The sequence below is a fragment of the Pseudomonas sp. B21-021 genome, from assembly GCF_024749205.1.
Lineage (GTDB): Bacteria > Pseudomonadota > Gammaproteobacteria > Pseudomonadales > Pseudomonadaceae > Aquipseudomonas > Aquipseudomonas paraglycinae.
Map to the genome: position 1 here is coordinate 1163529 of NZ_CP087192.1, position 57459 is coordinate 1220987.

The 57459-nt window shown below is 61.1% G+C and carries 53 protein-coding genes (2 of these 53 running past the window's edge); 32 read left to right on the plus strand and 21 right to left on the minus strand.

Features of this window, described 5'->3' with window-relative positions; all coding sequences use genetic code 11:
• Nucleotides 1-146, minus strand: the 5' portion of a protein-coding gene (locus LOY31_RS05020) for a type II TA system antitoxin MqsA family protein (RefSeq protein ID WP_085608151.1). 346 nt of this gene lie to the left of the window's left edge; only the first 146 of its 492 coding nucleotides appear in the window; the start codon lies at nucleotides 144-146; its stop codon lies off the left edge, out of view.
• Entirely contained in the window at nucleotides 143-454 is a 312-nt protein-coding gene (locus LOY31_RS05025) for a type II toxin-antitoxin system MqsR family toxin (protein ID WP_074691191.1), read from the minus strand. The genes LOY31_RS05020 and LOY31_RS05025 overlap by 4 nt, the downstream gene beginning before the upstream one ends.
• 166 nt (nucleotides 455-620) lie before the next feature.
• Between LOY31_RS05025 and LOY31_RS05030 the strand changes: the two genes are divergently transcribed.
• The 5 genes from LOY31_RS05030 (at nucleotide 621) to LOY31_RS05050 (ending at nucleotide 5152) form a co-directional block, all read left to right on the plus strand.
• Nucleotides 621-1280: a FadR/GntR family transcriptional regulator gene (locus LOY31_RS05030; RefSeq protein ID WP_007957343.1), complete on the plus strand. Its 660-nt coding sequence runs from the start codon at nucleotides 621-623 to the stop codon at nucleotides 1278-1280.
• Nucleotides 1270-2574, plus strand: a complete 1305-nt coding sequence (locus LOY31_RS05035) for a CynX/NimT family MFS transporter (protein ID WP_258712926.1) — start codon at nucleotides 1270-1272, stop codon at nucleotides 2572-2574. The genes LOY31_RS05030 and LOY31_RS05035 overlap by 11 nt, the downstream gene beginning before the upstream one ends.
• Nucleotides 2575-2674: 100 nt before the next feature.
• Nucleotides 2675-3148, plus strand: coding sequence for a nuclear transport factor 2 family protein (locus tag LOY31_RS05040; RefSeq protein WP_258712927.1), 474 nt, complete (start codon nucleotides 2675-2677; stop codon nucleotides 3146-3148).
• Between the two features lie 39 nt (nucleotides 3149-3187).
• Nucleotides 3188-3490 carry a GIY-YIG nuclease family protein gene (locus LOY31_RS05045; protein ID WP_064593561.1) on the plus strand — a complete coding sequence of 101 codons (303 nt, stop codon included), beginning with the start codon at nucleotides 3188-3190 and terminating at the stop codon, nucleotides 3488-3490.
• A 726-nt stretch (nucleotides 3491-4216) separates the two neighbouring features.
• Nucleotides 4217-5152 carry a glutathione S-transferase family protein gene (locus tag LOY31_RS05050; protein ID WP_085608155.1) on the plus strand — a complete coding sequence of 312 codons (936 nt, stop codon included), beginning with the start codon at nucleotides 4217-4219 and terminating at the stop codon, nucleotides 5150-5152.
• A 31-nt stretch (nucleotides 5153-5183) separates the two neighbouring features.
• On the opposite strand, the gene LOY31_RS05055 is transcribed toward LOY31_RS05050, so the two are convergent.
• Nucleotides 5184-5534 carry a glutaredoxin family protein gene (locus tag LOY31_RS05055; protein WP_085608156.1) on the minus strand — a complete coding sequence of 117 codons (351 nt, stop codon included), beginning with the start codon at nucleotides 5532-5534 and terminating at the stop codon, nucleotides 5184-5186.
• A complete protein-coding gene (yejK, locus tag LOY31_RS05060) occupies nucleotides 5534-6538 on the minus strand; it encodes a nucleoid-associated protein YejK (protein WP_007957356.1) in 1005 nt (334 codons plus the stop codon). Before yejK ends, LOY31_RS05055 begins: the two co-directional genes overlap by 1 nt.
• Nucleotides 6539-6934: 396 nt before the next feature.
• Here yejK and LOY31_RS05065 point away from each other — a divergent pair, with 396 nt between their 5' ends.
• Nucleotides 6935-7216, plus strand: a complete 282-nt coding sequence (locus tag LOY31_RS05065) for an HU family DNA-binding protein (RefSeq protein ID WP_007957357.1) — start codon at nucleotides 6935-6937, stop codon at nucleotides 7214-7216.
• Nucleotides 7217-7339: 123 nt separating this feature from the next.
• On the opposite strand, the gene rlmF is transcribed toward LOY31_RS05065, so the two are convergent.
• From rlmF to LOY31_RS05090, 5 genes are all read right to left on the minus strand, one after another.
• Nucleotides 7340-8362: a 23S rRNA (adenine(1618)-N(6))-methyltransferase RlmF gene (gene rlmF, locus LOY31_RS05070; protein ID WP_258712928.1), complete on the minus strand. Its 1023-nt coding sequence runs from the start codon at nucleotides 8360-8362 to the stop codon at nucleotides 7340-7342.
• Between the two features lie 133 nt (nucleotides 8363-8495).
• The gene (locus LOY31_RS05075; RefSeq protein WP_258712929.1) at nucleotides 8496-11342 is read right to left on the minus strand and encodes a valine--tRNA ligase; all 2847 of its coding nucleotides are present in this window, start codon (nucleotides 11340-11342) and stop codon (nucleotides 8496-8498) included.
• A 198-nt stretch (nucleotides 11343-11540) separates the two neighbouring features.
• Nucleotides 11541-11942, minus strand: a complete 402-nt coding sequence (locus LOY31_RS05080; RefSeq protein ID WP_258712930.1) for a DNA polymerase III subunit chi — start codon at nucleotides 11940-11942, stop codon at nucleotides 11541-11543.
• Between the two features lie 8 nt (nucleotides 11943-11950).
• Nucleotides 11951-12379, minus strand: a complete 429-nt coding sequence (locus tag LOY31_RS05085; protein WP_258712931.1) for a DNA polymerase III subunit chi — start codon at nucleotides 12377-12379, stop codon at nucleotides 11951-11953.
• Nucleotides 12380-12439: 60 nt separating this feature from the next.
• A complete protein-coding gene (locus tag LOY31_RS05090; RefSeq protein WP_258712932.1) occupies nucleotides 12440-13930 on the minus strand; it encodes a leucyl aminopeptidase in 1491 nt (496 codons plus the stop codon).
• 307 nt (nucleotides 13931-14237) lie between these two features.
• Between LOY31_RS05090 and lptF the strand changes: the two genes are divergently transcribed.
• The 8 genes from lptF to pdxJ all read left to right on the plus strand — a co-directional run bounded on the left by lptF (nucleotide 14238) and on the right by pdxJ (nucleotide 22662).
• Entirely contained in the window at nucleotides 14238-15359 is a 1122-nt protein-coding gene (gene lptF / locus LOY31_RS05095) for an LPS export ABC transporter permease LptF (RefSeq protein ID WP_007957364.1), read from the plus strand.
• A complete protein-coding gene (gene lptG / locus LOY31_RS05100) occupies nucleotides 15352-16413 on the plus strand; it encodes an LPS export ABC transporter permease LptG (protein WP_007957365.1) in 1062 nt (353 codons plus the stop codon). The genes lptF and lptG overlap by 8 nt, the downstream gene beginning before the upstream one ends.
• Before the next feature lie 172 nt (nucleotides 16414-16585).
• Nucleotides 16586-18382 (plus strand): translation elongation factor 4, encoded by a 1797-nt coding sequence (lepA, locus tag LOY31_RS05105; protein ID WP_085608162.1) that lies wholly within the window; start codon nucleotides 16586-16588, stop codon nucleotides 18380-18382.
• Nucleotides 18383-18391: 9 nt separating this feature from the next.
• The gene (lepB, locus tag LOY31_RS05110) at nucleotides 18392-19246 is read left to right on the plus strand and encodes a signal peptidase I (protein ID WP_007957367.1); all 855 of its coding nucleotides are present in this window, start codon (nucleotides 18392-18394) and stop codon (nucleotides 19244-19246) included.
• A gap of 182 nt (nucleotides 19247-19428) precedes the next feature.
• Nucleotides 19429-20118, plus strand: a complete 690-nt coding sequence (gene rnc, locus LOY31_RS05115) for a ribonuclease III (RefSeq protein ID WP_011332589.1) — start codon at nucleotides 19429-19431, stop codon at nucleotides 20116-20118.
• Complete coding sequence (era, locus tag LOY31_RS05120) at nucleotides 20111-21013, plus strand: GTPase Era (protein WP_039769512.1); 903 nt, start codon at nucleotides 20111-20113, stop codon at nucleotides 21011-21013. Before rnc ends, era begins: the two co-directional genes overlap by 8 nt.
• Nucleotides 21014-21181: 168 nt before the next feature.
• Nucleotides 21182-21871 carry a DNA repair protein RecO gene (recO, locus tag LOY31_RS05125; protein ID WP_221535816.1) on the plus strand — a complete coding sequence of 230 codons (690 nt, stop codon included), beginning with the start codon at nucleotides 21182-21184 and terminating at the stop codon, nucleotides 21869-21871.
• A 47-nt stretch (nucleotides 21872-21918) separates the two neighbouring features.
• Nucleotides 21919-22662 (plus strand): pyridoxine 5'-phosphate synthase, encoded by a 744-nt coding sequence (gene pdxJ / locus LOY31_RS05130; RefSeq protein ID WP_064382428.1) that lies wholly within the window; start codon nucleotides 21919-21921, stop codon nucleotides 22660-22662.
• A gap of 53 nt (nucleotides 22663-22715) precedes the next feature.
• On the opposite strand, the gene mltF is transcribed toward pdxJ, so the two are convergent.
• A complete protein-coding gene (mltF, locus tag LOY31_RS05135; RefSeq protein WP_011332593.1) occupies nucleotides 22716-24176 on the minus strand; it encodes a membrane-bound lytic murein transglycosylase MltF in 1461 nt (486 codons plus the stop codon).
• Nucleotides 24177-24461: 285 nt separating this feature from the next.
• Between mltF and purL the strand changes: the two genes are divergently transcribed.
• Nucleotides 24462-28358 (plus strand): phosphoribosylformylglycinamidine synthase, encoded by a 3897-nt coding sequence (gene purL, locus LOY31_RS05140; RefSeq protein ID WP_258712933.1) that lies wholly within the window; start codon nucleotides 24462-24464, stop codon nucleotides 28356-28358.
• A 5-nt stretch (nucleotides 28359-28363) separates the two neighbouring features.
• The gene (locus LOY31_RS05145) at nucleotides 28364-28675 is read left to right on the plus strand and encodes a YqfO family protein (RefSeq protein WP_258712934.1); all 312 of its coding nucleotides are present in this window, start codon (nucleotides 28364-28366) and stop codon (nucleotides 28673-28675) included.
• Nucleotides 28676-29404: 729 nt separating this feature from the next.
• Here the strand turns inward: LOY31_RS05145 and nagE are convergent.
• The 7 genes from nagE to LOY31_RS05180 all read right to left on the minus strand — a co-directional run bounded on the left by nagE (nucleotide 29405) and on the right by LOY31_RS05180 (nucleotide 38068).
• On the minus strand, nucleotides 29405-31123 hold the full coding sequence (gene nagE / locus LOY31_RS05150; protein WP_258712935.1) for an N-acetylglucosamine-specific PTS transporter subunit IIBC: 1719 nt from the start codon (nucleotides 31121-31123) through the stop codon (nucleotides 29405-29407).
• A 23-nt stretch (nucleotides 31124-31146) separates the two neighbouring features.
• On the minus strand, nucleotides 31147-33660 hold the full coding sequence (gene ptsP / locus LOY31_RS05155; RefSeq protein ID WP_258712936.1) for a phosphoenolpyruvate--protein phosphotransferase: 2514 nt from the start codon (nucleotides 33658-33660) through the stop codon (nucleotides 31147-31149).
• A gap of 35 nt (nucleotides 33661-33695) precedes the next feature.
• Entirely contained in the window at nucleotides 33696-34718 is a 1023-nt protein-coding gene (locus LOY31_RS05160) for an SIS domain-containing protein (protein ID WP_139834502.1), read from the minus strand.
• Nucleotides 34699-35805, minus strand: coding sequence for an N-acetylglucosamine-6-phosphate deacetylase (gene nagA / locus LOY31_RS05165; RefSeq protein WP_258712937.1), 1107 nt, complete (start codon nucleotides 35803-35805; stop codon nucleotides 34699-34701). The genes LOY31_RS05160 and nagA overlap by 20 nt, the downstream gene beginning before the upstream one ends.
• Nucleotides 35806-35835: 30 nt before the next feature.
• Entirely contained in the window at nucleotides 35836-36567 is a 732-nt protein-coding gene (locus LOY31_RS05170; RefSeq protein ID WP_258712938.1) for a GntR family transcriptional regulator, read from the minus strand.
• Nucleotides 36568-36898: 331 nt separating this feature from the next.
• On the minus strand, nucleotides 36899-37414 hold the full coding sequence (locus LOY31_RS05175) for a murein L,D-transpeptidase family protein (RefSeq protein WP_007954614.1): 516 nt from the start codon (nucleotides 37412-37414) through the stop codon (nucleotides 36899-36901).
• 102 nt (nucleotides 37415-37516) lie between these two features.
• Nucleotides 37517-38068 (minus strand): NUDIX hydrolase, encoded by a 552-nt coding sequence (locus LOY31_RS05180; protein ID WP_085608171.1) that lies wholly within the window; start codon nucleotides 38066-38068, stop codon nucleotides 37517-37519.
• A gap of 147 nt (nucleotides 38069-38215) precedes the next feature.
• On the opposite strand from LOY31_RS05180, the gene LOY31_RS05185 reads away from it, so the two are divergent.
• From LOY31_RS05185 to purT, 5 genes are all read left to right on the plus strand, one after another.
• Nucleotides 38216-38815 (plus strand): CoA pyrophosphatase, encoded by a 600-nt coding sequence (locus LOY31_RS05185; RefSeq protein WP_085608172.1) that lies wholly within the window; start codon nucleotides 38216-38218, stop codon nucleotides 38813-38815.
• A 47-nt stretch (nucleotides 38816-38862) separates the two neighbouring features.
• Complete coding sequence (locus tag LOY31_RS05190) at nucleotides 38863-39387, plus strand: gamma carbonic anhydrase family protein (RefSeq protein WP_007954617.1); 525 nt, start codon at nucleotides 38863-38865, stop codon at nucleotides 39385-39387.
• Nucleotides 39384-39599, plus strand: coding sequence for a DUF1289 domain-containing protein (locus tag LOY31_RS05195; RefSeq protein WP_007954618.1), 216 nt, complete (start codon nucleotides 39384-39386; stop codon nucleotides 39597-39599). Before LOY31_RS05190 ends, LOY31_RS05195 begins: the two co-directional genes overlap by 4 nt.
• Nucleotides 39600-39663: 64 nt before the next feature.
• Entirely contained in the window at nucleotides 39664-40131 is a 468-nt protein-coding gene (locus LOY31_RS05200) for a preQ0 transporter (RefSeq protein ID WP_007954619.1), read from the plus strand.
• A gap of 100 nt (nucleotides 40132-40231) precedes the next feature.
• Nucleotides 40232-41413, plus strand: coding sequence for a formate-dependent phosphoribosylglycinamide formyltransferase (gene purT / locus LOY31_RS05205; protein WP_064382418.1), 1182 nt, complete (start codon nucleotides 40232-40234; stop codon nucleotides 41411-41413).
• 119 nt (nucleotides 41414-41532) lie between these two features.
• Here the strand turns inward: purT and LOY31_RS05210 are convergent, their stop codons facing one another.
• From LOY31_RS05210 to LOY31_RS05220, 3 genes are all read right to left on the minus strand, one after another.
• Nucleotides 41533-42849 carry an MFS transporter gene (locus LOY31_RS05210; protein WP_085609287.1) on the minus strand — a complete coding sequence of 439 codons (1317 nt, stop codon included), beginning with the start codon at nucleotides 42847-42849 and terminating at the stop codon, nucleotides 41533-41535.
• A gap of 235 nt (nucleotides 42850-43084) precedes the next feature.
• On the minus strand, nucleotides 43085-44326 hold the full coding sequence (locus LOY31_RS05215; RefSeq protein ID WP_085609289.1) for a transporter associated domain-containing protein: 1242 nt from the start codon (nucleotides 44324-44326) through the stop codon (nucleotides 43085-43087).
• A 12-nt stretch (nucleotides 44327-44338) separates the two neighbouring features.
• The gene (locus LOY31_RS05220; protein ID WP_007954625.1) at nucleotides 44339-45151 is read right to left on the minus strand and encodes an inner membrane protein YpjD; all 813 of its coding nucleotides are present in this window, start codon (nucleotides 45149-45151) and stop codon (nucleotides 44339-44341) included.
• Nucleotides 45152-45360: 209 nt separating this feature from the next.
• Here LOY31_RS05220 and ffh point away from each other — a divergent pair, with 209 nt between their 5' ends.
• From ffh to LOY31_RS05250, 6 genes are all read left to right on the plus strand, one after another.
• Nucleotides 45361-46737 (plus strand): signal recognition particle protein, encoded by a 1377-nt coding sequence (ffh, locus tag LOY31_RS05225; protein ID WP_007954627.1) that lies wholly within the window; start codon nucleotides 45361-45363, stop codon nucleotides 46735-46737.
• 411 nt (nucleotides 46738-47148) lie between these two features.
• Nucleotides 47149-47400: a 30S ribosomal protein S16 gene (gene rpsP, locus LOY31_RS05230; RefSeq protein WP_003198088.1), complete on the plus strand. Its 252-nt coding sequence runs from the start codon at nucleotides 47149-47151 to the stop codon at nucleotides 47398-47400.
• A 5-nt stretch (nucleotides 47401-47405) separates the two neighbouring features.
• Nucleotides 47406-47942, plus strand: a complete 537-nt coding sequence (gene rimM / locus LOY31_RS05235) for a ribosome maturation factor RimM (protein ID WP_007954628.1) — start codon at nucleotides 47406-47408, stop codon at nucleotides 47940-47942.
• Between the two features lie 3 nt (nucleotides 47943-47945).
• Nucleotides 47946-48698, plus strand: a complete 753-nt coding sequence (gene trmD / locus LOY31_RS05240) for a tRNA (guanosine(37)-N1)-methyltransferase TrmD (RefSeq protein WP_007954629.1) — start codon at nucleotides 47946-47948, stop codon at nucleotides 48696-48698.
• A 45-nt stretch (nucleotides 48699-48743) separates the two neighbouring features.
• Nucleotides 48744-49094: a 50S ribosomal protein L19 gene (rplS, locus tag LOY31_RS05245; RefSeq protein WP_003175895.1), complete on the plus strand. Its 351-nt coding sequence runs from the start codon at nucleotides 48744-48746 to the stop codon at nucleotides 49092-49094.
• Between the two features lie 90 nt (nucleotides 49095-49184).
• Nucleotides 49185-49598: an acyl-CoA thioesterase gene (locus LOY31_RS05250; protein ID WP_221532944.1), complete on the plus strand. Its 414-nt coding sequence runs from the start codon at nucleotides 49185-49187 to the stop codon at nucleotides 49596-49598.
• A gap of 99 nt (nucleotides 49599-49697) precedes the next feature.
• Here the strand turns inward: LOY31_RS05250 and LOY31_RS05255 are convergent, their stop codons facing one another.
• A complete protein-coding gene (locus LOY31_RS05255; RefSeq protein WP_258712939.1) occupies nucleotides 49698-51506 on the minus strand; it encodes a sodium:proton antiporter in 1809 nt (602 codons plus the stop codon).
• A 107-nt stretch (nucleotides 51507-51613) separates the two neighbouring features.
• Here LOY31_RS05255 and xerD point away from each other — a divergent pair, with 107 nt between their 5' ends.
• The 5 genes from xerD to LOY31_RS05280 all read left to right on the plus strand — a co-directional run.
• On the plus strand, nucleotides 51614-52510 hold the full coding sequence (gene xerD / locus LOY31_RS05260) for a site-specific tyrosine recombinase XerD (RefSeq protein WP_085729749.1): 897 nt from the start codon (nucleotides 51614-51616) through the stop codon (nucleotides 52508-52510).
• Nucleotides 52511-52653: 143 nt separating this feature from the next.
• Nucleotides 52654-53385 (plus strand): bifunctional protein-disulfide isomerase/oxidoreductase DsbC, encoded by a 732-nt coding sequence (gene dsbC, locus LOY31_RS05265; RefSeq protein WP_007954633.1) that lies wholly within the window; start codon nucleotides 52654-52656, stop codon nucleotides 53383-53385.
• Nucleotides 53386-53517: 132 nt separating this feature from the next.
• Nucleotides 53518-54822 carry a homoserine dehydrogenase gene (locus tag LOY31_RS05270; protein WP_018926703.1) on the plus strand — a complete coding sequence of 435 codons (1305 nt, stop codon included), beginning with the start codon at nucleotides 53518-53520 and terminating at the stop codon, nucleotides 54820-54822.
• A gap of 66 nt (nucleotides 54823-54888) precedes the next feature.
• Complete coding sequence (thrC, locus tag LOY31_RS05275) at nucleotides 54889-56298, plus strand: threonine synthase (RefSeq protein ID WP_007954636.1); 1410 nt, start codon at nucleotides 54889-54891, stop codon at nucleotides 56296-56298.
• A gap of 119 nt (nucleotides 56299-56417) precedes the next feature.
• A protein-coding gene (locus LOY31_RS05280; protein ID WP_085609147.1) for a transporter substrate-binding domain-containing protein crosses the window boundary here: on the plus strand, nucleotides 56418-57459 show its 5' portion. Its footprint extends 329 nt past the window's final position; only the first 1042 of its 1371 coding nucleotides appear in the window; it begins with the start codon at nucleotides 56418-56420; its stop codon lies off the right edge, out of view.

Sequence of the window (57459 nt, forward strand, 5' to 3'; positions counted from 1 at the left end):
TCGACCTCACCGCATTTGCGACATTCCCAGCCAGCAAGGTCATCGATACGACGTTCCATGCCTTTGACACTGATGGTTTCGCCGCGGCCCTCGAAATGTGTCATTCCCTCACGTGCACCGCAGCTGAAACATTGCCGGGTCTTCATTGGTTTTTCTCCTTGAAGGAGATTACCGGTGGGCCACCTTCGGGGCGGTATGTCACCTTGATGTAAATCTCCAGATCGTGTGAGTGCGTGTGATAAACGTCCTGCCAGACTCGATGATCGTCATAGGTGGTCATCGACTTGTACAACATCCTGTTCTGCAGTTCGAAAACGATTTCTTGCATCTCTATGATGCTGAAGCCGAGATCCAGTCCGGTTTTTTCTGCGCTCTTGGTGAATGCCTGTCTTCCCCGTCGCCTGACCTCAGCCTTGATCACCACCAAGTCGTAATGGGGTGTGTTCTTTTCCATAAGAAACCAAAACCCTGTCCCTGAAATTACCCTTAAAGGGTAATTTTGACTAATCGAAAATCCCGCTCCATTTGCCTCTCTCTGACCCTAGGTGGTTGCCGTCCTACACGGAGCTGACTAACATGTCAGAAAATTCATCCCATGATTGGATGAAAGGGCGAATCCTATGTCAGACATTTCTCCACTCATTAAGCGATCCCTGGTCGATCAGGCCCTGGATCAGTTGCGCCAGCGCATCACCGACGGCACGTGGCAGGTCGGTCAGCGTTTGCCGACCGAGCCCGAGCTGTGTGCCGAGCTCGGCATCAGCCGCAACACCGTGCGCGAGGCGATGCGGGTGCTGGCGTTTTCCGGGTTGATCGAAATTCGTCAGGGTGACGGCAGTTACCTGCGGGCGGTGGTCGATCCGATGGACACGCTCAAGGCGCTGTCCAAATGCTCGCTTGATCAGGCCCGGGAAACCCGGCACATCCTTGAAGTCGAGGCCATCGGCCTGGCGGCCTTGCGCCGGACCGATGAAGACCTCGTCGCACTGCGTGAGGCGCTGGGTGTCGCCGGCAGCCACTATCACGGCGACCTCGACAGTTACATCCGCTGCGACCTGGTGTTTCACCGCCGTCTGGTGGATGCCGCGCACAACCCGACCCTCAGCGAGCTGTATCGCTATTTTTCCAGCATCGTCGGCGCGCAATTGCGCCAGACCCTGAACATCGTCCCCCGTCGACAGGAAGTCTTCGATTTGCACGTCGCCTTGCTTGAGGCTGTCGAGCAGCGCGATCCGGAGCGGGCCAAAGCCCTGTCGAGGCAGTTGATCAATGAACCTTGAAACCGAGAAAACCATGTCCCGCCCAGAAGTCTCCACAGCACCCGTTCGCAAGGCCGAGCTCGAAGAGTTGCTGATCGATGCCGAGGCCGATGACGAGCAGGTGCAGCAAAGCCATCCGCTGGTACGGCGCCCGTGGCTGTTGCTGCTGGGGCTGATTCTGGTGGCGTTGAACTTGCGCCCGGCGCTGTCGAGCATGGCGCCGCTGCTCAGTGATGTGTCGAAAAGCCTTGGTTTGTCAGCTGCTCAGGCAGGTTTGCTGACGACGTTGCCGGTGCTCTGCCTCGGTCTGTTCGCTCCGCTGGCCCCGATACTCGCGCGGCGTTTCGGTGCCGAGCGGGTGGTCTTGGGGATTCTTCTGACACTGGCCGGCGGCATCATCCTGCGCAGCAACTTCGGTGAAATCGGTCTGTTCGCCGGCAGCGTGCTGGGCGGCGCGAGCATCGGCATCATCGGCGTGTTGCTGCCGGGCATCGTCAAGCGTGACTTCGCCAAGCATGCCGGCACCATGACCGGCGTCTACACCATGGCCCTGTGCCTGGGCGCGGCGATGGCGGCGGGTTCCAGTGTGCCGCTGAGCGAACACTTCGATCACAGCTGGGCCATGGGCCTGGGTTTCTGGGTGATTCCGGCGCTGGTGGCGGCAGTGTTCTGGCTGCCGCAAATCGGCCAGAAGCACGGCGCGCACAATGTCGCGTATCGAGTGCGCGGTCTGCTGCGTGATCCGCTGGCCTGGCAGGTGACCTTGTACATGGGCCTGCAATCGTCGCTGGCCTACATCGTGTTCGGCTGGTTGCCGTCGATCCTTATAGGTCGCGGGCTGACGCCGACCCAGGCCGGCCTGGTGCTGTCCGGTTCGGTGATCATCCAGCTCGCCAGCTCCCTGGCGGCACCGTGGCTGGCCACGCGCGGCAAGGATCAGCGGCTGGCGATCGTGGTGGTGATGGCGCTGACCCTCGGCGGCCTGTTCGGTTGCCTCTACGCGCCGATCGAAGGCCTGTGGGGCTGGGCGATCCTGCTGGGCCTGGGGCAGGGTGGTACGTTCAGCCTGGCGCTGACCCTGATCGTGCTTCGCTCGCGGGATTCCCATGTCGCGGCGAACCTGTCGAGCATGTCCCAGGGCTTCGGCTACACCCTCGCGTCCATGGGGCCGTTCGCGGTCGGCGTCGTGCATGACTGGACCGGTGGCTGGAACGCCGTGGGCTGGATCTTCGGCATTATCGGTGCCGGGGCAATCCTCGCCGGCCTCGGTGCCGGACGTGCGCTGTACGTGCAGGTGGCAAGCGAAAAGGTCTGATACGCACACACTGTCGGTATTCGGAATGCGAATGCCGATAGTGTTTCGGGCGTTTGCGGATTATCGTGCTGGCAATCTGTACCTTTCCTGGAGATTGCCCATGAGTGAAGAAGCCCACAGCGCCCTGATCACCCGTTTCTACCAGGCTTTCCAGCGCCTCGACGCCGAGGCCATGGCCGCCTGCTACACCGACGACGTGGTGTTCAGCGATCCGGCCTTCGGCGAGCTGCGCGGCCGCGATGCCGGCGACATGTGGCGCATGCTCACCACCCGGGCCAAGGACTTCTCCCTGACTTTCGACAACGTCCGCGCCGACGAGCGCAGCGGCGGCGCCCACTGGGTGGCGACCTACCTGTTCAGCCAGACCGGCAACATCGTGATCAACGACATCCAGGCACGTTTCGTCTTCCGTGACGGCAAGATCTGCGAACACCACGACCACTTCGACTTGTGGCGCTGGTCGCGGCAGGCGCTGGGCTTCAAGGGCCTGCTCCTTGGCTGGACGCCGCTGGTGCGCAACGCCGTCCGCGCCCAGGCGCTGAAAGGGCTGAAGGCATTTCAGTCGAGTCGCTGATAAGATCGCGGCCTGTTTTCCTTACGCCTGAATTGTCCCGTGACCAGCCTCAGCGAAAATCCTCTCGATGCCGACGTTCCAGTGAGCAAGTCCTGGTTCGTCTACCTCGTACGCGCCGCCAACGGTTCGCTGTACTGCGGGATCAGCGATGATCCCGTGCGCCGCTTCGCCAAGCATCAGAGTGGCAAAGGGGCGCGATTCTTTCTCTCAAGCCCGGCGATGGCGCTGGTCTACACCGAGCGTTGTCGCGACAAGGGTGATGCGTTGCGTCAGGAGCGGTTGATCAAGAAGCTCAGGAAGAGTGCGAAGGAATGTCTGGTGGCGTCTTATCGCCCGGACTGAATAAGCCCTCAAACCTTATAGATATCCCTTCCGTGGAGGAGGCACGTTGCATAAACGACAGGCAAGAAAAAACCGCCCTTGTAGGCGGTTTTTTCTGTAAACCTCGGTTTGCGGCCGGGGTTTATTGCATCTCACTGGATACACTGGCGCAGGCCAAGAGTATTCGTCTTTACGTCCCCAGGCAAGCCTTGAAACACCCATTCCAGAGAATGCGATTTTGAGCTCATTTGTTTAAATGACGGTATAGCAATCCGATTACTATTCGTCCGCTCGCATGCCAATGCAGCTTTGAGGTCTGGCTGATCGACGTAACGGTTTCATGCCCTCTGACATGGGGTTGCTCCCGTGCCGGAATGATTTTTCAGGGGGATCACAACCGGCCGCCTCATTGGATACATTGGCGTGTATTCCGAAGGCGTACGTGGTCCGGTAAGCACGCTGGAGGTTTGGCCCCCCACCGGAGGTCAAAACGTATGAAGCTTTTGCTGCGTACTCTGAGCCTCGTATGGAGGTCGTTCAAAGCGTTTCGCTTTTACGAGTTCCTGCGAGATCACTTCGATGACCTGATGTAGGGTCATTGATGTGGGAAGCCGTCTCAGCCTTGGCTGAGGCGGTTTTTTAGTGCCTTATCAACCTGACTGATCAGTTCCCATCAGCCGGATCCGTAGGCTGCGAACGAATTGCGCGCTAAGCTGCTGGCTCACTTTCTGTGCGGCGGAGCCGAGCATGTCCGAGTTGATTCTGCATCATTACCCGACCTCTCCATTCGCCGAAAAGGCCCGGCTGCTGTTGGGTTTCAAGGGCTTGTCCTGGCGTTCGGTGCACATCTCGCCGGTGATGCCGAAACCGGATCTGACCGCCCTGACCGGTGGCTACCGCAAGACCCCGGTGTTGCAGATCGGCGCCGATATCTATTGCGACACCGCGCTGATCGCCCGCCGCCTCGAGCAGGAAAAGGCCCAGCCTTCATTCTTCCCGGAAGGTCAGGAAATGATCGCCGCCAGTTTCGCCGCCTGGGCCGATTCGGTGGTGTTCCAGCACGCGGTGAGCCTGGTGTTCCAGCCGGAATCGGTGGCAGTGCGTTTCGGCAAGTTGCCGCCGGAAGCGATCAAGGCGTTCCTCGCAGATCGGGCCGGACTGTTCAGCGGTGGCAGCGCGACCAGGCTGTCAGCCGAGCAGGCCAAGCACAATTGGCCGACCCTCATGGCGCGTCTGGAGCAACAGTTGCAGCGTGAAGACGGTGACTTCCTGTTCGGTGAACCGTCGATTGCCGACTTCGCCATGGCTCATCCGCTGTGGTTCCTCAAGGCCACTCACGTGACGGCGCCTTTGGTGGATGCTTATCCGGCGGTGTCGGCGTGGCTGGGGCGTGTGCTCGGTTTTGGCCATGGCGCGGCCAGCGAGATGAGTTCGGAGGAAGCACTGGAGATCGCGCGCAGCTCGACGCCTGCGGCGTTGCCGGACGAGGAATTCACTGATCCGAACGGGTTCGTGGCAGGTCAGCAGGTGCTGATCGCCGCGACAGACTACGGCGTTGATCCGGTGGCCGGTGAGCTGGTGTTTGCCGGTCGAGAGGAGATGATCCTGCGTCGTGAAGACGAACGTGGCGGGTTGGTGCATGTGCACTTCCCGCGTTTCGGTTTCCGAATCGAGAAACGCTGAAACAACTGAGGGAGCCGAATGGCTCCCTCGTTCATTTCAGTGCAGCGAGAATCTCGTCCGGATCAAACCCGCGAATCAACGTGCCATTGACGTCGATCAGCGGAATCCCGCGTCCGCCCAGCGCTTCATACGCCTTGCGTGCCTCGGTGTCCTTCTCGATATCGAATTCCTTGAACGGAATGCCTTTCTGATCGAGAAAGCGCTTGGTCTGCTTGCAGTAGCCGCACCAGTCCGTGGCGTACAGCACGACCCTGGCGTTGGCGCGGACCTGCTCGGACGCCATCTGCGACGGGTTGAACACCCGCTCGATCTTGCCCCAGTTCTGATAGACCACGACCACCAGCAGAACCAGCAGAACCTTTTTCAGCACATTGCCGAGCATCAGTTGCGACGCTTCAACTGATCGGTGAGCGAGGTCGGCAGGCCTTTGATGACCAGCGTCCCGGCTTCTTCGTCGTATTCGATCTTCGAGCCCAGCAGGTGCGCTTCGAAGCTGATCGACAGGCCTTCGGCGCGACCGGTGAAGCGGCGGAACTGGTTGAGCGTGCGCTTATCCGCCGGGATCTCCGGCGACAAGCCGTAATCCTTGTTGCGGATGTGATCGTAGAAGGCCTTCGGGCGTTCTTCGTCGATCAGCTCAGACAGTTCTTCCAGGCCCATTGGCTCGCCGAGCTTGGCCTGGCTGCTGGCGTAGTCGACCAGGGTCTTGGTCTTTTCGCGGGCGGAATCTTCCGGCAGGTCTTCGCTCTCAACGAAGTCACTGAAAGCCTTGAGCAGGGTGCGGGTTTCGCCCGGGCCGTCGACCCCTTCCTGGCAGCCGATGAAGTCGCGGAAGTACTCCGAGACCTTCTTGCCGTTCTTGCCCTTGATGAACGAGATGTACTGCTTGGACTGCTTGTTGTTCTGCCACTCGGAAACGTTGATCCGCGCCGCCAGGTGTAGTTGACCGAGGTCGAGGTGGCGCGACGGGGTCACGTCCAGTTGATCGGTCACTGCCACGCCTTCGCTGTGGTGCAGCAGGGCGATGGCCAGGTAATCGGTCATTCCTTGCTGATAGTGGGCGAACAACACGTGGCCGCCGACCGACAGGTTCGATTCTTCCATCAGTTTCTGCAGGTGCTCGACCGCGACCTTGCTGAACGCGGTGAAATCCTTGCCGCCTTCCATGTATTCCTTCAGCCAGCCGCTGAACGGGAACGCGCCGGACTCCGGATGGAACAACCCCCAGGCTTTGCCCTGTTTGGCGTTATAGCTCTCGTTCAGATCGGCGAGCATGTTCTCGATGGCTGCGGACTCAGCCAGTTCGGAGTCACGGGCGTGCAGGACTGCGGGTGTGCCGTCGGGTTTTTTGTCGATCAAATGGACGATGCAATGACGGATCGGCATAGGCTTCTCGGCTGGTGGAAGGGAGGAGGGCGGGCTCCCCCGAAAAAGCGCTAAGTGTACCGCAACCACTGGATTTGGCGCGGGGTGAAGGGCAAATCCGCGTCACCCGACGGCCCTTATGCATTTATTTACCGATTTAGCGCAATAAACCTGACCATTTGGCTAGCTAGAGGCGGATATTTCCTTGTCTCTGTGCTAGTTTTGCCCGGTCTTGTGCGAAGTCACCGCGACAAGCATGCATTCAGCTTTTGTCAGGTCGAACCAAACCTTGATTTCGGCATCTATAACCCCGACTCGTCGTGGTTATCGCCGAGGGTGCCAGATCCAGAAGATCGGGCTCGATGGCTGACACTGCACTCTGCAATCCATATGAATTTGATAGGGAAGGAACACTACATGGCTCTTACTAAAGACCAACTGATCGCCGACATCGCTGAAGCTATCGACGCGCCGAAAACCACCGCGCGTGCCGCTCTGGACCAACTGGGCCAAATCGTTGCCGATCAGCTGGAAAACGGTGCCGAAATCACTTTGCCAGGTATCGGCAAGCTGAAAGTGACCGAGCGTCCTGCCCGCACTGGCCGTAACCCATCGACTGGCGCTGCCATCGAAATCCCTGCCAAGAAAGTGATCAAGCTGGTTGTGGCCAAAGGCCTGACCGACGCTGTGAACAAGTAAGACGCAGCGATAAAAAAAACCGTGCACCGGAGCGATCCGGGCACGGTTTTTTTGCGCCTGCTGTTTGTGTTTCAGCAGTAGCGGCGGCTGCTTGCGATCAAGCGCCGCCCCGGTTGAAACGTATTACTTGCGAACCCAGCGTTCGCGCCGCCAGATCTGCTGCTCGGACTTGGTCTGGAAGGTCCAGGCGACGAAGCGGCTCTGCTTCTGCCCCTGGGACATTTCCACCACCTGGCTTTCCAGCGCGCCGACCTTTTTCAGCGCGGTTTCGATGGCAGGCAGGTTCGAAGCTTTCGAGACCAGGGTGCTGAACCACAACACCTTGTGCGCAAAGTTCGCACTTTCGGCGATCAGTTGCGTCACGAAACGCGCTTCGCCGCCTTCACACCACAGTTCGGCCGATTGCCCGCCGAAATTCAGCACCGGAAGTTTGCGTTTCGGATCGGCCTTGCCGAGGGCTCGCCACTTACGCTCGCTGCCCTTGGTGGCTTCTTCCATCGACGCGTGGAACGGCGGGTTGCACATGGTCAGGTCAAAGCGCTCGCCAGGCTCCAGCAGGCCGATCAGGATGTGCTTGCGGTTCTCCTGCTGGCGCAGCTGGATGACCTTGTTCAGGTCGTTGGACTTGACGATGGCCTTGGCCGCGGCCACGGCGGTCGGATCGATCTCCGAGCCGAGGAAGTGCCAGCGATATTCGCTGTTGCCGATCAGCGGATACACGCAGTTGGCGCCCATGCCGATATCCAGCACATTGACGATGGCGCCGCGCGGAACCACACCGTCGTTGTTGCTGGCCAGCAGGTCAGCCAGGAAGTGGATGTAGTCGGCACGGCCCGGCACCGGCGGGCACAGATAATCGGCCGGGATGTCCCAATGCTGGATGCCGTAGAACGACTTGAGCAGTGCCCGGTTGAACACACGCACCGCATCGGGACTGGCGAAGTCGATGCTTTCCTTGCCGTACGGGTTGGTGATCACGAACTTCGCCAGTTCCGGCGTGGTCTTGATCAGCGCCGGGAAGTCGTAACGACCCTGATGGCGATTGCGCGGGTGCAGGCTGGCTTCTTTACGCGGTTCCACGGGCTTGGCCGGGGTGGCGGAGTCAGGCTTCTTGCGCGCAGGTTTCGGTGTACGTGGGGCGTTCATGGGCGTGGTCGATTCGGGTAGGGCTGAAAGTGGCGGCCATTGTCCCACAGGGAGCCGAGTTGTTGGCCGGAAAAGTGCCGGGCACAAAAAAGGGAGGCCGTTGCGGGCCTCCCTTTTTCAGTGCGATTTGCCGTTACAGGCTGGCAATCCGCGCGTGCTGCTCGGCCAGCTTGCCCAGAGCCTGTTCGGCTTCGGCCAGTTTGGCGCGTTCCTTCTCGATGACTTCGGCCGGGGCCTTGTCAACGAAACCGGCGTTGGACAGCTTGCCGCCAACGCGCTGGACTTCACCCTGCAGACGCAGGATTTCCTTGTCCAGACGCGCCAGCTCGGCGTTCTTGTCGATCAGGCCGGCCATCGGCACCAGCACTTCCATCTCGCCAACCAGCGCGGTCGCGGACAGCGGTGCTTCTTCGCCGGCGGCCAGTACGGTGATCGATTCCAGACGCGCCAGCTTCTTCAGCAGCGCTTCGTTCTCGGTCAGGCGGCGCTGGTCTTCAGCGGTGACGTTCTTCAGGTAGATCGGCAGCGGTTTGCCCGGGCCGATGTTCATTTCGCCACGGATGTTGCGTGTGCCGAGCATCAGGCCCTTGAGCCATTCGATATCGTCTTCGGCCGCCGGATCGATGCGCTCTTCGTTGGCCACCGGCCACGCTTGCAGCATGATCGTCTTGCCCTGAATGCCGGCCAGCGGCGCGATGCGCTGCCAGATTTCTTCAGTGATGAACGGCATGAACGGATGCGCCAGGCGCAGCGCCACTTCCAGTACGCGAACCAGCGTGCGGCGGGTACCGCGCTGACGCTCGACCGGCGCGTTTTCGTCCCACAGCACTGGCTTGGACAGTTCAAGGTACCAGTCGCAGTACTGGTTCCAGATGAACTCGTACAGCGCTTGTGCCGCCAGGTCGAAACGGAACTGATCCAGTTGACGGGTCACTTCGGCTTCGGTGCGTTGCAGTTGCGAAATGATCCAGCGATCCGCCAGCGACAGCTCGTAAGCTTCGCCGTTCTGGCCGCAGTCTTCGCCCTTGTCCAGAACATAACGCGCGGCGTTCCAGATCTTGTTGCAGAAGTTGCGATAGCCTTCGACGCGGCCCATGTCGAACTTGATGTCGCGACCGGTGGACGCCAGCGAGCAGAAGGTGAAGCGCAGGGCGTCGGTGCCGTAGCTGGCGATGCCGTCGGCGAACTCGTCGCGGGTCTGCTTCTCGATCTTCTTCGCCAGTTTTGGCTGCATCAGACCGGAAGTGCGTTTCTGCACCAGGGTTTCGAGCTCGATACCGTCGATGATGTCCAGCGGGTCCAGGACGTTACCCTTGGACTTGGACATCTTCTGGCCCTGGCCATCACGTACCAGACCGTGCACATAAACGGTCTTGAACGGAACCTGCGGCGTGCCGTCCTCGTTCTTGATCAGATGCATCGTCAGCATGATCATCCGGGCAACCCAGAAGAAAATGATGTCGAAGCCCGTCACCAGCACGTCGGTGGAGTGGAATTTCTTCAGGAACTCGGTCTTTTCCGGCCAGCCCAGGGTGGAGAACGTCCACAGGCCCGAACTGAACCAGGTGTCGAGAACGTCGTTGTCCTGTTGCAGCGCAACGTCCGGACCGAGGTTGTGCTTGGCGCGCACTTCGGCTTCGTCGCGGCCGACGTAGACTTTGCCCGACTCGTCGTACCAGGCCGGAATCCGGTGGCCCCACCACAGCTGACGGCTGATGCACCAGTCCTGGATGTCGCGCATCCACGAGAAGTACATGTTTTCGTACTGCTTCGGCACGAACTGGATACGGCCGTCTTCAACGGCAGCAATCGCAGGCTCGGCCAGCGGCTTGGTGGACACGTACCACTGGTCGGTCAGCCACGGCTCGATGACGGTGCCGGAGCGGTCGCCTTTCGGCACTTTCAGGTTGTGATCGTCGACGCTGACCAGCAGGCCGGCGGCGTCGAACGCGGCCACGATCTGCTTGCGCGCTTCGAAACGCTCGAGACCGGCGTACTCGGCCGGAATCTTGCCGTCGATGCTGTCGTTCAGCGTGCCGTCGAGGTTGAACACCTGGGCCGCAGGCAGCACGTTGGCGTTCTTGTCGAAGATGTTCAGCAGCGGCAGGTTGTGGCGCTTGCCGACTTCGTAGTCGTTGAAATCGTGGGCCGGGGTGATTTTCACGCAGCCGGTGCCGAATTCAGGATCGCAGTAATCGTCGGCGATGATCGGGATGCGGCGGCCGACCAGCGGCAGCTCGACAAATTTGCCGATCAGGGCTTTGTAGCGCTCGTCGTTCGGGTTCACCGCGACGGCGGAGTCGCCGAGCATGGTTTCCGGACGGGTGGTCGCGACGATCAGGAAATCGTTGCCTTCAGCGGTTTTCGCGCCGTCGGCCAGCGGGTACTTCAGGTTCCACAGGAAACCTTTCTCGTCGTGGTTTTCCACTTCGAGGTCGGAAATCGCCGTGTGCAGCTTGGTGTCCCAGTTGACCAGACGCTTGCCGCGATAGATCAGACCGTCTTCGTGCAGGCGCACGAAGGCTTCTTTAACGGCTTCCGAGAGGCCGTCATCCATGGTGAAGCGCTCGCGGCTCCAGTCCACGGACGAGCCGAGGCGACGGATCTGACGGCTGATGTTGCCGCCGGACTGATCCTTCCACTCCCAGACTTTCTCGAGGAATTTTTCCCGGCCCAGATCATGGCGGTTCTGGCCCTGGGCTTCGAGTTGACGCTCCACCAGCATCTGCGTGGCGATACCGGCGTGGTCGGTGCCCGGCTGCCACAGGGTGTTGCGACCCTGCATGCGGCGGAAACGGATCAGGGCGTCCATGATCGCGTTGTTGAAACCGTGACCCATGTGCAGGCTGCCGGTGACGTTCGGCGGCGGGATCATGATGGTGTAGGAGTCGCCCGCGCCTTGCGGGGCGAAGTAGTTCTCGGACTCCCAGGTGTTGTACCAGGAAGTTTCAATGGCGTGCGGCTGGTAGGTCTTATCCATGCGCGGCGGGACCCTATTGGCATTTATTCAGGAAAAGCCGGGAAGTATAGCGGGGCATGGGGCGTAGGGCGAGCGGGGCGGGCCGGGTGGAGACTTAAATGTTGGAGCTGGCTCGCCAGCGATGCACGCGCCGAGGTTTTCAGGAAAACCGCAGTGATGCGATCGCTGGCAAGCCAGCTTCCACAGGAGATCAGGGAGTTATTCGTACTGGCCGAGAAGCCGCTCCATCCGCGCCTCGAGGCGGCGTTTGATTTCGGTTTCGATGTGCGGGGCGAAGTCGTCGATCACGTCCTGCATGATCAGTTGCGCGGCGGCACGCAGTTCGCTGTCCAGGTGCAGGAGGGCGTCGGGGCCTTTGTCCACAGCAGCGACAGGCTGTGCGGCAGGCATCGGAGCAGGTGCAGGTGCAGGTGCAGCTTCGACGGCTTGCGGTGTGTTGTCGACCGAATCGAACAACATCGGAATCTGTTCCTGTTCGCCATCATCGACCGTGTCGGTCAGCAGTGGCGGTTGCAGGTTGTCATCGCCGAGCAGCTGGCGGATCGACTCGAGGTCATCCAGCAGGTGCGCGGGTTTTTGCAGCGGTTTTGGAGTGTCCATCGGCGTACTCAGAGTCGCTGTAAACGGTGGTCTTGCAGAGGATAGCCCTGTTCGCGGTAGAAACGGAAACTCTCCCGCGCCGCAGTGCGGATCGCCGGATCTTCCACCACAACCTCCGCCACCCGGGCGAATTGGTTGGCGAAAACCGGGACTTTCAGGTCGAGGTTGACCAGCAGATCCGCGTGCTGGCCGCAGTCATCGCCCAATCCCAGCACGATCAAACCTTCCGGTTCGCTTTCGGCCGGGCCGTGAGGCACGAAGGTTTCGCCCTTGAACGCCCACAGCCGCGCATCGAGATCATCACGCTGGGCAGCATCACTGCAATGCAGGTAGATGCGGTGGCCCATGCGCCAGGCTTTATCGGTGAGCTTGCAGGCAAAATCCAGGCGAGCCGAAGGATCGGCGCTGGGCAGAATATAAAAGTCGACTTTGGTCATTGCGGTTCCTGAGCTGCGAGCGGTGCCCCTCAAGAGAGGCGCCGCTCGCAGTCATCGGTTTCAGGCTTTGGCGCGGTCCAGCAGGTATTGAGTCAGCAGCGGAACCGGACGGCCGGTTGCGCCCTTGTCCTTGCCGCCGCTGGTCCAGGCGGTGCCTGCGATGTCCAGGTGCGCCCAGTTCAGGTTTTTGGTGAAGCGCGACAGGAAGCAGGCAGCGGTGATGGTGCCGGCCTTCGGACCGCCGATGTTGGCGATGTCGGCGAACGGGCTGTCCAGTTGCTCCTGGTATTCATCGAACAGCGGCAGTTGCCAGGCGCGGTCGTCGGCAGCCTTGCCAGCGCTCAGCAGTTGCTCTATCAACTCGTCGTTGTTGCCCAGCAGGCCCGAAGTGTGGGCGCCGAGAGCAACGACGCAGGCGCCGGTCAGGGTGGCGATGTCGATTACCGCTTGCGGCTTGAAGCGCTCGGAGTAGGTCAGGGCATCGCACAGCACCAGACGGCCTTCGGCGTCGGTGTTGAGGATTTCCACGGTCTGGCCACTCATGGTGGTGACGATGTCGCCCGGACGCGAAGCGTTGCCGCTAGGCATGTTCTCGGCGCAAGCCAGGATGCACACCAGGTTGATCGGCAGTTTCAGTTCCAGCACGGCGCGCAAGGTGCCGAACACGCTGGCGGCGCCACCCATGTCGTACTTCATCTCGTCCATGCCGGCGCCCGGCTTCAGGCTGATGCCGCCGGTGTCGAAAGTGATGCCTTTACCAACCAGTGCGTACGGCTTTTCGGATTTCTTGCCGCCGTTGTATTGCATGACAATCAGGCGCGGCGGTTGGGCGCTGCCCTGGCCGACGGCGTAGAACGAACCCATGCCCAGCGACTTGATCTTCTTCTCGTCGAGGACTTCGACTTTCAGATCCTTGAACTCTTTGCCGAGGTTCTTGGCTTGCTCGCCGAGGAAAGTCGGGTGGCAGATGTTCGGCGGCAGGTTGCCCAGGTTACGGGTGAACGCCATGCCGTTGGCGATCGCGGTGGCGTGGTTCACGGCGCGTTGCACTTCGGCCTGAGCGGCCTTGATGGTCAGCAGGGTGATTTTCTTCAACGCGCGCGGTTCGGCTTTCTGGCTCTTGAACTGGTCGAAGGTGTATTCGCCGTCGACCAGGGTTTCGGCCAGCAGACGGGTCTTGCCGTAGCTGTCGCGGTTCTTGACGATGATTTCATCGAGCGCCAGCACGGCGTCGCTGCCGCCCAGGCCTTTGAGGGTGTTGAGGATGCCGGCGACGATCTTGCGGAAAGGACGGTCGCCCAGTTCTTCATCCTTGCCCACGCCAACCAGCAGCACGCGTTCGGCTTTCAGGTTCGGCAGGCTGTGCAGCAACAGGCTCTGGCCGACCTTGCCGCCCAGATCGCCACGCTTGAGCACGGCGCTGATGGCGCCACCGCTCAGTTCGTCGACCTGCTTGGCGGCAACACCGAGTTTGCGGCCTTCGCCGACGGCAACCACCAGGGTGGCGGTTTTCAACGTTTCTGGGCTAACGCTTTTTACAACCAGTTCCATGTCCGGATCCCTGAATGAATGGTCAACACGCAGGCGTTCGACGTGTCCGCCGTCGCCTGCTTATAGAGAGAAGAGGCGCAGGCCAGTGCCTGCGACAGAGGCGGCAGTTTGAACCTCGCTCACCGCGCCTGACAACCCTCGGTTGTACGATCTTCAACGGATTGCATGCTTGCGTGAGTGTGCGCAGTGACAGGCGCCCTCAATCACAGGATAATGCCGCATCTTTTTTCGACGGCTCTGCCTTGCGGGCCCGTCGATACGTTTGCTTGTTTGGCCGCCTTAGCCTGACAACCCTGGAGTGTCTGGTTTGATCGTCTTCCGTTATCTGTCCCGCGAAGTCCTGTTGACCCTGAGTGCGGTAAGCGCCGTGCTGCTGGTCATCATCATGAGCGGTCGCTTCATCAAATACCTTGCCCAGGCCGCCGCGGGCCAGCTCGATCCGGGATCGCTGTTCCTGATCATGGGCTTCCGTCTGCCGGGCTTCCTGCAACTGATCCTGCCGCTGGGCCTGTTTCTCGGGATCCTGCTGGCGTACGGCCGGTTGTACCTGGAAAGCGAGATGACCGTGCTCTCGGCCACCGGCATGAGCCAGCAGCGTCTGTTTCGCATGACCCTGTTCCCGGCCACTCTGGTGGCACTGGTGGTGGCGTGGCTGAGCCTGAGCCTGGCCCCGCAAGGCGCCAACCAGTTCCAGCTGCTGCTGAACAAGCAGGACGCCCTGACCGAATTCGACACCCTCGAGCCCGGCCGCTTCCAGGCCCTGCGCGACGGTACGCGGGTGACCTACACCGAAACCCTGAGCGACGATCGGGTCAACCTTGGCAGCGTGTTCATCTCGCAGAAGAACCTCGGCGCCAACCAGAAAGATCGCGGGATTTCCGTGCTGGTGGCGGAAAAGGGCCGTCAGGAAGTGCGTCCCGACGGCAACCGCTACCTGATCCTCGACAACGGCTACCGCTACGACGGCAGCCCGGGTCAGGCCAACTATCGCGCCATCCACTACGAAACCTACGGCGTGCTGCTGCCCAAGCCGGATGTCAGCGAGGAAGTTACCGACCGTGACGCCATGCCGACCTCGTCTCTGGTGGGGAGCGACGACATTCGCTCGAAAACCGAACTGCAATGGCGCCTCTCGCTGCCGTTGCTGGTATTCATCGTGACCCTGATGGCGGTGCCGCTGTCGCGGGTCAACCCGCGTCAGGGGCGTTTCCTCAAGCTGCTGCCGGCGATTCTTCTTTATATGGCTTACCTGACCATCCTGATTGCCGCCCGCGGTGCCCTCGAGAAAGGCAAGATTCCACCGGCGCTCGGTTTGTGGTGGGTGCACGCGATCTTCCTGGTCATCGGTCTCGGCCTGTTGTACTGGGAACCTCTGCGCCTGAAGCTGGCCAGCCGTCGCAGCGCAGCGCTGGAGGTGGCCCGTGGTTAAACTCGACCGCTACATCGGCAGCAGCGTGTTCATGGCGATCATCGCAGTGCTGGCGATCATTCTCGGCCTGGCAACCTTGTTTGCGTTCATCGACGAGATGGGCGACGTCAGTGACACCTACACCCTGGTCGATGTCCTGAGTTTCGTGCTCCTGACCGCACCGCGCCGCATGTACGACATGCTGCCGATGGCGGCGCTGATCGGCTGCCTGATCGGCCTCGGCAGTCTGGCGAGCAGCAGTGAGCTGACCGTCATGCGCGCTGCCGGTGTGTCCATCGGGCGCATCGTCTGGGCGGTGATGAAGCCGATGCTGGTGCTGATGCTGGCCGGCGTGCTGATCGGCGAGTACGTGGCACCGGCCACCGAAAGCATGGCCCAGGCCAATCGTTCGCTGGCGCAAGGCAGCGGCGACGCGCAAAGCGCCAAGCACGGCATGTGGCACCGTCAGGGCGAGGAGTTCATTCACATCAACTCCGTGCAGCCCAACGGTCGCCTGTATGGCGTGACCCGTTATCACTTCGACAAAGAGCGTCATCTGCTGAGCTCGAGCTTCGCCAAGCGCGCCGAGTTCGACACCGATCACTGGCAGCTGACCGACGTGACCACCACCAAATTCCACGAGCGCAGCACTGAAGTGGTCAATACGCCGGTCGAGCGCTGGGATGTCTCGCTGAGCCCGCAATTGCTGAGCACCGTGGTGATGGCGCCGGAATCGCTGTCGATCACCGGCCTGTGGGGTTACATCCACTATCTGGCCGATCAGGGCCTGAGCAACGGTCGTTACTGGCTGGCATTTTGGGTCAAGGTGTTGCAGCCGTTGGTGACCGCCGCGCTGGTGCTGATGGCGATCTCCTTCATCTTCGGTCCGCTGCGTTCGGTGACCCTCGGTCAGCGGGTGTTCACCGGTGTGCTGGTGGGCTTCACCTTCCGCATCGTTCAGGATCTGCTGGGTCCGTCCAGTCTGGTGTTCGGCTTCTCGCCGCTGTTCGCGGTGCTGGTGCCGGCTGGCGTGTGTGCGCTGGCGGGTGTCTGGCTGTTGCGTCGAGCCGGTTGATGAGCAAGGTTTCACCTACGCTTTAGCCTTGAAAACGCCTCGGTCGCCAGACCGGGGCGTTTTTGCATGCAATCCGGGTGACAGGCGAACGTGACGCTTGCGCCGTGTATCAGGTACAATTCTCGGCTATTTTTCGGCGGGCCAAGCCTGCAGCCTTTTTGAGTGTTGATCCGTGAGTGATTTGAGTCATATCCGCAATTTCTCCATCATCGCCCACATTGACCATGGCAAGTCGACGCTGGCTGACCGTTTCATCCAGATGTGCGGTGGCCTGGCCGAGCGTGAAATGGAAGCCCAGGTACTGGATTCCATGGATCTGGAGCGCGAACGCGGGATCACCATCAAGGCCCACAGCGTTACCCTCTATTACAAGGCCAAAGACGGCGTCACCTACCAGCTGAACTTCATTGACACCCCAGGGCACGTCGACTTCACCTACGAAGTCAGCCGTTCCCTGGCGGCCTGTGAAGGTGCGTTGCTGGTGGTCGATGCGGGTCAGGGCGTTGAGGCCCAGTCCGTGGCCAACTGCTACACCGCCATCGAGCAGGGCCTTGAGGTCATGCCGGTCCTGAACAAGATCGACCTGCCACAGGCCGAGCCTGACCGCGTAAAGGACGAGATCGAGAAGATCATCGGCATCGACGCCACCGACGCCGTCACCTGCAGCGCCAAGACCGGCCTGGGTGTCGACGAAGTGCTGGAGCGTCTGGTCGCTACCATTCCTGCGCCGACCGGCAACATCGAAGATCCGCTGCAAGCGTTGATCATCGACTCCTGGTTCGACAACTACCTGGGCGTTGTTTCCCTGGTGCGCGTGCGTCACGGCCGCGTGAAGAAGGGCGACAAGATCCTCGTCAAGTCCACCGGCAAGGTGCATCTGGTCGACAGCGTTGGTGTGTTCAACCCGAAACACACCGCCACCGCTGACCTGAAAGCCGGCGAAGTGGGCTTCATCATTGCCAGCATCAAGGACATTCACGGGGCGCCGGTCGGTGACACCCTGACCCTGAGCTCCACTCCGGACGTTCCGGTGCTGCCAGGTTTCAAACGCATCCAGCCACAGGTTTACGCCGGTCTGTTCCCGGTCAGCTCCGACGACTTCGAGGACTTCCGCGAAGCGCTGCAGAAACTGACCCTGAACGACTCGTCGCTGCAGTACACCCCTGAAAGCTCCGACGCACTGGGCTTCGGCTTCCGTTGCGGCTTCCTCGGCATGCTGCACATGGAGATCATCCAGGAGCGCCTGGAGCGCGAGTACGACCTGGACCTGATCACCACGGCGCCGACGGTAATCTTCGAACTGGTGCTGAAAACCGGTGAAACGATTTACGTCGACAACCCGTCGAAGCTGCCGGACGTGTCTGCAATCGAAGACATGCGCGAGCCGATCGTGCGCGCCAACATCCTGGTACCGCAGGAACACCTGGGCAACGTCATCACCCTGTGCATCGAGAAACGCGGTGTGCAGGTCGACATGCTGTTCCTCGGCAATCAGGTGCAAGTGACCTACGACCTGCCGATGAACGAAGTGGTCCTGGACTTCTTCGATCGTCTGAAATCCACCAGCCGCGGCTATGCTTCGCTGGACTACCATTTCGATCGTTACCAATCGGCTAATCTGGTGAAACTGGACGTGCTGATCAACGGCGACAAGGTCGACGCTCTGGCGCTGATCGTGCACCGTGACAATTCGCACTTCAAAGGTCGCCAGTTGACCGAGAAGATGAAAGAACTGATTCCTCGTCAGATGTTCGACGTGGCCATCCAGGCTGCCATTGGCGGTCAGATCGTCGCCCGGACAACCGTCAAGGCACTCAGAAAGAACGTATTGGCCAAGTGCTACGGCGGCGACGTCAGCCGTAAGAAAAAACTGCTTGAGAAGCAGAAGGCCGGTAAGAAACGCATGAAACAGGTCGGCAACGTGGAAATTCCACAAGAAGCCTTCCTCGCCGTGCTCAGGTTGGAATAGTCAGGTCCTATGTCACTAAATTTCCCGCTGTTGCTGGTCATTGCCGTGTTCGTCTGCGGTCTGTTGGCGTTGCTCGATCTGTTGATCCTGGCACCGCGTCGGCGTGCCGCCATCGCCTCCTATCAGGGCAGCGTCAGCCAGCCTGATGGGGTGGTGGTCGAGAAGCTGAACAAGGAACCGCTGCTGGTCGAGTACGGCAAGTCGTTCTTCCCGGTGCTGTTCATCGTGCTGGTGCTGCGTTCGTTCCTGGTGGAACCGTTCCAGATTCCGTCCGGCTCGATGAAACCGACCCTGGACGTTGGCGACTTCATTTTGGTGAACAAGTTTTCCTACGGGATCCGTTTGCCGGTGATCGACAAGAAGATCATCGAAGTCGGTGACCCGCAGCGCGGTGATGTGATGGTGTTCCGCTACCCGAGCGACCCGAACGTCAACTACATCAAGCGTGTGGTCGGCCTGCCGGGCGACACCGTGCGGTACACCGCCGACAAACGCCTGTTCGTCAATGGCGAGTCGATCGCCGAGCAACTGGTCGGCTCCGAGCCGGGTACGCTGGGCAGCGCGGAACTCTACAAGGAAAAACTCGGTGTCGCCGAGCACCTGATCCGCAAGGAAATGAGCCGCTACCGCGCCACGCCGGACCATACCTGGACCGTGCCGGCCGGGCACTACTTCATGATGGGCGACAACCGCGACAACTCGAACGACAGTCGCTACTGGGATGATCCGAACATTCCCAAGGATCTGCTGGGCATGGTTCCCGACCAGAACATCGTCGGCAAGGCCTTCGCGGTCTGGATGAGCTGGCCGGAACCGAAACTCAGCCACCTGCCGAACTTCTCGCGGGTCGGCCTGATCAAGTAAACAAACACGGCGCTGTTGACCACAGCGCCGAATGCATTTCTGGCGTCGGCACAACCGGCTCCGGGGCATGAAGCCACGATATTCAGGACGTCATTTTTGAACACAGCGTTAATTGTCCCAGGCCTGCGCCGTATCCCGGCGATGGCAGTGGAATCCAGCCACGAACTCAGCGTGGGTAAACCGTGAGCGTTTCTCTAAGCCGTCTCGAGCGTCAGCTCGGTTACACCTTCAAGGACCAGGAACTGATGGTCCTGGCCCTCACGCACCGCAGCTTTGCCGGACGCAACAACGAGCGTCTGGAATTCCTCGGCGATGCGATCCTCAACTTTGTTGCCGGCGAAGCCCTGTTCGACCGTTTCCCGCTGGCTCGCGAAGGCCAGTTGTCGCGTTTGCGCGCGCGGCTGGTAAAAGGTGAGACGCTGGCGGTACTGGCCCGCGGTTTCGATCTGGGCGATTACCTGCGTCTGGGCTCCGGCGAGTTGAAGAGTGGCGGTTTCCGTCGCGAATCGATTCTGGCCGACGCCCTTGAAGCGCTGATCGGTGCGATCTACCTCGACGCCGGCATGGAAGTCGCCCGCGAGCGCGTACTGGCCTGGCTGGCCGGCGAGTTCGAAGGTCTGACGCTGGTCGACACCAACAAGGATCCGAAGACCCGCCTGCAGGAATTCCTGCAATCGCGCGGCTGCGAACTGCCGCGTTATGAAGTGGTGGATATCCAGGGTGAGCCGCACTGCCGTACCTTCTTCGTCGAGTGCGAAGTTGTCCTATTGAATGAAAAAAGCCGGGGTCAGGGTGTGAGCCGTCGTATTGCCGAACAGGTAGCGGCCGCCGCAGCACTGATTGCCCTGGGTGTGGAGAATGGCAATGACTGATACAAACGCAACGCGCTGTGGCTATGTTGCCATCGTCGGCCGTCCCAACGTGGGCAAGTCCACGCTGCTGAACCACATCCTCGGCCAGAAGCTCGCGATCACCTCGCGCAAGCCGCAGACCACTCGCCACAACATGCTCGGGATCAAGACCGAGGGCGACGTGCAGGCGATCTACGTCGACACCCCCGGTATGCACAAGGGTGGCGAAAAGGCCCTGAACCGCTACATGAACAAGACTGCTTCGGCCGCGTTGAAAGACGTCGACGTGGTGATCTTCGTGGTCGACCGCACCAAGTGGACCGAAGAAGACCAGATGGTGCTGGAGCGCGTGCAGTACGTGACGGGCCCGCTGATCGTTGCGCTGAACAAGACCGACCGCATCGAAGACAAGGCCGAGCTGATGCCGCACCTGTCGTGGTTGCAGGAACAGCTGCCGAATGCACAGATCATTCCGATCTCGGCGCAACACGGGCACAACCTCGATGCGCTGGAAAAGGTCATTGCCGACCATCTGCCGGAGAACGATCACTTCTTCCCGGAAGACCAGATCACCGACCGCAGCAGCCGCTTCCTCGCCGCCGAACTGGTGCGCGAGAAGATTATGCGCCAGCTCGGCGCCGAGCTGCCGTACCAGATCACCGTGGAAATCGAAGAGTTCAAGCAGCAGGGTGCGACGCTGCACATCCATGCGCTGATCCTCGTCGAGCGTGACGGCCAGAAGAAAATCATCATTGGCGACAAGGGCGAGCGCATCAAGCGCATTGGCACCGAGGCGCGCAAGGACATGGAGCTGCTGTTCGACTCCAAGATCATGCTCAACCTGTGGGTCAAGGTGAAGGGCGGCTGGTCCGATGACGAGCGTGCGCTGCGTTCGCTGGGTTACGGCGACCTGTAACATCGGTTTTCTGCTACACCAGAGAACCCCCTGTGGGAGCGGGCTTGCTCGCGAATGCGCCGGATCAGTCGACATATACTTTGACTGACTCACCGCTTTCGCGAGCAAGCCCGCTCCCACAGTAGTTTTGGGGTGTGTGTAAAACTGCGTTTCGTCATCGAGAACTCAATGTCGCAAAGCCCACCTCCCGCCCAACCCGCCTACGTCCTGCACTCCCGCGCCTACCGCGAAACCAGCGCATTGGTGGATTTCCTCACGCCGCAAGGTCGACTGCGGGCGGTGTTGCGCAGTGCGCGGGGCAAGGCCGGGACGTTGGCGCGGCCATTCGTGCCGCTGGAAGTGGAGTTTCGCGGCAAGGGTGAGTTGAAGAATGTCGGGCGAATGGAAAGCGTCGGCAACGCGACCTGGATGGTCGGCGAGGCGCTGTTCAGCGGCCTGTATCTCAATGAATTGCTGATTCGCCTGTTGCCCGCCGAAGATCCGCATCCTGCGGTGTTTGATCATTACGCCGCGACCTTGCTCGCATTGGCCGAAGGCCGGCCGCTGGAACCGTTGCTGCGTTCTTTCGAATGGCGGCTGCTCGACGACCTCGGTTACGGCTTCTCCCTGAACACCGACATCAATGACGAGCTTATCGCTGCGGACGGTCTCTACCGCTTGCAGGTGGATGCCGGACTCGAGCGGGTCTATCTGCTGCAGCCCGGTCTGTTCAACGGCACCGAACTATTGGCCATGGCCGAAGCCGACTGGTCGGCCCCCGGCGCTCTGTCCGCCGCCAAGCGCCTGATGCGTCAGGCACTTGCAGTCCATCTTGGCGGCCGTCCCCTCGTCAGTCGCGAGCTGTTTCGCAAGCCCTGATCTCACCGTATGCTGTGCGCCGAATCTTTCCATTCAGGAGCGCATCCGTGACCACCAGCAATCGCATTCTTCTCGGCGTGAACATCGACCACGTCGCCACCCTGCGTCAGGCCCGTGGCACGCGCTATCCGGATCCGGTCAAAGCTGCGCTGGACGCGGAAGAGGCGGGCGCCGACGGCATCACCGTGCATCTGCGCGAAGACCGCCGGCACATTCAGGAGCGCGACGTGCTGTTGCTCAAGGATGTGCTGCAAACCCGCATGAACTTCGAAATGGGCGTCACCGAAGAAATGATGGCGTTCGCCGAGCGCATTCGTCCGGCGCACATCTGCCTGGTGCCGGAAACCCGTCAGGAGCTGACCACCGAAGGCGGTCTGGATGTGGCGGGGCAGGAAGAGCGGATCAGGGCGGCGGTCGAGCGTCTGTCGAAGATCGGCAGCGAGGTATCGCTGTTCATCGACGCCGACGAGCGGCAGATCGCTGCGTCGAAGCGCGTCGGCGCACCGGCCATCGAACTGCACACCGGGCGTTATGCCGATGCCGAAACGCCGACCGAAGTGGCGGAAGAGCTCAAGCGTGTGGCGGACGGCGTGGCCTTCGGTCTGGCCCAGGGGCTGATCGTCAATGCCGGCCATGGCCTGCACTATCACAACGTCGAGGCGGTTGCCGCGATCAAGGGCATCAACGAGCTGAACATCGGCCATGCGCTGGTGGCGCACGCGTTGTTCGTTGGCTTCAAGTCGGCGGTGTCGGAGATGAAGGCGTTGATTCTGGCGGCTGCCAAACACTAAGTTTCAACATCCTGTGGGAGCAAGTTTGCTCCCACAGTTGTTTTGGGGATGGGTTAAAGCGGGGCGGGCTCTTGAGCCGGTTTCGACTTGTCGATCCCCGGCACATGCAGATTGCCCTCTGCCACTTGATCGCCTTCAAGCTGCGGCTGGGTCACCCACGTCAGGATGTCGTAGTAGCGACGGATGTTCGCCACGAAATGCACCGGTTCGCCGCCGCGGGCGTAGCCATAACGGGTCTTGCTGTACCACTGTTTCTGCGACAGGCGCGGCAGGATCTTTTTCACATCCAGCCACTTGTCCGGGTTCAACCCTTCCTTGGCCGCCAGTTTGCGCGCGTCATCCAGATGACCGCTGCCGACGTTGTAGGCCGCCAGGGCAAACCAGGTGCGATCCGGTTCCTGGATCGACTCGTCGAGCTGATCCTTCATGTAGGCCAGGTACTTGGCGCCGCCCATGATGCTCTGCTTCGGATCGAGACGGTTGGAAACGCCCATGGCCTGAGCGGTGTTCTGGGTCAGCATCATCAGCCCGCGCACGCCGGTCTTCGAGGTGACCGCCGGTTGCCACAGCGATTCCTGATAACCGATCGCCGCCAGCAGGCGCCAGTCGACTTTCTCTTTCTTGGCGTAGGCCTTGAAGTGCTGTTCGTATTTGGGCAGCCGCTGCTGCAAATGCTGGGCGAAGGTGGTGGCGCCCATGTAGCCGAGGACGTCGACGTGGCCGTAATAACGGTCCTTCAGACGTTGCAGGGTGCCGTTCTTCTGCACCTTGTCCAGATAGCTGTTGATCTCGTTGAGCAGGCTGTTGTCTTCGCCAGCGGCCACGGCCCAGCTCTGGCTGCGCGCGTCACCGAGGTCGAAGGCCACGCGGATGTTGGTGAAGTACACCTGGTTCATCGCCACTTCGTTGGAATCGACCAGGGTCAGGTCGATCTGACCTTCATCGACCATGCGCAGCAGGTCGACCACTTCAACGGCGTCGGACTCTTCGTATTGAATGCCAGGATATTTCTGTTTCAGCTCCGCCAGTTGTTCGGCGTGGGTGCTGCCCTTGAGCACCATGATCTTCTTGCCCACCAGATCGCCGGCGTCGGTAGGACGAGATTGGCCGTTGCGATAGATGATCTGCGGGGTGACTTCGAGGTAGGAGCGGGAGAAGCGCACCTGTTTCTTGCGCTGTTCGCTGCTGACCAGACCGGCGGCCGCCAGTACCGGGCCGTTCGGCTTGCCGACCTGGTTGAACAGATCGTCGAGGTTGTCGGCGGTTTCGATCTTCAGCTCGACCCCCAAATCGTCGGCGAAGCGCTTCACCAGCTCGTATTCGAAGCCGGTTTCACCGCTGCGATCCTGAAAGTAGGTGGCGGGGCTGTTTCGGGTGACCACCCGCAGCACGCCATCCTCCTTTACGCGCTCGAGTGTGTTGGGTTTATCAACACAGCCACTGAGCATCAGGAAGAGTCCGGTAGCGATCAGCCATTTGGCGTACCGCGGACGCAAAGCCGTTGGGGAAAACATGTGCGCAGTATACGCAAAGGACAACGGGCGCCATATCTCGACAGTTGCGGGGTTGTCTGCTAGGGATCACAAAACCGCTCGAAACCCCGCAGGAATGGGCCCGAAAGGCATTTTGTGACAGAAAAAATAACCCGCGCTCCAACACTCCATAAATTTGACCCTCAAGGCAGGAACACCACTCGACATCCGGGTGCAACCGTGCGTAGCGTTTCGGGTGATGTTGAGGGCGGTTTAGGCTAGAATGCACGGCCTCAAAGCACACCCCTTCCCGAGGCTGTCCCGAAGATGTTGATCCTGCGCGGCGCTCCTGCCCTTTCTGCCTTTCGCCACAGCAAACTCCTTGAGCAACTGAGCCAGAAGGTTCCGGCTGTCAGTGGCTTGTATGCTGAATTCGCTCACTTCGCCGAAGTCACCGGCGTCCTGACCGGCGACGAACAGCAGGTGCTTGCGCGCCTTCTGAAGTACGGTCCAAGCGTTCCGGTTCAAGAGCCGACCGGTCGTCTGTTCCTGGTGTTGCCGCGTTTCGGCACCATCTCGCCATGGTCGAGCAAGGCCAGCGACATCGCCCGCAACTGCGGCCTGAGCAAGATCCAGCGCCTGGAGCGCGGCATCGCGTTCTACGTCGCCGGCCAGTTCAGCGAAATCGAAGCGCAGCAGATTGCAGACGTACTGCATGACCGCATGACCCAGATCGTTCTGGCCAACCTCGAGCAGGCCGCCGGTCTGTTCAGCCACGCCGAACCGAAGCCGCTGACCGCCATCGACATCCTCGGCGGCGGTCGCGCCGCGCTGGAGAAGGCCAACGTCGAACTGGGCCTGGCCCTGGCCGAAGACGAGATCGATTACCTGGTCAACGCCTTCAACGGTCTCAAGCGCAACCCGCACGACATCGAACTGATGATGTTCGCCCAGGCCAACTCCGAGCACTGCCGCCACAAGATCTTCAACGCCAGTTGGGATATTGACGGCGAGAGCCAGGAAAAAAGCCTGTTCGGCATGATCAAGAACACCTATCAGATGCACAGCGAAGGCGTGCTATCCGCTTACAAGGACAACGCTTCGGTGATCGTCGGCAACGTCGCCGGCCGCTTCTTCCCGGATCCGGAAACCCGCCAGTACGGCGCGGTGCAGGAGCCGGTGCACATCCTGATGAAGGTCGAAACCCACAACCACCCGACCGCGATCGCTCCGTTCCCGGGCGCGTCCACCGGCTCCGGCGGCGAGATCCGCGACGAAGGTGCAACCGGTCGTGGTGCCAAACCGAAGGCCGGCCTGACCGGTTTCACCGTATCGAACCTGCAGATCCCGGGCTTCGAACAGCCGTGGGAAGTGCCGTACGGCAAGCCCGAGCGCATCGTCACCGCGCTGGACATCATGATCGAAGGCCCGCTGGGCGGCGCTGCGTTCAACAACGAATTTGGCCGTCCGGCCCTGACCGGCTACTTCCGTACCTTCGAACAATCGATCACCACCCCGCACGGTGACGAAGTTCGCGGTTACCACAAGCCGATCATGCTCGCTGGCGGCATGGGCAACATCCGTGAAGAACACGTCAAGAAAGGCGAGATTCTGGTCGGCTCCAAGCTGATCGTCCTCGGCGGCCCGGCGATGTTGATCGGTCTGGGCGGCGGCGCTGCTTCCTCCATGGCCACCGGCACTAGCTCGGCGGATCTGGACTTCGCTTCGGTTCAGCGTGAAAACCCTGAAATGGAACGTCGCTGCCAGGAAGTTATCGACCGATGCTGGCAGCTGGGCGACAAGAACCCGATCAGCTTCATCCACGACGTGGGCGCGGGCGGTCTGTCCAACGCCTTCCCGGAACTGGTCAACGACGGCGACCGCGGTGGCCGTTTCGAACTGCGCAACATTCCAAACGACGAGCCGGGCATGGCCCCGCACGAAATCTGGTCCAACGAATCCCAGGAACGTTATGTTCTGGCGGTCGGCCCGGCCGACTTCGAGCGCTTCAAGGCGATCTGCGAACGTGAGCGTTGCCCGTTTGCCGTTGTCGGCGAAGCCACCGCCGAGCCGCAACTGACCGTGACCGACAGCCACTTCGGCAACAACCCGGTGGACATGCCACTTGAAGTGTTGCTGGGCAAGGCCCCGCGCATGCACCGTTCGGTGGTTCGCGAAGCCGAGCTGGGCGATGACTTCGATCCGTCGAACCTCGACATCGGCGAAAGCATCGAACGCGTCCTGCACCACCCGGCCGTGGCGAGCAAAAGCTTCCTGATCACCATCGGCGACCGCACCATCACCGGCCTCGTGGCCCGTGACCAGATGGTCGGCCCATGGCAGGTTCCGGTGGCCGATGTTGCCGTCACCGCCACCAGTTTCGACGTTTACACCGGTGAAGCGATGGCGATGGGCGAGCGCACTCCGCTGGCGCTGCTGGACGCTCCGGCGTCGGGCCGCATGGCCATCGGCGAAACCCTGACCAACATTGCCGCCTCGCGCATCAACAAGCTCTCCGACATCAAACTGTCGGCGAACTGGATGTCCGCTGCCGGCCACCCGGGCGAAGACGCGCGTCTCTACGACACCGTGAAAGCGGTCGGCATGGAACTGTGCCCTGAGCTGGGCATCACCATTCCGGTCGGCAAGGACTCGATGTCCATGGCCACCCGCTGGAACGACAACGGCGAAGACAAGACTGTCACCTCGCCAATGTCCCTGATCGTGACCGGTTTCGCGCCAGTGGCTGACATCCGTCAGACCCTGACCCCGGAACTGCGCATGGACAAGGGCACCACCGACCTGATCCTGATCGACCTCGGTCGCGGCCAGAACCGCATGGGCGCCTCGATCCTCGCGCAGGTTCACGGCAAGCTCGGCAAGCAGGCTCCGGACGTCGACGACGCCGAAGACCTGAAAGCGTTCTTCGCAGTGATCCAGGGCCTCAACGCCGACGGTCACCTGCTGGCTTACCACGACCGTTCCGACGGTGGTCTGCTGACCTCCGTGGTGGAAATGGCTTTCGCCGGCCACTGCGGTCTGAGCCTGAACCTGGACAGCGTTGCCGAAAGCTCCGCTGAAATCGCCGCCATCCTGTTCAACGAAGAACTGGGTGCCGTGATCCAGGTTCGCCAGGACGCCACCCCGGACATCCTCGCGCAATTCAGCGCTGCCGGTCTGGGCGACTGTGTGTCGGTGATCGGTCAGCCGATCAACAATGGCCAGATCAACATCACCTTCAACGGTGACACCGTGTTCGAAGGCCAGCGTCGTCTGCTGCAACGTCAGTGGGCCGAGACCAGCTACCAGATCCAGCGTCTGCGCGACAACGCCGACTGCGCCGAGCAAGAGTTCGATGCGCTGCTGGAAGAAGACAACCCGGGCCTGAGCGTCAAGCTGAGCTACGACGTCAACCAGGACATCGCCGCGCCTTACATCAAGAAAGGCATTCGCCCACAGGTTGCCGTGCTGCGTGAGCAGGGCGTCAACGGTCAGGTGGAAATGGCGGCGGCGTTCGACCGCGCCGGTTTCAACGCGATCGACGTGCACATGAGCGACATTCTGGCCGGCCGTGTCGACCTGAACGAGTTCAAAGGTCTGGTGGCCTGCGGTGGTTTCTCCTACGGCGACGTTCTCGGCGCCGGTGAAGGCTGGGCCAAGTCCGCACTGTTCAACAGCCGTGCCCGCGATGCGTTCCAGGGCTTCTTCGAACGTAACGACAGCTTCACCCTCGGCGTGTGCAACGGTTGCCAGATGATGTCCAACCTGCACGAGCTGATCCCGGGCAGCGAGTTCTGGCCGCACTTCGTGCGCAACCGCTCCGAGCAGTTCGAAGCGCGTGTGGCGATGGTTCAGGTTCAGGAGTCGAACTCGATCTTCCTGCAGGGCATGGCCGGTTCGCGGATGCCGATCGCCATCGCTCACGGTGAAGGCCATGCCGAGTTCTCCAGCGAAGAAGCACTGCTGGAAGCCGATCTGTCCGGTTGCGTGGCGATGCGTTTCGTCGACAACCATGGCAAGGTCACTGAAGCCTATCCGGCCAACCCGAACGGTTCGCCGCGCGGGATCACCGGTCTCACCAGCCGCGACGGTCGCGTGACGATCATGATGCCGCACCCGGAGCGTGTGTTCCGTGCCGTGCAGAACTCGTGGCGTTCGGAGGACTGGAACGAAGACGCACCTTGGATGCGTATGTTCCGTAATGCTCGCGTTTGGGTGAACTAAGGCCTGTGTACAAGCTGGCGTTTTTTGTTCCTGACAGTCATGTCGAGGTGGTCAAAGGGGCTGTGTTCGCTGCTGGAGGTGGGCGGATCGGTGACTATGACCACTGTGCTTGGCAGGTGCTTGGATCTGGTCAGTTTCGGCCTTTGGATGGGAGTCAGCCGTTCATTGGTGAGGCGGGGCGGGTTGAGCGGGTCGAGGAGTGGAAGGTTGAGCTTGTTGTTGGCGATGAGTTGATTCGCTCGGTAGTGGCGGCTCTTAAGTTGAGCCATCCCTACGAGACGCCGGCTTATGAAGTGTGGCGGTTGGAGGATTTTTGATCTTCCTTGGCTGCTGAAACGGGAAACCCGCTGAGAGTGATTTCAGCGGGTTTTTTGGTTTTTGGGGTTTGGGGGTGGGATTGAGTGAATATCCGTTGCTGCGGTAACGGCTTCTTAGGGTTTCGCCCTTACGGCGAGTCACTTTTTTCAAACGCCAAAAAAGTAACCAAAAACGCTGGGCCCCGGCGTTCGGCACCTCGCTGTGGCTCGGTGTTCCTTCGTTCCGGGATTCATCCGGGGGCATCGCCTACGGTTTGCTTCGCTGCACCTCCTCTCGATGCATGCGGCTGCGCCGCACGGTCGCTGCGCTCCCACCCCCGGATAAATCCCTCCACTCAGCCTTCCGATGGGGCCAAAAGATCAAAAGCTTTACTCGAGCTAACGCTCATCGTGTTGAGTGGTGGGAAGCGAGAGGTGGGAAGCAGAAAGCAGAAAGCAGAAAGCAGAAAGCAGAAAGCAGAAAGCAGAAAGCAGAAAGCAGAAAGCAGAAGGCAACTGCGTACTGCTTGATCGTTCCCACGCTCCGCGTGGGAATGCAGCCCGGGACGCTCCGCGTTCCATTTTCGAATGTTTAAAGATGTGTGGGATTTACCGAATCTTCCCATTAGGTTTCAGGTTGCCCCTCGGAAGCTCCGGTCCTGCGGTGGTTGCTTCAAATGGAACAGGAAACCCGGCCTAGGCCGGGTTTCCTGTTTGTAATCGCTTCAAGTCAAAACTTGATGGCAACCATCAGACTTTTGCACTCACCTCACTCCGATTGACCAACCCCTCCAGCGCCGCACTCAAACTCTGCGCCCGCTCGCCCACCAACAGATGCCACACGCCATCTTCCAGCGCGCTCACACCCAGACATCCAAGCTCTTTCAACCGGCTTTCCGACAGCGCTTTGCCATCGGCCAGTTGCAGGCGAATCCGGCTCATGGCGATGCAGTCGAGTTGCAGCACGTTGTCGCTGCCGCCCAGGGCGGTCAGCCACTGTTGGGCCTGGGGTGTGGAGACTGCGACGGGCTCGCTGGTTTCGACGACGGCGACAGGAGCAGTAGTCGCTGCGGCTCGGCCCAATGCGGGCATCGCCAGGCGGATTTCGTCGGCAATGCTGTCGGCCATCGGCCCGACGACCACCTGCAGACTGCCGCCCTTGCCCGGACGCACAACAGCCATTGCGCCCAGCGCTTTCAAATCAGCATCCGACGCTTTGTTGCGATCGACCATTTCCAGTCGCAGCCGCGTAGTGCATGCGCCGACGGTGACCAGATTTTCCGCGCCGCCGAGTGCCTTGATGTAAGCGCTGGCGCGTTCGTTTTCGGTCAGGACCGCTTTGTCGGCGGTGGCGACGTCTTCGCGCCCCGGGGTTTTCAGGTTGAAGCGGCGGATGCAGAAATCGAACACCGCGTAGTAGATGACGGCATACGCGAGGCCAACCGGTACCACCAGCCAGCCGTTGGTGGAGCGTCCCCAACCCAGCACCATATCGATGAAACCGCCGGAGAAGGTGAAGCCCAGGTGGATGTTCAGTGCGTTGGTGATTGCCATCGACAACCCGGTCAGCAGCGCATGCAGCAGGAACAGCAGCGGTGCGAGGAACATGAAGGCGAATTCGATGGGTTCGGTGACGCCGGTGAGGAAGGCGGTCAGGGCCATCGACAGGAAGATCCCGCCCATGACTTTGCGTCGTTCCGGCAGGGCGTTGCGGTACATCGCCAGGCAGGCGGCGGGGAGGCCGAAGATCATGACCGGGAACATGCCGGTCATGAACTGGCCGCCTTTCGGGTCGCCGGCGAAGTATCGGGACAGGTCACCCGTGACCAGTGCGCCGGTGGTCGGGTCGGTGAAGTTGCCGAACACGAACCACGCCATGTTGTTGAGGATGTGGTGCAGGCCGGTGACGATCAGCAGGCGGTTGAACACGCCGAAGACGAAGGCGCCGAAACTGCCGCTTTCCATCAGCAGGGTGCCGAAGCTGTTGATGCCGTGCTGGATCGGCGGCCAGATGTAGCCGAACAGCACGCCCAGGCCGACCGCACTGAAACCGGTGACGATGGGCACGAAACGCCGGCCGCCGAAGAATGCCAGATACTCCGGCAGCTTGATGTCCTTGAAGCGGTTGTACAGCGCGCCGGCCATCAGGCCGCTGACGATCCCGGCGAGCATGCCCATGTTGATGCTCGCATCGAGCACCTTGAGGGTGGAGATCATCACCAGGTAACCGATCACTCCGGCGAGGCCGGCGGTGCCGTTGTTGTCACGGGCGAAGCCGACCGCGATGCCGATGGCGAAGATCATCGCCAGGTTGGCGAAGATCACCTGGCCAGCGTCGTGGATGATCGCGATGTTCAGCAGGTCGGTGTCGCCCAGGCGCAGCAACAGGCCGGCGATCGGCAGGATCGCGATCGGCAGCATCAGTGCCCGGCCGAGGCGTTGCAGGCCTTCGATGAAGAGTTGGTACATGGCGTTTGTCCTTGTTGTTTTTGTTAGCGCAGAGGCCAATGTTGATGACAGGCATGACGCACCGCGGCGGCGCTGCTCAGCTTGAGCAAGTCCCGGGCGAGGCGTTGGCATTCGGCTTCGTGCAGCTGGCGCACGCGGTCCTTGATTTCGCCGATCTGTACCGGGCTCACCGACAGTTCGGTCACGCCCAGGCCGATCAACACCGGCGTCGCCAGCGGATCGGAAGCCAGGGCGCCGCACACGCCGACCCAGCGTTTATGCACCGCCGCGCCTTCGCAGGTCATGGCGATCAGGCGCAGCAGCGCCGGGTGCAAGGCATCTACCCGCGCGGCGAGGCCTGCGTGGTCGCGGTCCATGGCCAGGGTGTATTGCGACAGGTCGTTGGTGCCGATGGACAGGAAGTCCGCGTGTTCAGCCAATTGTTCGGCCTGCAACGCGGCGGCCGGGACTTCGATCATCACGCCGATTTCCGGACGTTGATTGATGCCCAGTTCCAGGCACAGCGCATCGACCCGCTGGCGGATGTGCATCAGTTCGTCGACTTCGGTGACCATCGGCAGCAGGATCCGGCAGCGCTGCAACGGGCTGACTTGCAGCAGCGCACGCAGTTGCTGATCGAGGATTTCCGGGCGGGCCTGGGCCAGGCGAATACCGCGCAGGCCGAGCACCGGGTTGGCCTCGACCGGTAGCGGCAGGTAGTCGAGTTGTTTGTCGCCGCCGACGTCGATGGTGCGGATGATTACCGACTTGTCGCCCATGGCATCGATCACGGCTTGATAGGCAATGCGCTGCTCTTCGACGTCCGGCGCAGTATGGCGCTCAACGAACAGAAACTCGGTGCGCAACAGGCCGACGCCGTCGGCGCCGTTGGCAAATGCATCCGCCGCTTCGTGGCTGGAAGCGACGTTGGCGACCACTTCGATGGCCACGCTGTTGCGGGTTTCCGCCGGCAGATAGGCCTGGGCTTGCTGGGCATCGCGCCGTTGTTGGCGGTCGATCTGTGCCTGGCGGACTTCGGTCAGACGCTCGGCATTTGGCGTCAGTTCGAGGCGACCGCCGTCGGCGTCGAGGACCACCGGTTGGCCTTGTGCTTGATCGAGCAGTGCAGAACCCAGTGCGACCATGCACGGCAGGCCTTTGCCCCGGGCCAGAATCGCCACGTGGGAAGTCGCGCCACCTTCGGCCATGCACAAGCCGGCGACGCCTTGCGCGCTGAGTTGCAGCAGGTCCGACGGCGTCAGTTCGTGGGCGGCGACGATGGCGCCAGCCGGCACTTCGTAATGCCAGGCTTCGCCGAGCAGGGCGCGCAGCACCCGTTGCTTGAGGTCGCGCAGATCGTTGGCGCGTTCGGCCAGCAGCGGGCTGCCGGTGTTTTGCAAAACCTCGCATTGCGCGTCGATGGACTGGCTCCAGGCGTGGGTCGCTGCGGTGCCGGTTTCAATCGATTGCTGGGCGGCATCGAGCAGGGCCGGGTCTTCCAGCAAGGCCAGGTGCGCGGCGAAGATCGCTTCTTCGTCGGCATTGCGGTGTTTTTTCGCTTGGGCGAGGGTGCCGTCGATTTCGCTGCGAACCTGGTTCAGCGCGATGTCGAGGATCTGCAATTGTTGCTCGGGCTGATGATTGCCACTGTCCGCTGGCAGGCTGATCGCGTTCAAACGAAACAGCGGTCCGCCGACCAAACCCGGTGCGGCGCACACACCGTGCAACACGCCAGCCTCGGCCGGGCGATTGCGTGGGGTAGCGGCAACCGGTGCGGCGGCGTGATGATCTTCGGCCAGGGCGGTGGCCAGTGCGGTGAGCAAGGCTTGCAACGCCGCCTGTGCGTCCGGGCCCTGGCAAGTGACCTGCACTTCGTCCTGCTCGCCAATCGCCAGGCCCATCAAACCGATGAGGCTGTTGCACGGTGCCGACTTGCCGGCGAAATGCAGCTGCGACTGGCTTTTGAAACCTTGCGCGGTCTGACGGATCAACGCCGCCGGGCGCGCATGCAGACCGCCGCGATGGGCGACCTGCACGTGACCGTGAACTTCCGGGCCGCCGAGTTCTTCTGTGTTCGCCGCTGCGCTGTGACGAGCGACGATGTGCAGCAGCGGCTCGCCCACCTTCACCGTTTTCAGGGTGATGGGGCGCGCCTGGAAATCCTGGCTGTTGGTCAGGATCAGCAGGCTGACCAGGCTTTTGCACTGGCGGCCGACCTTGTCCAGGTCATAGCGCAGCAGCGGCTGGCCATTGCTGACCCGCGCGCCTTCCTTGACCAGCATCGAGAAGCCTTCGCCCTGCAACTCCACCGTGTCCAGACCAAGGTGCAGCAACAGCTCGGCGCCGTTGTCGGCGCGCACGGTCAGTGCATGGCCGGTGCGGGCGACGTGGATCACCACGCCGGCGCAGGGCGAATACAGGGTGTCGTTCAGCGGATCGATGGCAATGCCGTCGCCCATCGCGCCGCTGGCGAACACCGCGTCCGGAACTTTGGCGAGCGTGAGCACCGGGCCGCTGAGCGGGGCGCTTAAAGTCAGCTCTTTATTGTTGTTGTGCATGGCTCGGTCTCATCAGGAAAACGTTCGGTTCGGACTCAGTGCGTACGGGTGACTTTGCTCAGGTGTCGCGGCTGATCCGGGTCCATGCCACGGGCCACGGCCAGACCGGCCGCCATCACGTAGAAACTCTGGATCGCCAGGATCGGGTCGAGCGCCGGATGCTCCGCGCGGCTCAAGGTCAGGTCACGTTCGCTCACGTCATCCGGGGCGGCCAGCAGCACGCGGGCGCCGCGCTGGCGCATCTCGGCCGCCAGGCTCAGCAGACCGGCCTGTTCGGCACCGCGCGGGGCGAACACCAGCAACGGGTAATGTTCGTCGATCAAGGCCATCGGGCCGTGACGGACTTCGGCGCTGCTGAAGGCTTCGGCCTGGATCGCCGAGGTCTCCTTGAATTTCAGTGCGGCTTCCTGGGCAATGGCGAAACCGGCGCCACGGCCGATCACCATCAACCGCTCGCAATCGCGCAGGGCGTCGATGGCCAGGCTCCAGTCCTGTTGCGCGGCTTCGCGCAGGCCCTCGGGCAGGGCGTTGTGCGCCTCCAGCAATTCGCTGTCTTCTTTCCAGTGGGCGATCAGACGAGCGCTGGCGCTGAGGGTGGCGATGAAACTCTTGGTCGCGGCGACACTGCTTTCGGTGCCGGCCAGCAACGGCAGGCTGAATTCACAGGCAGCTTCCAGCGGCGAATCGGCGGCGTTGACCATCGACACGCTGAGGGCGCCGCGTTTGCGCAGCAGGCGCAGGCTGTTGACCAGATCCGGGCTCTGGCCTGACTGCGAGAAGGCGAACGCGACCTGACCGCTGACCTTCAACGGCGCCTGTTGCATGGTCACCACCGACATCGGCAACGACGCCACCGGTACGCCAAGTTGCTGCATGGTCAGGTAGGCGAAGTAGCTCGCCGCATGGTCGGAGCTGCCACGGGCAACGGTCATCGCCACTTGCGGCGGCTGACGGCGCAGGCGCCCGGCGATCTCGATCATTTGCGGGTCGAGCTGTTGCAGTTGGGCTTGCACGGCCTCGAACGAGGACAGCGCCTCCTCAAGCATTTTTGAAGTCAATGTCTTCTCCTTCGACCATGACGGCGGTCAGTGTGAGTGAGCGATCCAGCCGCACGCAGTCGGCCCAGACGCCGGGTTGCAGGCGCCCGCGTTCGGTGATGCCGAGGTAGTCGGCGGGGAATTGCGAAAGACGTTGCGAGGCCTCGGCGATCGGCAGACCGATCTTCACCAGATTGCGCAGGGCCTGATCCATGGTCAGGGTGCTGCCCGCCAGGGTGCCGTCGGGCAGGCGCACGCCGCCCAGGCATTTGGTGACGGTGTGGCTGCCGAGCTTGTACTCGCCATCGGGCATGCCGGCGGCGGCGGTGGAATCGGTGACGCAGTACAGGCATGGAATCGAGCGCAGGGCGACGCGGATCGCGCCGGGGTGTACGTGCAGCAAATCCGGAATCAGTTCGGCGAATTTTGCGTGGGCCAGTGCTGCACCGACGATGCCCGGTTCCCGGTGATGCAGCGGGCTCATGGCGTTGTACAAATGCGTGAAGCTGGTGGCGCCGGCTTCGAGGGCGGCGACGCCTTCCTCGTAACTGCCGAGGGTGTGACCGATCTGCATGCGGATGCCACGGCTGCTGAGTTCACGAATCAAACCGTCATGGCCGGCGATTTCCGGGGCGATGGTGATCACCCGGATTGGCGCGAGTGCCAGATAGTCTTCGACTTCCGCCATCAACGCGGTGTGGGCGAAGTTCGGTTGGGCGCCGAGTTTGCCCGGGTTGATGTACGGGCCTTCGAGGTGAACGCCGAGTACCCGGGCGGCGCCTTTCGGACGCTGTTCGCAGAACTCGCCGACCTCCTTGAGCACGCTGGCAATCTCGGCACTCGGCGCGGTCATGGTGGTGGCCAGCAGCGAGGTGGTGCCAAAGCGCACGTGGGTCTTGGTGATGGTTTCGAACGCGCTGGCGCCTTCCATGATGTCCTTGCCGCCACCGCCGTGGACGTGCAGGTCGATGAAACCCGGCAGCAGATACGGCAAGTCATTGGTCGCCGGATCGCAAGGCACGCCTTCGATCGACACGACTCTGCCGTGTTCGTGGATCAGCCGGCCGCGAATCCAGCCGTCAGCGGTGAGGATGTTGTCTTCAGACATTTCGCTTCTCTCGTTTGGCCTGGCTGCTGATCAGCGGCGAAGCTCTGCAACAAAGTCGTAGTAGTCGTTGCGGCAATAGGTGTCGGTGACTTCGATCGGCGTGTTGTCTTCCAGGTAGCCGACCCGGGTCATCAGCAACATCGCGGTGCCGGGGGCGATGCTGACCAGCGCGGCGAACTCGTCCGAGGCGTTGATTGCCTGGATGTGCTGCAAGGCGCGCACGATCGGTTTGCCGATGCTGTCGAGGTGTTCGTAGAGGGAATCGCCCACCACCTGTGGCTTGGGCATGATCGAGGCGGGCAGGGTGCTCATCTCGATGGCCATCACGGTGTCGTCGGCTTTGCGCAGGCGTTTCATGCGCGCGACCTTGTCGTTCGGCGACAGGCCGAGGCGGATCAGTTCTTCGTGGGTGGGCAGGGTGATTTCCCGCTCCAGCCATTGCGAGCTGGGTACGAAGCCCTTGAGGCGCAGCATTTCGCTGAACCCCGACAGGCGCGACAGCGGTTGTTCAAGGCGTGGGGTGATGAAGGTGCCGGAACCTTGCAGGCGGCGGATCAAGCCTTGATCGAGCAGGACTTCCAGCGCCTTGCGGGCGGTGACCCGGGAAATCCCCAGCATTTCGCTGAGATTGCGCTCCGAGGGCATCGCCTGTTCGGCTTTCCACTGGCCGGCATGGATCGCCGCTTCCAGGTTGCGCGCCAGTTGCAGGTACAGCGGCGTCGGCTGGGAGTCGTCAGGGCGCAGGGCGTGGAGATCGTTCATGCAAGGCACTTCCGGAGCTGATATTGGTTTGTTGTCGCTCGCTATTTCGGCGAAAACTAATACCACTTGAATACCATGTCAACGCAGCGGAAAGGCCTGTAGTCCTTTGGAATCGGGTGTTTGAGAGAGGGTGGTTTCAAGTGGTATTAGCGGTGGGCTCTGGAAAGCAAAAGATCGCAGTCTGCGGCAGTTCTGGCGGGTGAAAGTGGTATCACCGTTCAGACGTTGCCGCAGGCTGCGATCTTTTTGATTTATTTTTTGCGAGCGACCAATGGTCGGGGGAAAGGGCCGCTTTGCGGCCCCTCGGGAGCGTGCTCCCTGGATGACAGAATCAGGGGCGGATTTCGATCATCGTGCCGTCCGGCACCAGGTTCCAGACTTCGCGCATGTCGACGTTGCGCATGGCGATGCAGCCGTCGGTCCAGTCCAGGGTGTGGAACAGTTGTTCCGGGTTGTCCTCGGAGTCCGGCGTGCCGTGGATCATGATCATGCCGCCAGGCTCGACGCCTTCGCGGCGGGCGCGGGCGGAGTCGCTGATGTTCGGGTAAGAGATGTGCATCGACAGGTTGAATTTGTCGCTGGTCTTGCGCCAGTCGATCCAATAGAAACCCTCCGGTGTGCGTTTGTCGCCTTCAATCAGCTTCGGGCCTTTTTTCGCGCCCTTGCCCAAGGAGATGCGATAGCTCTTGAGTGGCTTGCCGTCGGCGATCAACTGCAGTTGATGAGCCGATTTGAGCACTAGTACTTTTTCGATGAGCGGGGTGTTCGAAGGCGTCACGGTGGTCACGAATGACGCTTGGGAGACGGTGACGAACGACAGGCAGAACAGGGCAAGCAACCAGCGCATTGAAACGATTCCCCAGAAATGAAGCAGATACTTTATTTATAGATAGTGTGCAGGCGCTGTCGCGGGCTGCGTTAGCCGGTTATCGGCCGGCTGCCGTCGAAATCAAGTGATGGCCGGTTGAGCGAGCGGCGGAATCGATTCGGAGCGAACCGGATAGACCTCGACGCGCCGGTCTGCAAAGAAGCATTCCAAAGTACGGCCCACCGTGCGGAAAGCCAGCTCGTCCCAGGGAATGTCGGCTTCGTCGAACAGTTGCACTTCCAGGCTTTCAGGGCCGGCGGCGAAGTCCAGATCCGCCAGCTCGGCGCGGAAAAACACATGCACCTGACTGATGTGCGGCACGTCGATCAGGGTGTAGATGCTCAGGTTGCGCACCCGGGCGCAGGCTTCCTCGGCGGTTTCGCGGATGGCGGCCTGCTCGATGGTCTCGCCGTTTTCCATGAAACCGGCGGGCAGCGTCCAGTAACCGAGGCGTGGCTCGATGGCGCGGCGACACAGCAGGACTTTGGTGCCCCAGGTCGGCACGCAACCGGCCACGATATTGGGGTTCTGGTAGTGAATCGTCTGACAGCTGTCGCAGACGAATCGCAGCCGCGAGTCGCCTTCGGGAATGCGCTGGGTCACCGGGTTGCCGCACTGGCTGCAAAATTTCATGCTGGGGTTCCTGAATGCTGCGCCTATCTTGGCGTGCAGCGGTGTCAGTCGGCAAGTTGTCGTTTCGCGACATGACGCCTGTTCGGGGCTTGGGCGGTCGCAATGATTGGTGCATGATGCAGGGTAAGGCACCGATCGAGAACACTTATGCTGGACGAGCTACTGCACCGGGTAAGCAATCACACGCCGCGCACGCTGGAGACCGACACGCGTTTCCCCGAGGCCGCTGTCCTGGTGCCGATTACTCGCAGTGACGAACCCGAACTTGTCCTCACCCTACGCGCCAGCGGGCTCTCGACCCACGGCGGCGAAGTCGCCTTCCCCGGTGGACGACGGGATCCGGAAGACCCGGACCTGATTTTCACCGCGCTGCGTGAAGCCGAAGAAGAAATCGGCCTGCCGCCGGGACTGGTCGAAGTGATCGGTCCGCTCAGTCCGCTGATTTCCCTGCATGGCATCAAGGTCACGCCGTATGTCGGGGTGATTCCCGATTTTGTCGAGTACCAGGCCAATGATGCCGAGATCGCTGCGGTGTTCAGTGTGCCGCTGGAGTTCTTCCGCAAGGATCCGCGCGAACACACCCACCGCATCGACTATCAGGGTCGCAGTTGGTACGTGCCGAGCTACCGTTACGGCGAATACAAGATCTGGGGGCTGACGGCAATCATGATTGTCGAGTTGATCAACCTGCTCTATGACGCCAAAATCAGCCTGCATCAGCCGCCCAAAAGCTTTATCAATACCTGAAGCCATCGCTCGAATGGCCAGCCATCGTGAGCCCTGAGGAAAACAAGATGAAATACCGCCTGGGCGACGCCCGTGTCGAAACCCATCCGCAGAGCTGGGTCGCCCCCAACGCCGTGCTGGTGGGTAAAGTCAAACTGGAAGAGGGCGCCAACGTCTGGTTCAACGCCGTGTTGCGCGGCGACAACGAACTGATCCTGATCGGCAAGAACAGCAACGTCCAGGACGGCACCGTGATGCACACCGACATGGGCTATCCGCTGACCATCGGCACCGGCGTGACAATCGGCCACAACGCCATGCTCCACGGCTGCACGGTCGGCGACTACAGCCTGATCGGCATCAATGCGGTCATCCTCAACGGCGCGAAGATCGGCAAGAACTGCATCATCGGCGCCAATTCGCTGATCGGCGAAGGTAAGGAAATTCCTGACGGTTCGCTGGTGATGGGTTCGCCGGGCAAGGTGGTGCGTGAGCTGACCGAGCCGCAGAAGAAGATGCTCGAAGCCAGTGCTGCGCACTATGTGCATAACTCTCAGCGCTATGCGCGCGATCTGGTCGAGCAGGAAGAATGACAACCCCGGAAAGACCCGTCGCCTCGCCGTGCGTGAGCATTTGCGCGCTGGACGAAGACGACATTTGCACCGGTTGCCAGCGCACGGTCGAGGAAATTACTCGCTGGAGCCGGATGACGAATGATGAACGCCGGGTTGTCCTCGGGCTCTGTCATGAGCGGGCGAAGGCCAGTGGCCTGGTCTGGATGATCGGCAAAACGCCAGGGCAATAACCGATTTGATTGGCGTCATCGGAAGGCTGAAGTAACCTGTGCGCCAAATTGACAGGTCATGCCCATGATTTTCCTCATCGCTTACATCAGCAGCGTCGTGCTGATCAACTTCGCCTTCTCCACCGCGCCGCACCTGGACATCATCTGGTCGGCCTGGGGTGGGCTGGTGTTTGTGCTGCGCGACATGGTGCAGATCCGCTTCGGCCACGGCGCGATTGTGGCGATGCTGGCGGCGCTGGTGCTGTCCTATGTCACGTCCGATCCGTCGATTGCACTGGCCAGCGCCACGGCATTCGCGGTCTCCGAGTGCATCGACTGGCTGGTGTTCACCATCACCAAGCGCCCGTTGCGCGACCGCTTGTGGATCAGCTCGGCGCTGAGCATTCCCCTCGATACCTTCATCTTCTTCGGCATGATCGACCTGCTGACGCCGCCGGTGCTCATCACCGCGCTGGCCTCGAAGTTCGCCGGTGTGACTGCGGTCTGGCTGATCATGGCCTGGCGCGAACGCAAACAGGCTGTCGCCGGCTGAAGCCAAACCCTCAGGTTCATGTAAAATGCCGCGCTTTCTCCCCATGGAAAGCGCGTCTGGCGTTGCTTTCCTCGATGATCCGCTTCTTTGAGGACCTGAGATGACCCGTATCGGAACTCCATTGTCGCCGACCGCGACCCGCGTATTGCTGTGTGGCTGTGGTGAGTTGGGCAAAGAAGTGGTGATCGAGCTGCAACGCCTGGGCGTTGAAGTGATCGCCGTTGACCGTTATGCCAATGCGCCGGCCATGCAGGTTGCCCATCGCAGCCACGTGATCAACATGCTCGACGGCGCTGCCCTGCGTGCAGTGATCGAAGCCGAGAAGCCGCATTTCATCGTGCCGGAAATCGAAGCCATCGCCACCGCTACCCTGGTCGAACTGGAAGCCGAAGGCTTCACCGTGATCCCGACCGCTCGCGCCGCGCAACTGACCATGAACCGCGAAGGTATTCGTCGCCTGGCCGCCGAAGAGCTGGACCTGCCGACTTCGCCATACCACTTCGCCGACACCTTCGAGGACTACAGTAAAGCCGTTGAGGACCTGGGTTTCCCGTGCGTCGTGAAACCGGTGATGAGTTCGTCGGGCAAGGGCCAGAGCCTGCTGCGCAGCGTTGATGACGTGCAGAAAGCCTGGGATTACGCTCAAGAGGGCGGTCGCGCCGGCAAAGGTCGCGTGATCATCGAAGGCTTTATCGATTTCGACTACGAAATCACTTTGCTGACCGTGCGTCACGTGGGTGGCACCACCTTCTGTGCCCCGGTCGGCCATCGTCAGGAGAAGGGCGACTATCAGGAATCGTGGCAGCCACAGGCCATGAGCCCGGTGGCGCTGGCTGAATCCGAGCGTGTTGCCAAAGCCGTGACCGAAGCGTTGGGCGGCCGTGGCCTGTTCGGCGTCGAGCTGTTCATCAAAGGCGATCAGGTGTGGTTCAGCGAAGTGTCGCCGCGCCCGCACGACACCGGTCTGGTGACCCTGATTTCCCAGGACCTGTCGCAGTTCGCCCTGCACGCCCGGGCAATCCTCGGTCTGCCGGTGCCGCTGATCCGTCAGTTCGGCCCATCCGCTTCGGCGGTGATTCTGGTGGAAGGCCAGTCGACCCAGACCGCATTCGCCAACCTCGGCGCTGCACTGAGCGAGCCGGATACCGCGCTGCGTCTGTTCGGCAAGCCTGAAGTGAACGGTCAGCGCCGCATGGGTGTTGCACTGGCCCGTGACGAATCGATTGAAGCCGCTCGTGCCAAGGCGACCCGTGCTTCCCAGGCTGTTGTAGTAGAGCTGTAAACCGAGTCGCGTCCATCGCGAGCAAGCTCGCTCCCACAGGTTCGGCGGTGTTCACAAATTATGTGTGTGGCCACGGACACTGTGGGAGCGAGCTTGCTCGCGAAGCTTTTGATCTAAGATCAGGCAACCTGATTCAAATCGTTATTACGCGTTTCCTTCAGGCACAGCACAGCGATCAAGCTGAGCACCGCAGCCGCAGACACATACCCGCCGACGTAACTCAAACCACCCATCGCCACCAGTTTCTGCGCAAAGAACGGCGCCGCCGAGGCTCCGACAATGCCACCGAGGTTGTAGGCCGCCGATGCACCGGTATACCGAACGTGTGTCGGAAACAGTTCCGGCAGCAGCGCGCCCATCGGGGCGAATGTCACGCCCATCAGAAACAGTTCGATGCACAGGAACAGCGCCACGCCCCAGGTCGATCCCTGAGTCAGCAGCGGCTCCATCAGAAACCCGGAGAGAATCGCCAGCACACCGCCGACGATTAGCACCGGCTTGCGCCCGTAACGGTCACTGGCCCAGGCTGACAACGGTGTCGCGGCTGCCATGAACAGTACTGCGAAGCACAGCAGTCCGAGGAATGTCTCGCGGCTATACCCCAATGTGGATACGCCGTAGCTCAGGGAGAACACGGTCGAGATGTAAAACAGCGCATAGCACACCACCATGGCGGCGGCGCCCAGCAACGTCGGTGCCCAGTACTGACTGAACAGCTCGACCAGCGGCACTTTCACTCGCTCCTGACGGGCGATGGCATTGGCGAACACCGGGGTTTCGTGGAGCTTGAGGCGCACGTACAAGCCGACCATTACCAGCGCCGCACTGAGCAGAAACGGAATCCGCCAGCCCCAGCTGCGGAATTGTTCATCATTGAGCGTCATTGCCAGCGTCAGGAACAAGCCGTTGGCAGCCAGAAAGCCAATCGAAGGGCCGAGCTGCGGGAACATGCCGAACCACGCCCGTTTGCCTTTCGGGGCATTTTCGGTCGCCAGCAGCGCTGCGCCGCCCCATTCGCCACCCAATCCCAGGCCCTGGCCGAAGCGCAGCACGCACAGCAGGATCGGCGCCCAGGCCCCGATGCTGTCGTAACCCGGCAGCACACCGATCAGCGTGGTGCAGACACCCATCAGCAGCAGCGAAGCGACCAAAGTCGATTTGCGTCCGATCCGGTCACCGAAGTGGCCGAACAGCGCCGAACCCAAAGGTCGGGCGAGGAAGGCGATGCCGAAGGTCAGGAATGCCGAGAGCATCTGCGCCGTGCCGGAGGTCTGCGGGAAGAACACCGGCCCGATCACCAGCGCGGCAGCAGTGGCGTAGACGTAGAAATCGTAGAACTCGATGGCCGTGCCGATGAAGCTCGCCGTGGCCACGCGGGTGGCGGAGTTGGTCGGTTGGGCAGGCGTGGTGTCGCTGTAAGCGGTACTGGTCGTCATGCGGTGATCCCTGACAGTCATGAGCTCCGTTGGAGCGAATTATTATGGTCGAACACCCAGGGATGTGGGATGAGGCGCGATCGCTGCTTCAGGTAGGAACAGTCGTCGGTGTGATGCGGATATTGCCGATGAACCGGCCGGATTGTGTCGGGTGCGGGGTAAGCACGCGGTTCGGCGGGGCTTGGGTAAGCACCGCGATTATAGGAAGGTGGCTAACGATTGAACAAGGGGCTGTCTAGCGGGCCGTGGCCAGCGCCGGAGCCGAAGTGGTGTGCCAGATCAGGACTTTGCTCACCCGGTTTTCCTCGGTTTCGAGAATCTCCAGGCGATAGCGGCCGATCTTCAGGCAGACCGCGCTTTCCGGGATGGTTTCCAGCGCCTCGGTCACCAGGCCATTGAGGGTCCGGGGGCCGTCGCTGGGCAGGTGCCAGCCCAGGCATTTGTTCAGCTCGCGGATCGACGCCGCGCCATCGATCACCATGCGGCCATCGGCTTGCGGGTGGATGTGCGGGTTGTCGAGGCTGTGCTCGCTTTCGAATTCGCCGACGATTTCTTCGAGAATATCTTCCAGGGTGACGATGCCGAGGACTTCGCCGTACTCGTCCACCACCATACCCAGACGCCGCTGCTGCTTGTGGAAGTTCAGCAGTTGAAGTTGCAGCGGGGTGCTTTCAGGGACGAAATACGGCTCGTAACTGGCCGCCAGCAAGGCTTCGCGGGTCAGGCTGCCATTGTCCAGCAAGTGGCGGATCTGGCGGGTGTTGAGCACCGCTTCGACCTGATTGATATCGCTGTGGAAGACCGGCAGGCGAGTACGCCGGTTCTTGCGCAATTGCTCGATGATCTCTTCGATCGGGTCGTCGAGGTTGATGCCGTCGACATCGCTGCGCGGCACCAGAATGTCATTGACCGTGATGTTGTCCAGCGCATGGATGCCTGAAACCGGGTGCGGGCGCACCGGATGATCCGGGTCGTCATGACGCTCCGTTGGCACATCATCTTCGCTCTGTTGCACCACCTGGGCCTTGCGGATGAACGGGCGCATCAGCAAACCACTGATGCGGCTGAGGAGCCAGGCAAGCGGGTAAACGACTTTCAGCGGTACTGCCAGCAGCGTATTGCCGAACGACAACACCGCATCCGGATAACGCTGGGCGAGGGCGCGAGGGAAATAGTCGGCAAAAACCAGCAGCAGGGCGCCGGCGCCGAGACAAGCCGCCCAGGGGCCGTTTTCTTCACAGAGAAAGATTGCCAGCAGGGTGGCCAGGATGACGGCCAGGGCGCGGCACAGGGTATTGCAGAGGATCAGGCTGTCGAGCGGGAAGCTGAGCTTCGCCAGCGGCTTGTCGCTGGCGCGGGAGGCGGTGCGTTGCGCGAGCAGGTGCTGTTGCGCCGCTTCGACGGCGGTAAACAGCCCCGACCAGAGAATCAGCAGGACAAATACCGCGAGCATCGGCCCTATGGGCAAACCGTCCATTTATGCCGCCCGTCAGATGTGCAGGATGTATTCACGAACCAGTTTGCTGCCGAAATACGCGAGCATCAGCAGGCAGAAACCGGCGAGGGTCCAGCGGATTGCCTTGTGCCCGCGCCAGCCGAGGCGGTTACGGCCCCACAGCAGGACGCTGAACACGATCCAGGCCAGGCAGGCCAGCAGGGTTTTATGCACCAGGTGCTGGGCAAACAGGTTCTCGACGAACAGCCAGCCGGAAATCAGCGACAGCGACAGCAAAGTCCAGCCGGCCCAGAGGAAACCGAACAACAGGCTTTCCATGGTTTGCAGGGGCGGGAAGTTCTTGATCAGCCCGGACGGGTGCTTGTGCTTGAGCTGATGATCCTGCACCAACAGCAACAAGGCCTGGAACACCGCGATGGTGAACATGCCGTAGGCGAGGATCGACAGCAGGATGTGCGCGAGGATGCCCGGTTCTTCATCGATGACCTGCACCGTGCCGGTCGGCGCAAATTGCGCCAGCAGCACCGTGATCGCACCCAGCGGGAACAGCAGCACCAGCAGGTTTTCCACCGGGATCCGCGAGCAGGCCAGCAGGGTCAGGGCGATGACAGCCGCAGCAATCAGGCTCGAGGCGCTGAAGAAGTCCAGGCCCAGGCCGATCGGCGTCAATAAATGGGTGAGCAGGCTGGCGCTGTGGGCCAGCACGGCGAGGACGCCGAGCGAGACCAGCAGGCGCTTGTTGGCCTTGGCGCCAGTGGCCAGGCGGGTGCCCTGATAGAGAGTCGCAGCGGCATAAAGAAGGGCGGCGGCGAGGGTGGTCAGCAAACTCGGTGACAAGGGGAGCATAAATCCTGTTAGGCAAGCCCGAAAGGGGCTGAGTTTGGCATAGAACCGCCATTGCACGAAAGACCGACAAGCTGACAGCAAGGTGTCCGCCAGACGCAGTCTTCGCTATAATCCGCGACCTGCCCACGCCGCAGGCTCGCCGAGCACATGTTGATTCCGGTCTGGGCCGCCATTATCCCGGTCTACACAGGGCCTGAAAGGATCGCGCAATGTTTGAAAACTTAACCGACCGTCTCTCGCAGACGCTGCGCCATGTCACCGGCAAGGCGAAGCTGACCGAGGACAATATCAAAGACACCCTGCGCGAAGTGCGCATGGCGTTGCTCGAAGCCGACGTCGCCCTGCCGGTGGTCAAGGACTTCGTCAATTCGGTCAAGGAACGCGCTGTCGGCACCGAGGTGTCGCGCAGCCTGACGCCGGGCCAGGCGTTCGTGAAGATCGTCCAGGCCGAACTCGAAAGCCTGATGGGCGCGGCCAACGAAGACTTGAACCTGAGCGCCGTGCCGCCTGCCGTCATTCTGATGGCCGGTCTGCAGGGCGCGGGTAAAACCACCACCGCCGGCAAGCTGGCGCGCTTCCTTAAAGAGCGCAAGAAGAAGTCGGTCATGGTCGTGTCGGCGGACATCTACCGTCCTGCTGCTATTAAACAGCTGGAAACCCTGGCCAACGACATCGGCGTGACGTTCTTCCCGTCCGACCTGAGCCAGAAGCCGGTCGACATCGCCAACGCGGCTATTAAAGAAGCAAAACTGAAATTCATCGACGTGGTCATCGTCGATACCGCCGGTCGTCTGCACATCGACGAAGAGATGATGGGCGAGATCAAGGCGCTGCACGCCGCGATCAATCCGGTTGAAACCCTGTTCGTGGTCGACGCCATGACCGGTCAGGACGCGGCCAACACGGCCAAGGCCTTCGGTGATGCGCTGCCGCTGACCGGTGTGATCCTGACCAAGGTCGACGGTGATGCCCGTGGCGGTGCCGCGCTGTCCGTTCGCGCAATCACCGGCAAGCCGATCAAGTTCATCGGTATGGGCGAGAAGAGCGAAGCGCTCGATCCGTTCCACCCTGAGCGTATTGCTTCGCGGATCCTCGGCATGGGCGACGTGCTCAGCCTGATCGAACAGGCTGAAGCGACCCTCGACAAGGACAAGGCCGACAAACTTGCTAAAAAGCTGAAGAAGGGCAAGGGCTTCGACCTCGAAGACTTCCGCGATCAGCTGCAACAGATGAAGAACATGGGCGGCCTCGGCGGGCTCATGGACAAACTGCCGAACATCGGTGGCGTCAATCTCTCGCAAATGGGCAATGCCCAGAACGCTGCAGAGAAGCAGTTCAAGCAGATGGAAGCCATCATCAACTCCATGACCCCGGCCGAGCGCCGCGACCCTGAGCTGATCAGCGGTTCGCGCAAGCGCCGGATCGCCATGGGTTCCGGCACCCAGGTGCAGGACATCGGTCGCTTGATCAAGCAGCACAAGCAGATGCAGAAGATGATGAAGAAGTTCTCCGCCAAGGGCGGAATGGCGAAAATGATGCGCGGCATGGGCGGTATGTTGCCCGGCGGCGGCATGCCGAAAATGTAAGGTGTCCCGTCTCACCCATTCTGCTCACTTATGGCGGCGTCTGATGCCCTCATGCTGCGTTGCCGCTCCTCGCCATAGCGGGCTATGACTCGTCGCGGCGCCTTGCTTGAGGGCATCAGCCACTCGCCAAAAGTGAGCGAAATGGATGAGGCGGGACACTAGAATCCGCGCCGGTCGTCGTACTGGCGCAGACCCTGCAAGGACGCAGGATCAACAGCAAACCCGCACTCGGCGGGAGCTGACCGGCCGTTTTGAACGACGGCCCCATATGCAAATCTGCACGGCATGCCATAGGCGCCGGAAAAAGTCATTTGCAAAAGTCCGGATATTCCTTAGAATATGCGGCCTTTCGGGCACCCATGCCCGCTGTGCATTTAGATTTGCAGCACCGACTACAGGAACGATGTTCACATGCTAACAATCCGTCTTGCCCTTGGCGGCTCCAAAAAGCGCCCGTTTTACCACCTGACCGTAACCGACTCCCGCAACCCGCGTGACGGTTCCCACAAAGAACAGGTTGGTTTCTTCAACCCTGTTGCCCGTGGTCAGGAAGTTCGTCTGTCCGTGAACCAAGAGCGCGTTGCCTACTGGCTGAGCGTTGGTGCACAGCCTTCTGAGCGTGTTGCTCAGTTGCTGAAGGAATCTGCCAAGGCTGCAGCCTGAGCAGTATGAGCGCGACGCCAGAAAAAGCTGATGACCTGATCGTTGTCGGCAAGATTTTTTCGGTTCACGGCGTTCGCGGCGAGGTGAAGGTCTTTTCCTTTACCGATCCGATTGAAAACCTGTTGAACTACCGCAACTGGACGCTTCGGCGCGAAGGCGTGGTAAAGCAGGTCGAGCTGGTCAGCGGCCGATCCACTCAAAAGGATCTGGTTGCCAAGCTCAAAGGCCTCGACGATCGCGATGAAGCACGTCTTCTGAGCGGTTACGAGATTTGCATCTCGCGAAGCCTTTTGCCCAACCTGACTGGCGACGAGTACTACTGGTACCAGTTGCAGGGTCTGAGTGTCATCAACCAGAACGAAGAATTCTTCGGCAAGGTTGATCACCTGTTGGAGACCGGCGCGAACGATGTATTGGTGGTCAAGCCCTGCGTCGGCAGCCTGGATGATCGCGAGCGGTTGTTGCCCTATACGGAGCAATGCGTGCTGGCAATCGACCTGGAAGCAGGCGTGATGAGGGTGGAATGGGACGCGGACTTCTAAGCAATGGCCAGCCTGCGCGTAGACGTCATTACGCTGTTCCCCGAGATGTTCTCGGCCATCAGTGAGTACGGCATTACCAGTCGTGCGGTCAAACAGGGGCTCTTGCAGCTGACCTGTTGGAATCCGCGGGATTACACGACGGATCGGCATCACACTGTGGACGATCGCCCGTTTGGCGGTGGTCCGGGCATGGTGATGAAGATCAAGCCCCTGGAAGATGCTCTGGTTCAGGCCAAGGCAGCAGCCGGGGAGGCGGCGAAGGTGATTTACCTGTCCCCCCAAGGCCGTCAACTGACTCAGTCGGCGGTACGCGAACTGGCGAAATCGGATGCATTGATCCTGATTGCCGGTCGCTATGAAGGCATTGACGAGCGTTTTATTGATGCTCATGTCGATGAAGAGTGGTCGATTGGTGACTATGTGTTGTCTGGCGGCGAGCTGCCGGCCATGGTCATGATCGATGCGGTTACACGACTGCTGCCCGGAGCTTTAGGGCATGCGGATTCCGCTGAGGAAGATTCCTTTACGGATGGTCTGCTGGATTGCCCGCACTACACCCGACCTGAGGTGTATGCGGATCAGCGTGTTCCCGACGTGTTGCTGAGTGGCAATCACGCGCATATCCGGCGTTGGCGTTTACAGCAGTCCCTTGGTAGGACCTATGAACGACGCGCCGATCTTCTGGAAAGCCGCTCGCTTTCTGGAGAAGAGAAGAAGCTGCTCGAGGAATACATCCGCGAGCGGGACGATAGTTAACAACGTATCGATGGTAGATCAGACGATTTACCTTAGGAGCACAGCATGACCAACAAAATCATCCTTGCACTCGAAGCAGAGCAGATGACCAAAGAAATCCCTACCTTTGCCCCGGGCGACACCATCGTCGTTCAGGTGAAAGTGAAGGAAGGCGATCGTTCCCGTCTGCAAGCGTTCGAAGGCGTTGTAATCGCCAAGCGTAACCGCGGCGTGAACAGTGCGTTCACCGTTCGTAAAATCTCCAACGGTGTTGGCGTAGAACGTACTTTCCAGACCTACTCCCCGCAGATCGACAGCATGGCTGTCAAACGTCGCGGTGACGTACGTAAAGCCAAGCTGTACTACCTGCGCGACCTGTCGGGTAAAGCAGCTCGCATCAAGGAAAAACTGGCTTAAGTCCAGCTTCCGATGCAGAAAAAAGCAGCCTACGGGCTGCTTTTTTGTTGCCCGCAATTTATCCACAGCATTCCGTTTCAGGCCTGACCCATGACCCCTCGCGAGCAAGAAATCGAACGCCGCACCGAACTCTCGGTGACCCGCGTGACCAAGGCGGTTTTCCCGCCGACCACCAACCACCACAACACCCTGTTCGGCGGCACGGCGCTGGCCTGGATGGACGAAGTGTCGTTCATCACCGCCACGCGCTTCTGCCGTTTGCCGCTGGTGACCGTGTCGACCGATCGCATCGACTTCAATCACGCGATCCCGGCGGGCTCCATCGTCGAGCTGGTCGGGCGGGTGATCAAGGTCGGCAACACCAGTCTCAAGGTCGAGGTGGAAGTGTTCGTCGAAAACATGAGCTGCGACGGTCGTGAGAAAGCCATTCACGGGCAGTTCAGCTTTGTTGCCATCGATGATGACAAGCGTCCGGTGCCAGTGCTGCCGGGTTTCGCGACCTGATTTAGCACCGAGCCGCGGCATTCGCGGGCAAGCCCGCTCCCACAGATTTTGTGTTCGACACGGACACTGTGGGAGCGGGCTTGCCCGCGATTAGATCTGTCAGGCGCTGCCATTCTCCGGCTGAATCAGCGCCACCAGCGTCCACCCCGGCCCCGGCTTTAGCACGGTTTCCGGCGACACCACATGCACCCAGCCGCTGTCATCGCGCATGAACAGCAGCGTTGCGCGGTTGCCATGCAACGCACGGTAATCGTCCCAGCCAAACCCGTCCGTCAGCGTCGTGCTGTACAGGTCGGCGCCCTGACCCAATTGGCTGGCGAGTCTGGCGTAAGTCAGCGCCTCGCTCCCCAGTTGATTGCCGCGATGTTCGAGGCTGGCGCGGTGCTTGTCGCTGCGCCGGCTTTCCTGACCGCTGGCCAGCCCGAACAACCGCTGATGGCCAAAGTCATGACGAAAGCGCATGGCTGCCAGCGTATTGAGTTCGCCCGACGGTGACAGCGCCAGCAAATGCCCCAGTCCGACCAGGTCCAGATGCGCATCGGCGTGCTGCGATGCCGGATTGCCGAAGTAGGTCGGCAAGCCATCCATGCGCGCCGCGCGGATGTTTTCCCAACTTGAATCTGTCAGCAGCACCCGGCTGCCCAGCTGTTGCAGCGACTTGCCGAGCAGGCGCGCAGGCCCGTTCGCCCCGACGATCAGGAAACCACTGGGCGCCGGCTCCGCTACTTTCAACAGACGCGCCAGTGGCCGGGCAGTCGCGCTTTGCAGCACGACGGTGCCGATGATCACGGCGAAGGTCAGCGGCACCAGCAACAGCGCACCTTCATGGCCCGCTTCATCCAGGCGAATCGCAAAGATCGCCGAGACTGCCGCCGCGACGATCCCGCGCGGGGCAATCCAGCACAGCAATGCACGCTCACGCCAACTCAGACTCGAACCGGCGGTACTCAACACCACGTTCAGCGGTCGCGCAATCAACTGGATCACCAGCAACAGAATCAGTACCAGTGGTCCGAGACCGATCAACGCGTTCAGATCCAGTCGCGCCGCCAGCAGAATGAACAGCCCGGAAATCAGCAGTACGCTGAGATTTTCCTTGAAGTGCAGGATGTGCCGCACGTCCACGCCCTTCATGTTCGCCAGCCACATGCCCATCAGCGTCACCGCCAGCAGACCGGATTCGTGCATGACCTGGTTGGCGGCGATGAATATTCCCAGCACCGCGGCGAGCGATGCCAGATTGTGCAAATACTCCGGCAGCCATTGGCGCCGGATGATCGTACCGAGCAACCAGCCACCGGCGACACCGAACGCACTGCCGCAGACAATCACCCCGCCAAACGTCAGCAGGCTCTGTTCCAGGCCATGGCCTTCGGCCCGAGCGATGATGAAGCTGTAGACCACCACCGCGAGCAGCGCGCCGATCGGGTCGATTACAATCCCTTCCCAGCGCAGGATGTTGGCGATCGAAGCCTTCGGCCGCACCACGCGCAGCATCGGCACGATCACGGTCGGCCCGGTGACCAGGGTCAGGCTGCCGAACAGGATGGCGAGCAGCCAGTCGAAGCCCAGCAGCCAGTGGGTCGCGACCGCAATCACTACCCAGGTCGAGAGCGCGCCGATTGTGACCAGCCGATGCACGACGCTGCCGATCTCGCGCCATTCCGACAGGTGCAGGGTCAGGCTGCCTTCAAACAGAATCAACGCCACGGCCAGTGACACCAATGGCATCAGCAACGGGCCGAACATTTCCTGAGGGTCGAGCCAGCCCAGCACGGGGCCCGCCAGAATGCCGGTCAGCAGCAGAAACAGAATCGCCGGCAGCTTCAGGCGCCAGGCGAGCCATTGGCAGCCCAGCGCGGCGGCACCGATACCACCGAAAGCCAACAGAATTTGCTGCTCGTTCATTGAAGCTCCCTGTTCCTTGAAATAGCGGGCTATGAAAGACTAGCGGCCATTTCAACCGTTCACTCTTTATTTGCGCGCAGTGCCAAGCCTGCGTGTCTTGAGCGCCCATGCCTGCCATCGACCACCCACTGATCGACCAGTTTCTCGACGCCCTCTGGCTGGAAAAAGGTCTCTCCGACAACACCCGCGACGCCTATCGCAGTGATCTCGCGCTGTTCAACGGCTGGTTGCAGGAGAAAAACCTCGAACTGATCAATGCCGGTCGCGAACTGATCCTCGATCACCTGGCCTGGCGTCTGGAACAGAACTACAAACCCCGTTCCACTGCGCGATTTCTCTCCGGTGTGCGTGGCTTTTATCGCTACCTGCTGCGGGAAAAACTGATTTCGGTCGATCCGACCTTGCGCGTGGATATGCCGCAGCTCGGTCGGCCATTGCCAAAATCCCTGTCGGAAGCCGACGTTGAAGCGCTGCTCAAGGCGCCAGACCTCAGCGAAGCCATCGGCCAGCGCGACCGCGCCATGCTCGAAGTCCTCTACGCCTGCGGCCTGCGTGTCACCGAGCTGATCAGCCTCACCTTGGAGCAGGTCAACCTGCGCCAGGGCGTGTTACGGGTGATGGGCAAGGGCAGCAAGGAACGGCTGGTGCCGATGGGTGAGGAAGCGATCGTCTGGGTCGAGCGCTACCTGCGCGACGGTCGTGGCGAGCTGCTCGGCGGGCGCCCCAGCGATGTGCTGTTCCCCAGTCAGCGCGGCGAGCAGATGACTCGCCAGACCTTCTGGCACCGCATCAAGCATCAGGCCAAGGTCGCCGGGATCGGCAAGTCGCTGTCGCCACACACCTTGCGCCACGCGTTTGCCACACACTTGCTCAACCATGGCGCCGACTTGCGGGTGGTGCAGATGCTGTTGGGCCACAGCGACCTGTCGACCACGCAGATCTACACTCACGTCGCCCGGGCGCGTTTGCAGGATCTGCATGCCAAACATCACCCGCGCGGCTGAGCGCCATTTGTCTTGCGACAGGCGCATTCGGCCACGGGAGCCTTATGTGGTAGGCTTTGCCGGTTTGCACGATGGGCGGTTATGACCCGGTGTTCCGGCACGGGCGTTCTGATCGTTCCATTTGTCCGCCTTCAGGAGTTCTCATGCGTCTGACCCAGATTTTCGCCGCCGCAGCCATTGCGTTGGTCAGCACCTTTGCCGTCGCCGATGACGCGGCCGACAAAGCGATTCGCCAAAGCCTGGAAAACCTCCAGCTCGATGTGCCGGTGGACACCATCACCGCCAGCCCGCTGCCGGGCCTGTATGAAGTCAAGCTCAAGGGCAGCCGCGTGCTCTACGCCAGCGCCGACGGCCAGTACATCGTTCAGGGCTACATGTTCCAGCTCAAGGACGGCAAACCGGTCAACCTGACCGAGAAGACCGAGCGCCTGGGCATTTCCAAACTGATCAATGCGATCCCGGTGGCCGAGACCGTGGTTTACCCGGCCGTGGGCGAAACCAAATCGCACATCACCGTTTTCACCGACACCACGTGCCCGTACTGCCACAAGCTGCACGCCGAAGTGCCCGAGCTGAACAAGCGCGGCATCGAAGTGCGTTACGTGGCGTTCCCGCGTCAGGGCCTGGGCTCGCCGGGTGACGAGCAACTGCAAGCCGTGTGGTGCTCGAAAGACAAGAAAGCCGCCATGGACAAAATGGTCGATGGCAAGGAAATCAAGGCCGCCAAGTGCGAGAACCCGGTTTCCAAGCAGTTCGCCCTCGGTCAGTCGATCGGCGTGAACGGCACACCGGCCATCGTTTTGGCCGACGGACAAGTCATTCCGGGCTACCAGCCTGCGCCACAAGTCGCCAAACTGGCGCTGGGCGCGAAGTAATTCGCATCGTCACGCTCAGGCGTTGACGAGCGTGGTCCGGCGGCAGGATTGCCGGGCCATCAACAGAGAGCCGCGAACCTGCGGTTGTTTTCACGGCCGGCCTCGTGTCGGCCGTTTTATGGGGAGTTCACAGTGAAACCGGTCAAAGTAGGCATCTGTGGGTTAGGGACCGTCGGTGGCGGAACCTTCAACGTACTTCAGCGCAACGCCGAGGAAATTGCTCGTCGTGCCGGGCGTGGAATCGAAGTGGCACAAATTGCCATGCGCACGCCAAAGCCTCAGTTCCAGACGACCGGTATTGCGATTACCAACGATGTCTTCGAAGTGGCCACGAACCCTGAGATCGACATCGTCATAGAGCTGATGGGCGGCTACACCGTTGCCCGCGAGCTGGTACTCAAGGCCATCGAGAATGGCAAGCATGTGGTCACCGCGAACAAGGCTCTGATTGCCGTTCACGGTAATGAAATTTTCGCCAAGGCACGCGAGAAAGGTGTGATCGTGGCATTCGAAGCGGCGGTCGCCGGCGGCATTCCGGTGATCAAGGCGATCCGTGAAGGCCTGTCCGCCAACCGTATCAACTGGGTCGCCGGGATCATCAACGGCACCGGTAACTTCATCCTCACCGAAATGCGCGAGAAGGGTCGCACCTTCGAAGACGTGCTGGCCGAGGCGCAAGCGCTGGGCTACGCCGAAGCCGATCCGACGTTCGACGTCGAAGGCATCGACGCCGCGCACAAGCTGACGATCCTGGCATCGATCGCATTCGGTATTCCGCTGCAGTTCGACAAGGCTTACACCGAAGGCATCACCAAACTGACCACCGCCGACGTTAACTACGCCGAAGCGCTGGGCTACCGCATCAAGCACCTGGGCGTGGCACGCAGCACCGCCGCCGGTATCGAGCTGCGCGTACACCCGACGCTGATCCCGGCTGATCGTCTGATTGCCAACGTCAACGGCGTGATGAACGCGGTGATGGTCAACGGTGACGCTGCCGGTTCGACCCTGTTCTACGGCGCCGGCGCCGGCATGGAGCCAACTGCTTCGTCGGTGATCGCGGATCTGGTGGACGTGGTTCGCGCCATGACCTCCGACCCGGAGAACCGCGTGCCGCACCTGGCCTTCCAGCCGGACTCGCTGTCGGCCCATCCGATCCTGCCGATCGAAGCCTGCGAAAGCGCCTACTACCTGCGCATCCAGGCCAAGGACCACCCGGGCGTACTCGCTCAGGTGGCGAGCATCCTCTCGGAGCGCGGTATCAACATCGAGTCGATCATGCAGAAGGAAGTCGAGGAACACGACGGCCTGGTGCCGATGATCCTGCTGACCCACCGCGTGCTGGAGCAGCACATCAACGATGCGATCGCCGCCCTCGAAGCGCTGGCGGGCGTGGTCGGTCCGGTTGTGCGGATCCGCGTCGAGCACTTGAACTAAGCCGATCTCCTTCACCGGTCCCGCCAGCGGGGCCGGTGTCGTGAACACTGTCCATTGGAGTCAGTCATGCGTTACATCAGTACCCGCGGCCAGGCACCGGCCCTGAATTTCGAAGACGTCCTGCTGGCTGGTCTCGCCACCGACGGCGGTCTGTACGTCCCGGAAAACCTGCCACGTTTCACCCAGGAAGAAATCGCTTCCTGGGCCGGCCTGCCGTATCACGAGCTGGCTTTTCGCGTCATGCGCCCGTTCGTTACCGGCAGCATTCCGGACGCCGATTTCAAAAAGATTCTTGAAGAAACCTACGGTGTGTTCGCCCACAACGCCGTGGCGCCGCTGCGTCAGCTGAACGGCAACGAATGGGTGCTGGAGCTGTTCCACGGCCCGACCCTGGCGTTCAAGGACTTTGCCCTGCAACTGCTCGGTCGCCTGCTCGACTACGTGCTGGAAAAGCGCGGCGAGCGCGTTGTCATCGTCGGCGCCACCTCCGGTGACACCGGTTCGGCCGCCATCGAAGGCTGCAAGCACTGCGAAAACGTCGACATCTTCATCCTGCACCCGCACAACCGTGTGTCCGAAGTGCAGCGTCGGCAGATGACCACCATCCTCGGTGAGAACATCCACAACATCGCCATCGAAGGCAACTTCGATGACTGCCAGGAAATGGTCAAGGCCAGCTTCGCCGACCAGAGCTTCCTCAAGGGCACCCGTCTGGTGGCAGTGAACTCGATCAACTGGGCGCGGATCATGGCCCAGATCGTTTACTACTTCCACGCAGCGCTGCAATTGGGCGGCCCCGCGCGTTCGGTGTCGTTCTCGGTGCCGACCGGCAACTTCGGCGACATCTTCGCCGGTTACCTGGCGCGCAACATGGGCCTGCCGATCAACCAGTTGATCGTCGCCACCAACCGCAACGACATCCTGCACCGCTTCATGAGCGGCAACCAGTACGTCAAGGAAACCCTGCACGCCACGCTGTCGCCGTCGATGGACATCATGGTCTCGTCGAACTTCGAACGCCTGCTGTTCGACCTGCACGGTCGCAACGGCGCGGCGATTGCCGGCCTGATGGATTCGTTCAAGCAGGGCGGCGGCTTCAGCGTCGAACAGGAACGCTGGACCGAGGCACGCAAACTGTTCGACTCGCTGGCCGTGGACGATGCGCAAACCTGCGAAACCATCGCCGAAGTCTACGAGCAGACCGGTGAAGTGCTGGATCCGCATACCGCCATCGGCGTCAAAGCCGCTCGCGAATGCCGCCGCAGCCTGGACATCCCGATGGTGATTCTGGGCACGGCGCATCCGGTCAAGTTCCCGGACGCTGTGGAGAAAGCCGGTGTAGGAAAAGCTCTCGAACTACCTGCACATCTTTCTGATTTGTTTGAGAGAGAAGAGCGCTGCACTGTGCTGGCGAACGAGCTCAAAGCCGTACAGGCCTTTGTCAGCCAGCATGGCAACCGCGGCAAGCCTCTTTAAGCCCGCAAAGCTGTCACATTTTGAAGCCCGTCTCCTGACGGGCTTTCTTGTTTTTGCATGCCACACTGCGCGCGTTTCGCCCACCAAGGACGGGCGAGTCGATGACGAAGGATGTGGCAATGCGGTTTTTTTCAGGATTGAAACCAGCTCTGTGCTGGTTGTTTTTATTGGGTTGCTTCGGGTTGTCGCAGTGGATCGAAGCAGCCCATCTGACGAAGCATTCCGATGCGCTGGAGGCGGTTCAGCCCATCGAGCTGAATGAGCATGAGCGTCAGTGGATTCGAGATAACCCACGGGTGACCGTCGCCTCGGTGCAATACCCGTTGTATCTGTTTCAGGACGAGCATGGCCAGTGGAGCGGCTTGAACAACGATGTACTCAAGCACATCAGCGCCATGACCGGATTGCAGTTCGTTCATCAGGAATCGTTTTCCACCGACCACATGCTGGAACGACTCCAGAGTGGCGTGGCCGACATCAGCACGACGTTGGCAATGAACGACGAGCGCAAGGCGTTTCTGGAGTTCAGTCACGCGTTTGGCGGTGCCGGGTGGGTGTTCGTCGGTCATTCGGGCGAGCCGGCAATACGGTCGCTCGAGATGCTGGCCAAGCGAGTCCTGGTGCTGCCGGCCCGACATGCGCTGGAGGACAGCATTCGACGTGACTACCCGTCGATCGAGATCCGCTCGGTCAAGACCTATGCCGAGGCTCGGGCGCTGGTCGAAAGTGGCGAGGCTTACGCCACCATCGAAAACGAGATCGGCGCTCAGCTGTTTCCCTCCGGCCTGCTCAGGGTCGGTGGTCTCGTCGAGGGCAAGTGGGAGGCCGACCATCTGGCGGTACGTAAGGGGCTACCCGAGCTTGTGAGCATCCTCAACAAAGCCTTGGGCGCTTTCTCGGCGGCCGAACTGCGTGCCATGCGCCTGAAGTGGCTGGACGGAGTCTCACCTGCGCCGGCACCGTCGTTCCGCGCTCGGCTGATCGAGTGGGGATGCTGGGGGATGGGTGCACTCGGGGTGTTAGGCCTGCTTTCGCTGCTGTGGAATCGTCGACTCGCTACCGAAATAAAACAGCGCAGGGAGGCTGAAAAGGGCCTGGGTGATCAACTGGCCTTTCAACACGCATTGATCGATGCGATGCCTGACCCTGTGTTCGTTCGCG

Coding starts and splice junctions, on each gene's coding strand:
- LOY31_RS05025 (WP_074691191.1), bottom strand. CDS start 454: ATGGAAAAGAACACACCCCATTACGACTTGGTGGTGATCAAGGCTGAG.
- LOY31_RS05030 (WP_007957343.1), top strand. CDS start 621: ATGTCAGACATTTCTCCACTCATTAAGCGATCCCTGGTCGATCAGGCC.
- LOY31_RS05035 (WP_258712926.1), top strand. CDS start 1,270: ATGAACCTTGAAACCGAGAAAACCATGTCCCGCCCAGAAGTCTCCACA.
- LOY31_RS05040 (WP_258712927.1), top strand. CDS start 2,675: ATGAGTGAAGAAGCCCACAGCGCCCTGATCACCCGTTTCTACCAGGCT.
- LOY31_RS05050 (WP_085608155.1), top strand. CDS start 4,217: ATGTCCGAGTTGATTCTGCATCATTACCCGACCTCTCCATTCGCCGAA.
- LOY31_RS05055 (WP_085608156.1), bottom strand. CDS start 5,534: ATGCTCGGCAATGTGCTGAAAAAGGTTCTGCTGGTTCTGCTGGTGGTC.
- yejK (WP_007957356.1), bottom strand. CDS start 6,538: ATGCCGATCCGTCATTGCATCGTCCATTTGATCGACAAAAAACCCGAC.
- LOY31_RS05065 (WP_007957357.1), top strand. CDS start 6,935: ATGGCTCTTACTAAAGACCAACTGATCGCCGACATCGCTGAAGCTATC.
- rlmF (WP_258712928.1), bottom strand. CDS start 8,362: ATGAACGCCCCACGTACACCGAAACCTGCGCGCAAGAAGCCTGACTCC.
- LOY31_RS05075 (WP_258712929.1), bottom strand. CDS start 11,342: ATGGATAAGACCTACCAGCCGCACGCCATTGAAACTTCCTGGTACAAC.
- LOY31_RS05080 (WP_258712930.1), bottom strand. CDS start 11,942: ATGGACACTCCAAAACCGCTGCAAAAACCCGCGCACCTGCTGGATGAC.
- LOY31_RS05085 (WP_258712931.1), bottom strand. CDS start 12,379: ATGACCAAAGTCGACTTTTATATTCTGCCCAGCGCCGATCCTTCGGCT.
- LOY31_RS05090 (WP_258712932.1), bottom strand. CDS start 13,930: ATGGAACTGGTTGTAAAAAGCGTTAGCCCAGAAACGTTGAAAACCGCC.
- lepB (WP_007957367.1), top strand. CDS start 18,392: ATGTCACTAAATTTCCCGCTGTTGCTGGTCATTGCCGTGTTCGTCTGC.
- era (WP_039769512.1), top strand. CDS start 20,111: ATGACTGATACAAACGCAACGCGCTGTGGCTATGTTGCCATCGTCGGC.
- recO (WP_221535816.1), top strand. CDS start 21,182: ATGTCGCAAAGCCCACCTCCCGCCCAACCCGCCTACGTCCTGCACTCC.
- mltF (WP_011332593.1), bottom strand. CDS start 24,176: ATGTTTTCCCCAACGGCTTTGCGTCCGCGGTACGCCAAATGGCTGATC.
- purL (WP_258712933.1), top strand. CDS start 24,462: ATGTTGATCCTGCGCGGCGCTCCTGCCCTTTCTGCCTTTCGCCACAGC.
- nagE (WP_258712935.1), bottom strand. CDS start 31,123: ATGTACCAACTCTTCATCGAAGGCCTGCAACGCCTCGGCCGGGCACTG.
- ptsP (WP_258712936.1), bottom strand. CDS start 33,660: ATGCACAACAACAATAAAGAGCTGACTTTAAGCGCCCCGCTCAGCGGC.
- nagA (WP_258712937.1), bottom strand. CDS start 35,805: ATGTCTGAAGACAACATCCTCACCGCTGACGGCTGGATTCGCGGCCGG.
- LOY31_RS05170 (WP_258712938.1), bottom strand. CDS start 36,567: ATGAACGATCTCCACGCCCTGCGCCCTGACGACTCCCAGCCGACGCCG.
- LOY31_RS05175 (WP_007954614.1), bottom strand. CDS start 37,414: ATGCGCTGGTTGCTTGCCCTGTTCTGCCTGTCGTTCGTCACCGTCTCC.
- LOY31_RS05180 (WP_085608171.1), bottom strand. CDS start 38,068: ATGAAATTTTGCAGCCAGTGCGGCAACCCGGTGACCCAGCGCATTCCC.
- LOY31_RS05185 (WP_085608172.1), top strand. CDS start 38,216: ATGCTGGACGAGCTACTGCACCGGGTAAGCAATCACACGCCGCGCACG.
- LOY31_RS05190 (WP_007954617.1), top strand. CDS start 38,863: ATGAAATACCGCCTGGGCGACGCCCGTGTCGAAACCCATCCGCAGAGC.
- LOY31_RS05195 (WP_007954618.1), top strand. CDS start 39,384: ATGACAACCCCGGAAAGACCCGTCGCCTCGCCGTGCGTGAGCATTTGC.
- LOY31_RS05200 (WP_007954619.1), top strand. CDS start 39,664: ATGATTTTCCTCATCGCTTACATCAGCAGCGTCGTGCTGATCAACTTC.
- purT (WP_064382418.1), top strand. CDS start 40,232: ATGACCCGTATCGGAACTCCATTGTCGCCGACCGCGACCCGCGTATTG.
- LOY31_RS05210 (WP_085609287.1), bottom strand. CDS start 42,849: ATGACGACCAGTACCGCTTACAGCGACACCACGCCTGCCCAACCGACC.
- LOY31_RS05215 (WP_085609289.1), bottom strand. CDS start 44,326: ATGGACGGTTTGCCCATAGGGCCGATGCTCGCGGTATTTGTCCTGCTG.
- LOY31_RS05220 (WP_007954625.1), bottom strand. CDS start 45,151: ATGCTCCCCTTGTCACCGAGTTTGCTGACCACCCTCGCCGCCGCCCTT.
- ffh (WP_007954627.1), top strand. CDS start 45,361: ATGTTTGAAAACTTAACCGACCGTCTCTCGCAGACGCTGCGCCATGTC.
- rpsP (WP_003198088.1), top strand. CDS start 47,149: ATGCTAACAATCCGTCTTGCCCTTGGCGGCTCCAAAAAGCGCCCGTTT.
- rimM (WP_007954628.1), top strand. CDS start 47,406: ATGAGCGCGACGCCAGAAAAAGCTGATGACCTGATCGTTGTCGGCAAG.
- trmD (WP_007954629.1), top strand. CDS start 47,946: ATGGCCAGCCTGCGCGTAGACGTCATTACGCTGTTCCCCGAGATGTTC.
- rplS (WP_003175895.1), top strand. CDS start 48,744: ATGACCAACAAAATCATCCTTGCACTCGAAGCAGAGCAGATGACCAAA.
- LOY31_RS05250 (WP_221532944.1), top strand. CDS start 49,185: ATGACCCCTCGCGAGCAAGAAATCGAACGCCGCACCGAACTCTCGGTG.
- LOY31_RS05255 (WP_258712939.1), bottom strand. CDS start 51,506: ATGAACGAGCAGCAAATTCTGTTGGCTTTCGGTGGTATCGGTGCCGCC.
- xerD (WP_085729749.1), top strand. CDS start 51,614: ATGCCTGCCATCGACCACCCACTGATCGACCAGTTTCTCGACGCCCTC.
- dsbC (WP_007954633.1), top strand. CDS start 52,654: ATGCGTCTGACCCAGATTTTCGCCGCCGCAGCCATTGCGTTGGTCAGC.
- thrC (WP_007954636.1), top strand. CDS start 54,889: ATGCGTTACATCAGTACCCGCGGCCAGGCACCGGCCCTGAATTTCGAA.